The sequence below is a fragment of the Lutibacter oceani genome, from assembly GCF_003384935.1.
Classification (GTDB): domain Bacteria; phylum Bacteroidota; class Bacteroidia; order Flavobacteriales; family Flavobacteriaceae; genus Lutibacter; species Lutibacter oceani.
On sequence record NZ_QTTQ01000009.1, the window covers coordinates 1 to 57,671 of the forward strand.

Sequence of the window (57,671 nt, forward strand, 5' to 3'; positions counted from 1 at the left end):
TTTTTCACCAACACCTTTCCTTATTAGCGGATGCAAATGTAATACCTTTTTTACCCCTTTAACAAACTTTTTTGTGCCTTTTTTTTAATTATTTTTTGAGACTAAAATCAATTGACTGAATTATAACTCTTTATACAACTAAAAAAATGACTTTGAAGTTACTTTCTCTAAAAAGGACGACTAATATAAAGTATATTCATCAAATTTGCAATAGCTAATTAATCTTTTTTTGAAGATTTTAATTGTGGTTTTGGCACATCAATTATACTTGACCCTAATTCTATATAGTCAAAATTTAATTTTGAAGGCTGTTCAACTAATGAACCATCAACAAAAGAACGCTGTAAAATATCTTCAATAAGATAGTCTAATTTATTTTCAACAGGGTTGTATTCATCTTTTAAAGACAGTTTAAACAAGCTTGCAGTTGTGTTATACCAAAAAGCTTTCCACCCACTTCTAAAATCTTTAACCAAATTAAATGCAGTTTCACCAGTTTGCCTATGTATTAGTTTAATTAGTATTTCACCTTCGGTACGTGTTAATTTTTTAAGTTGATCCGTAAATTCACCTTCTAAATATTTCTGTATTCTTTTTGTATAAATCTTTTTTTGCCTTTTGGTTTTAATACCAACTAACCTTTCATTCAAAACTTCAATCCTTTCTGCTGCCAATTTTGCATATGGATATGCTTTTAATGTTTTTTTTCTATACCAATAATACACCCTTTTATCATAATCTGATTGAAATTTCAATTTTTTTAATAATAAAACTTCATCAAGATGAATTAATAAGGTGTCTCCTTCAAAAATTATATATTGTTCTGATAATGGAATAGAATCAACAGGCCTTTCTCCTTGTGAAAAAAGAAAGGTGCTACTACATATTATATATAAGATTAAAATATTTTTAAGATTTTTTTTCATAAATGTATTTTCATTCAATCAAAAATAATTCCAAAATTACAACTTTCAAATGTACTTTTTAGTATCCAAAACTTAAAATGATTATTTTATTTATTAGCTTAAACAACATTTTAGTATCTTCGTTTCTTAAAGAAAAATTAAAATGAGTAAAAATATATTGAATAAAAAATCGATTTCTTTTTTAGAAAAATATTTAAACAACGCATCTCCAACTGGCTACGAAAGTGAAGGCCAAAAAATATGGATGGATTATTTGAAACCTTATGTTGACACCTTTATAACGGATAGCTATGGAACTGCTGTTGGTGTAATTAATCCTGACGCAAAATTTAAAGTGGTAATTGAAGGACATGCAGATGAAATATCATGGTATGTTAATTACATAACTCCCGAAGGTTTAATATATGTAATTAGAAATGGTGGTAGTGACCATCAAATTGCACCTTCAAAAATTGTTAACATTCATACTGATAAAGGTATTGTAAAAGGTGTTTTTGGGTGGCCAGCTATTCATACACGATTAAGAGATAAAGAAGAAGTTCCTAAATTAGATAACATTTTTATAGATGTTGGTTGTAAAAAGAAAGAAGAAGTTGAAAAACTAGGTGTACATGTTGGTTGTGTTATTACTTATCCCGACACTTTCTTCATTTTAAATAAAAACAACTTTGTTTGCAGAGCTTTGGATAATAGAATGGGTGGATTTATGATTGCCGAAGTTGCACGTTTATTGAAAGAGAATAAGAAAGAATTACCTTTTGGTTTATACATTACAAATTCAGTTCAGGAAGAAATTGGGTTGCGTGGAGCAGAAATGATTACTCAAACTATTAAGCCTAATATAGCAATAGTTACAGATGTTTGTCATGATACCACTACTCCAATGATTGACAAAAAGAAAGAAGGTGAAACTATTTCTGGTGATGGCCCGGTAATAAGTTATGCTCCAGCTGTACAAAATAATTTGAGAGATTTAATAGTAAAAACTGCTAAAGAAAATAAAATTCCATTTCAGCGTTTAGCTTCTTCAAGAGCTACTGGAACAGATACAGATGCATTTGCCTATAGTAATGGTGGTGTACCTTCAGCATTAATTTCTTTAGCGTTAAGATATATGCATACTACAGTAGAAATGGTACATAAAAATGATGTTGAAAATGTAATACGTTTAATTTATGAAACATTACTTGATATAAAAGAAGGAGAAACTTTTAGCTATTTTAAATAATATAACAGAGAATGCTGTCTTTTTTGGTATGGATGAATATATTGATTTACTAAATGAAAACGGTAAAAAAACTGGGCAAACCTGTTTAAAGTCTGAAGCGCATAAAAAAGGGTTATTTCATGCTAGTGTTCATATTTGGATTTTTGACAAGCATAAAAATGTATTGATTCAAAAAAGAGCAACAAATAAAGACACGTTTCCAAACTTATGGGATGTTTCTGTTGCTGGGCATATTTCTGCTGGTGAAAAACCAATAATTTCAGCTATAAGGGAAATTCAAGAAGAAGTAGGAATTATTATTTCTGAACATGATTTAGCGTTTATTGGCACTTCAAAAAAGAAAGTAAAACACCATGCTAATTTAATTGATTATGAATTACACAATATATATATGTGTAAAACTAATTTTAAAATTACTTCCTTAAAAATTCAACACGAAGAAGTTTCAGAATTAAAATTAATTCATATTGATAAATTAATTAAAGAAATTAATACTGAAAACAATCATTTTGTTCCACACGGAAATGACTATTATAACTTTGTTTTAAATAAAATTAAACAACACAACTGCTGATAAAATATTAATATGAAGAATACAATTGCAGAAAGAATTCTTGATTTTTTAAAAGGTTACCCTCCATTTAATCTTATTCCAAAAATAACTTTATTAGAAATTGCAAAAAATGTTGAAATTCATTATTTTGAAAAAGACCAAATAATATTTAGCCAAAATGACAATCCGCATGAACATTTTTATATGGTATATGAAGGAGCTGTTAGACTGTATAGATTTGCAGAAGATAAAAAACATGTATTAGATATTTGTGATGAAGGTGATTTATTTGGTTTAAGACCCTTAATAATGAAAGAAAATTATTTAATGGGTGCTGCTGCAAATGAAGAAACTATACTTTATAGTATACCAATTAATATTTTTAATGATATTATTTTAAATTTCCCAAAAGTAAGTCAGTTTTTAATTGCCAGTTTTGCAACAAATACAAGAGATCCTTTTTCGGAAAAACACAAAGGAAAATTATTTGCAAATATTGAAGCAATAAAAAAAGTAGAAAATAATTTTATAGAAGCTCAATCAGCTAAATATACTCGTAACCCCATAACTTGCCCTCCAAGTATTTCTGTTCAGGAAGCTGCAATAATAATGACAAAAAATGTAATCAATTCAATTGTAGTTACTAAAAATAAAATTCCTATTGGGATAATTACTGACAAGGATATGAGAACAAAAATTGGTACAGGTCTTTTTAAAATTACGGATAAAGCAGCATCAATTATGACACAACCTGTAATTACTTTTCCAGAAAACATTACAGTTGCAGAAGCTCAAATTGCCCGTTTAAAACATAAAGTTTCCCATTTATGTATTACAAAAGATGGTACAAATACTTCAGAATTAGTTGGTATTTTATCTGAACATGATTTAAATTTAATTCAAGGTAATAACCCTTTATTACTAATTAAGGAAATAAAATTAGCAAAGGATGCAGAAACCTTAAAATATATAAGATCAAAAGCTGCTGAATTAACAAAAGGGTATATCGAGCAAGAAATACCTATTTATTTTGTAACTAAAGTTATTTCAGAAATAAATACGGCTATTACTAAAAGAGCCATCGAATTATCTATTAAAGAAATTGGCAGAAAACCACCAGTTGCATATTCTTGGTTTGCGGTAGGAAGCCAAGGCAGAAAAGAACAATTATTGATGACAGATCAAGACAATGCATTGGTTTTTGAAAATGTTGAAGAAGAACAATATGAATCGGTGAAATCTTATTTTTTAAACCTTGCAACCAAAGTAACTGAAAAATTAAACATTGTTGGTTTTGATTATTGTCCTGCAAATATTATGGCTAGCAATCCAAAATGGTGCTCATCAATTGATGAATGGAAACAACAATTTAAAGAATGGATTAAAGATCCTATTCCTGAAAAAATTTTATTAAGCATTATCTTTTTTGATTTTGAGCTCATTTATGGCAACCAGGAATTATATGATGAAATGGCAAAAAGTGTTTTAAAATATATCCGAAAAAATCAAATATTTTTAAGCTTTTTAGGGAAAGTAACTTTAGATAATCCTCCTCCTTTAGGCTTTTTTAAACAGTTTTTGGTTGAACAAGATGGTGAAAATAAAGATAATTTTGATATTAAATCTAGAGCCATTAGACCTTTAGTTGATGCCGCCAGAATTTTTTCGTTATACCATGGACTTCAAATTAATAATACAATTGCCCGCTATGAGAAATTAATGGAAGTTGAGCCTCAAAACAAAGACTTATTTGAATCTTGTTCAAATTCATTTAAAATTTTATTACAATTTAGAACATCACAGGGGTTAACAAATAATGATACAGGTAGATATGTTGATATTAACAACCTCAGCAAAGCCGATAGGTTAAAACTAAAAAGTTGCTTTAACCCTATTAAAAATGTACAAGAAGCTCTAAAACTTAGATTTAAAACTTCTCAAATAAGCTAATTATGTTTCGTCTTTTTAAAAGAAAATCCTATCCTGAATTTTGGAAACAACATATTGAAAAAGTTTCAAAAAGTAAAAATTATACAAACTACGAAACAATACGATTTGTGGCATTAGATACTGAAACTACAGGATTTGATTATGATAATGACAGAATACTTTGCATTGGAGCCATAGCAATTAAAAACAACAAAATTAAGGTAAATGATTCATTTGAAGTATATATAAAACAAGATGTTTTTAATAAAGAAACAGTAAAAATACATGGTATCAGGAGAAATGGAAATGAAGTTAAAGTAAGTGAAGAAGAAGCCCTCATAAAATTTATTGAATATTTAGATGATGCTATTATAATTGCACATCATACAAAATTTGATATTACAATGATTAATGAAGCTTTAAAACGTATAAATGTTGGTCCATTAAGATCTAAACAACTCGACACCAATTTTATTCATAAAAAAATTGCAACAGAAAATCAATTTAAAAAGTTATTCAGTTTAGATGAACTCTGTAAAATTTACAATGTAAAAATGCACGACAGACATACAGCTTCGGGTGATGCGTTAATAACTGCGTATTTGTTTTTAAAATTAACTACTAAATATAAAAAAAATAACGCCTTAAATTTAACAGAATTAATTAGAACAAATTACTATTTATCATCCTAAAACAGCTTTTAAAAGTAAATAATATTTTGTATTTTTAGAGTTTATCCTAGTTTAATTTTCTATGAAAAACACTATTGCAGAACGCATATTTGATTTTTTAAAAGACTTCCCTCCTTTTGATGTTTTAAATAAAGAACAACTTTTTAAAATCTCTTCAAACGTAAAAGTAATTTACATTGAAAATGAGTCGTTTGTTTTTAAACAAACTGAGGCACCTCACGAAAGCTTTTATGTAGTTAAGGACGGTGCAATTGGTTTGTACAGAACTATGGAAAACGATCAGATTTTAGTTGATATTTGTGATGAAGGTGATATTTTTGGGTTACGCCCTTTAGTGCAAAATGATAATTATTTAATGAGTGCAAAAGCAACTGAAGAATCAATTTTATATGCTATTTCTGTTGAAATATTAAAAGAAATTATACAAACAAATGACAAAGTAAATAAATTTTTAATTGCAAGTTTTTCAACAAATATTAAAACTCCATACGCGCAACAAAACTATGGACAACTTTTTGCAAATGAAGAAATAATACAAGCAAACAACACAGGTTTATCAGACATACAAACAGCTCAATACAGTAAAAACCCTATAAGTTGTTCAAAAACTACAACTATTAAAGAAGCTGCCATAATAATGAGTACAAAACGAGTAGGTTCTATTTTAATTGTTGAAAATAAAAATCCAATTGGTATAATTACAGATAAAGATTTAAGATTAAAAATTGCAACTGGCTTAATTTCAATCTCTGAAAAAGTTTCTGAAATAATGTCATCACCAGTAATTACTTTTCCAGAAAAAATAACTATTGCAGAAGCACAAATTGCAATGATAAAGCATAAAATTACACATTTATGCATTACAAAAGATGGCACTCCAAACTCCGAGTTAATTGGGCTACTTTCTGAACATGATATTGTGGTTTTACATGGCAATAATCCATCCGTTTTAATTAAAGAATTAAAACGTGCAAAAAATGTAAATACATTAAAATATATACGGGAAAAAACATCAAATTTATTAACCGGATATATTGATCAAAAAATACCAATTGTGTTTATTTCGAATATTATATCCGAAATAACCAATGCAATAACAATAAAAGCAATTGAACTATCAATTGAAGAAATGGAAACTCAACCACCTGTAAAATTTGGCTGGTTAGCATTGGGAAGCCAAGGTAGAAAAGAGCAACTACTAATAACCGATCAAGATAATGCCTTGGTTTTTGAAGATGTACCTAAAGAAAAATATGAAGAAACTAAAACTTACTTCTTAAAATTATCAAAAATAATAACCGAAAAATTAAATGCTGTAGGTTATGAATATTGCCCTGCAGATATGATGGCGAGCAACCCAAAATGGTGTTTATCATTATCTGAATGGAAAAATCAATTTAACACCTGGGTTACAAAGCCAACAGAAAAAGCCATTATGATGTGTACCATATTTTTTGACTATAATTTAGTTTATGGAGATGCTAAATTAGTAGATAAAATGTCTGAAAGCATTTTTAAATCAATAAATTCATTTGAAATATTTTTAAATTTTTTAGGCAGAAATGCTTTAATAAACCCTCCGCCACTTGGTTTTTTTAGACAATTTTTAGTTGAAAATAATGGAGAACATAAAGATCAGTTTGATATAAAAAGCAGGGCATTAATGCCAATAATTGATGCTGCCCGATTAATTTCATTATCGCATAATTTAAAAGGAGAAAACAATACTATATCAAGATTTCAGAAAATAATTCAGGTTGAACCTCAGAACAAAGATTTATACTTGTCTTGTATTGACGCTTTTAAAATTGTGCTTCGTTTTAGAACCGAACAGGGAATAAAAAACAATGATTCTGGCAGGTATATAGATTTAAATACATTAACAAAATCTGAAAAATTAAGGCTTAAAGGATGTTTTAAACCCATAAAAGATATTCAGGATATGTTAAATATTCGATATAATTTATCTCAAATGATGTAATGCTCAATTTTTTTAAACATAAAAAATACCCTAATTTTTGGAAAGAATATTTAAAAACATTCAAAACCAAACAATCTAAAAATATTAATACCACCCGATTTATTGTTTTTGATACTGAAACTACTGGCTTAGACCTTGTAAAAGACAGAATTCTTTCTATAGGAGCAATTATTGTTATTGATAATACTCTAGATGTTTCTGATAGTTTTGAATTATACCTAAAACAAGATGAATTTAATGCAGTAACAGTTGAAATTCACGGAATTTTAAAAGTTGGTAAACTCATAAAATATAATGAAAATGAAGCCTTAGAAAAATTTATAAATTATATTGGAAACTCCGTTTTAGTTGCTCATCATACAGCTTTTGACATAGAAATGATAAATGCAGCACTTAAAAGGATGAATTTACCTAAACTAAAAAATAAAAGTATTGATACAGGTATTTTATATAAAAAACTAGAAAACAAAAAGGATAATCATTTTAATTTAGACGTATTATGTAAAGAATTTAACATCCCCAAACACGACAGACATACAGCTTCTGGTGATGCTTATATTACAGCACTATTATTTCTTAAAATAATTTCGAAATTAAAAAAGGAACGAACTGTTCATTATTCGGATTTGTTTAGAAATCAAAATAGTAAAGGGTTGTTATAAAAAAAGGTTGTCAAAAAACTTAACTTTTTAAACAACCTTTTTACTAAAAACAAAAATTATTCTACTTAACCAATGATCCTTCCATTATAGCTGCAACCACATCTGGATTTAATAATGTTGAAATATCTCCTAAATTTGAAGTTTCATTTTCAGCTATTTTTCTTAAAATTCTTCTCATTATTTTACCAGAACGTGTTTTTGGTAATCCTGGAACGAACTGAATTTTATCTAATTTAGCAATTGGCCCAATAGTACGTGCAATTAATTCATTAATTTCATTTCTTAATAAATCTTCATTTGCTGGTTTTTCATAAACAATAACATAGGCATATAGCGCATTTCCTTTAATATTATGAGGATAACCCACAATAGCGGATTCTACAACATTATTATGCTCGTTTATAATATTTTCAATTGGAGCCGTTCCTAAATTATGACCTGAAACAATTACAACATCATCTACCCTACCCGTAATTCTATAGTTCCCTTCCAAATCTCTAAACGAGCCATCTCCTGTAAAATATTTGTCTTTAAAAGCCGAAAAATAGGTTTCTTTATACCTTTTATGATCTCCATAAATAGTTCTTGCCATAGATGGCCAAGGATATTTAATACACAATCTACCTTCTGCTGGATTAGTATTTAACTCCTCACCTTTTTCATCTACTAAACAAGGCTGAATTCCCGGTAATGGTCGGGTAGCAAAAGTTGGTTTTGTAGGTGTAACTCCACCTAAAGGAGAAATCATAATACCACCTGTTTCTGTTTGCCACCAGGTATCAACAATTGGAGATTTTTGTTTTCCAATTTTTTCATCATACCAGTGCCAGGCTTCTTCATTAATAGGTTCTCCAACGGTACCCAACACTTTAATAGAACTTAAATCGTGTTTTTCAATTAATTCATTTGGTTGAGCAGCCAATGCTCTAATTGCAGTTGGCGCAGTATAAAACTGGTTTACTTTATACTTTTCAACAATTTGCCAAAAACGTCCATAATCCGGATATGAAGGAATTCCTTCAAACATTAGTGTAGTTGCTCCAGCAGCTAAAGGACCATAAACAATATATGAATGTCCCGTAATCCAACCAATATCTGCAGTACAGAAATAAACATCGCCATGTTGATATTGGAACACATTTTTAAAACTATATGCCGTATGAATCATATAACCTGCGCAGGTATGTACCATACCTTTTGGTTTTCCAGTAGAACCTGAAGTATATAATATAAATAGCATATCTTCAGCATCCATTTCCACTGCCGGACAATTTGCATTTACTTTTGCTAATTCTTCGTGCCACCAAACATCACGTCCGGCTTTCATTGTAACTTCAGAATTTATTCTATTTAATACTATTGAAGTTTCTATTGTTGGTGTAGATTCTAATGCTTCATCTGCAATGGCCTTTAAATCCACTGCTTTTTTACCTCTATAAACCCCATCTGTTGTTAATAGTACTTTACATGCTGCATCGTTTATTCTTGTTGAAAGTGCAACTGATGAAAATCCTGCAAATACAACTGAATGTACAGCACCAATTCTTGCACAAGCCAAAACGGCAATTGCTAATTCTGGTACCATTGGCATATACACACAAACCCTATCTCCTTTTACTACATTGTTATTTTTTAGCACATTTGCAAACTTGCTAACTTCTGCATGTAATTCGTTATAGGTTAAAACTCTATTTGCTTCGTTTGGATCATTTGGTTCCCAAATAATTGCTGCATCATTTCCTCGTTTTTCTAAATGGCGATCTAAACAGTTTTCAGTAATATTTAATTTAGCACCTTTAAACCATTCGAATTTCGGAGTTTCCCAATCGTACTCAACAACAGTATCCCATTTTTTACGCCATGTAAAAGTTTCCGCAATTTGAGCCCAAAAACCTTCAGGGTCATTAACACTATGCTGGTATGATTTATAATATTTTATAAATGAATTAATTTGTAAATCATCTAATGTTTCTTTTTCTTCCTCAGTTGCGTGTTCATAAACTCCAATTTTATTTAATTTTAATTCATGAATTATTTCAGAAATAATTTCAGGGTCATCTATTGTTGATGGGATTGTATACTCAACACCATCAGCTATATTTCTTAATAACTTTCTAAGAATTTTCCCTGAACGTGTTTTTGGTAATCTTTTAACAATCAACACTTTTCGTAATGAAGCTACTGGCCCAATTACATTTCTCACTTCTTGAACAATGTTATATTCCAATTCAAAATTTGAAACATAATCACCAGATTTAAGAACAACTAAAGCTAATGGCACTTGCCCTTTTAACTGATTTTCAATTCCAAAAACAGCACATTCAGCAACCGAGGGATTTGATGCAACAATTTCTTCCATTTCAGCTGTTGATAGTCTATGCCCCGCAACATTAATAACATCATCAACACGACCAGTTATAAAAACGTAACCATCTTCATCTTTATAACCTCCATCTCCTGAAAAATAATATCCAGGAAACTTTTTTAAATAACCTTCCTTAAAACGTTCCGTATTTTCCCAAATATCTAACAAATTACCCGGAGGCATTGGCAATTTAACTGCCACAAATCCTTCTTCATTCGGACCAACTTGTTCTCCTTCTCCATTTAAAATTTGAATATCATAACCACTTACTGGTTTTGTTGCTGAACCAGGTTTTACCGGTAATGCTTCAATACCCATCATATTAGATAACATTGGCCAGCCAGATTCAGTTTGCCACCAATGGTCAACTACAGGTATTTGTAATTTATCTTCTAACCATTTTAAAGTAGCCACATCACATCGTTCACCAGCTAAAAATTGATATTTCAAACAACTTAAATCGTATTGTTTCATCAATTTACCTTCAGGATCTTCTTTTTTAATTGCTCTAATTGCTGTTGGAGCAGTAAACATAACTTTTACATTATTTTCACTTATAATTCTCCAAAATGTACTTGCATCTGGGGTTTTAATTGGTTTTCCTTCAAAAATTATAGTAGTATTTCTATTTAATAAGGGTCCGTAAACAATATAACTATGCCCTACAACCCAACCAACATCGGATGCTGCCCAATACACATCGCCTTCTTCTACTCCATAAATATTTTTCATTGAATATTTTAATGCGGTTGCATAACCTCCACTGTCTCTTAAGATACCTTTTGGTTTTCCTGTAGTGCCTGAAGTATATAAAATATACAAAGGATCTGTTGATGCAACTTCTACACACTCAGCTGGTTTCGATTTTTCAACCAACTCTCTATACCCTACAAAACGGTGAGTTTTGTTCATTAATGCACCTAATCTTCTTTGAAATACAACTACTTTATCTGGTTTGTGAGTTGCTTTTTCTATAGCCTCATCAACCAAAGGTTTGTATGCAATTAGCCTATCAACCTCAATCCCTGAAGTTGCAGTTATTATTACTTTTGGTTTGCAGTCATCTATTCTAATCGCCAATTCATGTGGTGCAAAACCGCCAAAAACTACCGAGTGTATTGCTCCAATTCTTGCACAAGCCAGCATACTAAACGCTGCATGTGGAATCATTGGCATATAAATAATTACTGTATCTCCTTTTTTAACACCTAAATCACGTAACCCACCAGCTAAACGTTCAACTTCACTTTTAACTTCATTATAACTGTATTTAATTTTACGCTGAGTTACCGGTGAATCATAAATTATTGCTGTTTGATCTCCATATCCGTCTTCAATATGCTTATCAAGTGCTAAATAACATACGTTTAACTTTCCGTCAGCAAACCAACGATCAAACCCATTTTTATCTTTTGATAAAATAGTAGTTGGTTTTTTAAACCATTTTATATTACTGGCTTGTTCTTTCCAAAATTTTTCAGGATTTTCAATACTGCTATTATAATGTTTTTGGTAACTCATATTATATATTTTTAGTTGTTATTTAACCCAAACTATGTTTGAATTTAATTTTTTTATTTTAACAATTCTAATACTTCTTTAACTAGCTTTTTGGTTGAAAATGGTTTTGAAATATACTTATCTGCACCCAACTGCAACCCCAATTCTATATCAGAAATTTTATTCTTTGCTGATAGAAATATTACTTTAATTTCATTCAATTCTTCATTTGATTTTAAATATTTCAGAACTTGATACCCATCAACATTAGGCATCATTATATCCAATAAAATAATATCTGGCAATTTAGCATCTGCTATCTCAATTGCTTCAGCTCCATCTCTGGCTATAAAAACCTTAAAGTTTTCTTTTTTAAAAATGTATTCTAATGACATTACTATATTAGGCTCGTCATCTACTATTAAAATCTTTTTCATTTCAATTTATATTTATTGGTAATGTAAATGTTACTCTAGCTCCTTGTGGCTTTATATTTTCGGCCCAAATTTTACCATTATGACTTTTTATAATTTGTTTACTAATAGCCAAACCGAGACCACTACCTACTGGTTTTAAAATAGTTTGATTTTTAGCTTGATAAAATTTATTAAATATTGATTTTAAATCATCTTCTTCAATTCCCCTACCGTTATCTTCAACTAAGACCTCCAATTTATCATTACTTATTACATTAAAAATGTACACTTTACCATTGTTTTTATTAGAAAATTTTATTGCGTTTGATAATAAATTAATTATTACTTGTTGAATTCTATCGGCATCATATACAGCTTTTATATCTTGAACTCCTTCAGAATTTATATATACTTGGTTATTAAGTGCCAACTGCCTAACTGCATCAACAGATTTTTGAATGGTATTTTTTATAGAATTTTCAACCAGTTCTAATTTTTCTTTTCCTGTTGAAAGTTTTTCTAGGTCTAAAATGTTATTTATTAATCTACTTACGCGTTCACTCTCACTTACAATACTATTCAAAAATTTCCTTTTTGTTTCATTTTCAATATCATCATTATCTAACAAAATTTCTGATAACGCTCTAATTGAAGTAATTGGTGTTTTTAATTCATGAGCAACCGTATCTAAAAAATCATCTTTTTGTTTATCACGCTCCTGTAATTCTTTGTTAGATTCTTTTGCTTTTTGCGTTTCATCTAAAATATTTAAAACCTCAGGTAAACTAATTTCTACTTCTTTAATTACTGAAGAAATTAAAATTCTAGAAGAAGCACTACCAATACTTCCTGTTAATAGTTTTTCTGAAAAATTAACTAAACGCGCATCGGCAAATTGTGTTTTCTTGTCAATATCATACTTCATAAAGAATAAATTTAACGCTCGTTCTGTTCTTTTTTCACCTAAAAATCGAGTTAAAACTTTTCTTATATCCTTAACATAAGCTTCGCCTTTCCAAACATATGCATTTTCATGTAATGATGCATATTTACTATTATCAACAAACATTTCGGCAAAATTTCGTTCTCGATAATTCCCTACAATATTTACAGAAATTAGTATGTAAACAATAATATTAAAAAACATACTCCAGAAAAAAGCATGAGGAACTGGTTCAAAAATTTGTAAACCTAAAAGCTCGTATGGTTTTAATAAATTAATACCAAACAAACCTTCATTAATAAAAGAGGTTGAAAATAATTGTGAATCAATAGTAAATGGAATAATTAAAGTATAAACGGTAACTAAAAACCCAATAATTATTCCGTAAATTGCTCCTTTTGAAGAACCTCTTCTCCAAAATAAACCACCAAAAAAAGAAGGTGCTAATTGCGCAATAATAACAAAAGATATTAAACCAATTGAAACTAAAGATCGGTCTAATGTAAAACTTCTATAGAAAAAATATGCAACAATAATTAGTATAAATATTGCCAACCTTCTAATGGTTTTAATAGACTCTGTATTTTCATCAGACTCACCTTTACTAAATTTCCCTAAAAACCCATAAGGAATAATTAAATTATTACTCAGCATTGTTGATAAAGCTAGTGTAGAAATTACTACCATTGATATTGCAGCAGAAAACCCTCCTAAAAAAACTAAAAGTGCTAAAAACTCATGTCCATTTTGTAATGGTAACATTAACGTAAATAAATCAGCATCTACCTGATCATTTTGAAAAATAATATTACCTCCCCAGGCAATAAATATTACAAAAATGTTGAATAATAATAGATATAATGGAAATAGCCAAGTAACCTTTTTTAAATATTTTTCACGCTCATTTTCTACCACCGTAACTTGAAATTGCCTTGGTAAAAGCATAATGGCAATCATTGATAATAAGCTTAAGAAAAACCAATTAAAGCCGCCTTCAACTCCATCAATTTTTTGTTGAATATCAAAATTTGGTAATATGGATGCTTTCACATAAATATCAGTTGGTCCGTTAAACAAATAAAAAGTAACATAAATACCAATAATTAAAAAGAATATTAATTTAATAACAGATTCTAATGCAATTGCAGTAATAATTCCTTTATGTTTTTCTGATGCATCAGTATGTTGAGTGCCAAAAAAAGCAGCAAATAAAGCTAATAATATTGCTATGTAAAAAGTGGTATCATTAATAATTGAATTTGAAACTATATTATGATTTGTAATTACATTAAATGTTTCAGAAATAGCCTTTAATTGTAAAGAGATATAAGGCACAATTGCTAGTACGCATACAAATGTAACCAATGCTCCTAAAAACCTATTATTTCCATACCGTAATGAAATAAAATCAGCTAATGAAGATATTTTATTACCCTTTGAAATTCTAATAATCTTTCTCATTAAAAGAATCCAAGTAGGAATAATAATAATGGGACCTAAATAAATGGTTAAAAATTTTAAACCTGAGGTAGCAGCTAACCCAACACTTCCGTAATATGTCCAAGCCGTACAATAAACAGCCAAAGACAAAGTGTAAACATATGGATTATTAACCCAATTACTTTTAGAATTTTTCTCAGCCCAATAAGCAACATAAAAAATTACAGCGAGGTAAACTATTATTACCATTATTACTAAAAAACTACTCATAATATTTTTTTAGAATTACATATGAAATAATAATACTACCTAACCAAACAAAAAATATATAAAAGTACATAATAGGAAAACCAAGTATTGTTTTACTACTATTAAAAAGTAATATTAAAGGAATATTAAATAAACACAGTAATATTATAGAAAGTACAATTAATTTTTGTTGATGTCTTTTTTTCACGATTTATAAATTAGTTCTAAATATAATAAAAACAGCACTATTAAAAGTGCTGTTTTTTAGACTAACTATTTTCTAATGAGCACTTGCTTCGCCTGCTCCTGACGGAATTCTTATATGTTCAACTATTTCTTGTACCTCTTGTGGTGGTGCAGGTGTAAGTCTTGACACAACCAAAGAAATAATAAAGTTTACAACCATTGCAACGGTACCAAAACCTTCTGGAGAAATTCCAAACCACCAGTTTTCAGCAGTATCTACTTCAGGATCACCTATCCAATGTAATTTATATTTTGCCATATAAAAGAACATAAGAGTTAAACCTACAATCATTCCCGAGATAGCACCTTCTTTGTTCATTCGTTTATCAAAAATTCCTAATAAAATTGCTGGAAAGAATGATGCTGCCGCTAAACCAAAAGCCAATGCAACAACAGCAGCTACAAATCCCGGCGGATTAATACCGAAGTATCCCGCTATTAAAACAGCTACAAATGCACTTAAACGCGCAGCTATTAATTCTCCTTTTTCAGAAATATCTGGCTTAATTATTTTCTTAAATAAGTCATGAGATATTGATGAAGCAATTACCAACAATAAACCTGCTGCAGTTGATAACGCAGCTGCTAAACCACCTGCACCAACTAATGCAATTACCCAATTTGGTAACTGAGCAATTTCAGGATTTGCTAACACCATAATATCACGGTCAATAGTTAATTCATTTGCTGCTTTATCCGCAACATATTGTACTACTCCATCTCCATTTTTATCATCAAACTTTAATAAACCCGTTTTTTCCCAATTTCCAAACCATTCTGGTAATTCTGCATATTCTGCATTACTTACTGTTTCAATTAGTTTTGTTCTCGCAAAAACTGCTACCGCAGGTACAGTTGTATATAGGATTGCAATAAATAACAATGCCCAACCTGCTGATACACGTGCATCTTTTACTTTAGGTACAGTAAAAAAACGTACAATAACGTGTGGTAAACCAGCTGTTCCAACCATTAAAGCAACAGTAATTGCAAAAACATCAATCATAGATTTACTACCAGAAGTATATTCGTGAAATCCTAACTGTTGTTGTAAACCATCTAACTTATCTAACAAGTATACACCGTCTTCACCTGATCCTCCAAAACCTAATTGCGGAATTGGATTTCCTGTCATTTGAAATGATATAAAAATTGCAGGTACCATAAACGCAAAAATTAATACACAATACTGTGCTACTTGCGTATAGGTAATCCCTTTCATTCCACCTAAAACAGCGTAAAATAAAACTATTGCCATTCCAATATAAACACCTGTGTTAATATCTACTTCAAGGTAACGAGAAAACACAATTCCAACTCCACGCATTTGTCCGGCAACATAAGTAAACGAAACAATTAAAGCTGCAATAACTGCAACCACACGTGCAGTATTTGAATAATATCTATCTCCAATAAAATCTGGCACTGTAAATTTTCCAAATTTTCTTAAATAAGGTGCTAATAAAAGTGCCAAAAGCACATAACCACCAGTCCACCCCATAAGGTAAACAGATCCATCATATCCTGTAAAAGATACAATACCTGCTAATGAAATAAATGATGCTGCCGACATCCAGTCTGCAGCTGTAGCCATTCCATTCATAATTGGAGGAACTCCTCCACCAGCTACATAAAATTCTTTTGAAGATCCTGCTCTAGCCCAAATTGCAATTCCTATATACAATGCAAATGTAATTCCAACAAGTATCCATGTCCATGTTAATATTCCCATGATTTAATTATTTTTTTTAAGATTAATTATTCGTCCACTCCATATTTTTTATCTAATTTATTCATCAATTTTACATAGACGAATATTAAGATAACAAACACATACATTGAACCTTGTTGCGCAAACCAAAAGCCAAGTTTAAAACCAGCTAGTTTTATTTCATTTAATTGGTCTACTAATAAAATTCCAAAAACGTAGGAAACAATAAACCATATAGATAGCAAAATTGCTAGATACTTAAGATTTTCTTTCCAATATGCTTTCATTTTTTCTTTTGACATAATTATTAGTTTTAGTTGTTTAAAAATAAATCATACCTTGTAAGGTAATTGTTCCTGTTTTGGAAGGACCTGTCTTTTTATTTAGGTATTCCAATGTTACTTTTGAATTATGACCACTCATATAAACATTAGTTCCAATACCAAAAACATTTAGATTATCAGCCAATGCATCATAACTATTACTTCCATAAGAAACATAAGGTTGAAATCTAGTTTTTGTTTTATCACCTGCAAAAACATAACCTAAATGGGTGTACAACATACTTCCTGTTCCATAAGCACTGTATTTATAATTTTTGCCATAATCATTTGATTGATATGTAGCATAGGCTGTTATTGCGCTACCATCATCTGCTAATGGTGCATCATAAAAAACATCAACAGCAAAAATAGAAACATCTTCACCTATTAAATTACCAGAAAGATCAGCTATTACAGATCCGCTTGGATGCAAAAAGAATCCAGCTCCAATGTTGAATACTTTTTTAGTTCCTAAATAAGTCCCTACTTTAAATGGTAAAAAATTTGATTCTTCATCTAAAAGATTATATTCAAAATAAGCAGCATAAGCTTTACCTGCGTCTTTTGATCCAATTAACCTTTTTCCACCATAAACTGCATCTCCACCGTTTGTAGGTGTTCGCGTATCCAATCCATTTGTAATTGCATCATTAATTGCAACTCTATACTGTAATCTACCAAATTTACCTTTGGCAAAAACCCCAAGATGACGTGCAAACTGATCAGACAAACCTATGGTTGACCATGATTGCCTATTATTATCTAATGTCATCATATTTAATGTACTCTGATTATTCAATCTTGAAATACCATTAAAATAATGCAACCCTCCACCAACTGCATGACTATCACCTAAACTCCATTGTCCCCATACATCATGCATAAATAGTTGAGCTCCTTCATCTTTTCCTACAGGCGACATAGTGCCGCTATTTAAACTATTTAAACCAAAATGAGTTAGAATTAGAAATTTTTTGTTAATCTGAGAAAACATTAAAACCCTTGCTCTTCTTAAATTAAAGTTTAAATTACTTGCATCCGATGCAACATTATCATTATATGTTGCTTGAACTTGCGCCCATGAAATTACTCTAAAATACTTACTTCCATCTTCATTTATTTTTACTTTTAATCCACCACCATAATCTGGTGAACCTTGAGAGAACAAAAATTGAGAAGAAAATAAAGTAATACTAAAGAGTAGTAAAGTTACTTTTTTCATAAATTATAAATTTGGTTAGTTAATTATTTGTTGTCAAAAAATTAATTTTTTGACCATTACAATATGAAAAGAAATCTCTTTGAAATAAAAATCAATATATATATTTGCTAATTAGTATAGTTATTCTTTAAAACGCTCCCACCTAATCAACATAAATTTATCTCCCAACTCTGTAACAATAACACCTGCACCAATTAAATTTTTATTTTCAGAAAAATACTTAGCCAATTCTTGTGCGTTTAATATTTTATAAGTTGAATGATATTCAAAACTATAGGGGCGTTTAATATTATACTTTTTAACCCAATTTATAATACTTACATGAGAAATTCCTAAAATTCTTTCAATTTCTCTATAACTCAATCCTTCCAAATATAATTGCAGTGCTTTATTAACATAATATGAATCTATTTGCTTTCCAATTTTATTTACTGTAAAGTAATAACCACATTTTTTACACTTATAACGTTGCCTTTCTTTAACAATTCCACTTTTAACATATTGATTTGAAGAGCAGTTTGGACAAAATTGAATATTCATATATATTATTTTTGCATAAATATACTAATTTAGCATTATTTATAAAATTAAAAACTAACTATTTAAGAAATATTAAGGTAATTTACAGAAGTAATACTAGTTTGAGTAATTATATTAATAACATTTAATTATTAATATGATAAAATTAAACCTTGTATTTTAATGATTTTATTTTTTTCAACAATTAATTTAATCCATTATCATAAATACAACGTTTTCGCAAATAGCTTTACATTTTCACTATAATTTTAGTTATTTTTGTGATTATTTTTTAAACTAAACTCAATATGATTAAACAAGGTCTTTACCTTCCAGAATTTGAAAGAGACAATTGCGGCGCAGGATTCATTTGTAATCTAAAAGGCCAAAAATCCAATAAAATAATTCACGATGCTTTAGAAATTCTAATAAAGCTAGAACACAGAGGTGCGGTAAGTTCCGATGGTAAAACAGGTGATGGAGCTGGAATATTAATTGACATTCCACATGAGTTTTTTGTTAAAAACACTTCTTTTGATTTACCTGATGCAAGAGAATATGCTGTCGGAATGACGTTTTTACCCCAAAGTGACAACCAACTTAACTATTGCAAAAAAGTTTTAGAGGCTGAAGTAGAAAAACAAGGCTTAGAAGTTTTAGGATGGAGAAAAGTACCCGTTAACAAAGCTCATCTTGGCTATGTAGCTTCAAAAATTGAACCAGCAATTGAACAAATTTTTATTGGTAAAAATGGTAACAAATTAACCGAATATCAATTTAATGCTAAACTTTTTGCTGCCCGAAAAATTTCTGAACACACCATAGTAAATTCAAAATTATCAGATAGAGATAAATTTTATTTTCCAAGTTTATCTGCAACAACAATTATTTACAAAGGATTGTTAATGCCAGAAGATATAAGAAATTATTATACAGACCTTTCAAATCCTGATGTAGTAACTCGTTTAGCCTTAGTTCATCAACGTTTCTCCACAAACACATTCCCGTCATGGGATTTGGCACAACCTTTTAAATATATGTGTCACAATGGTGAAATAAATACTTTACGTGGAAATGTAAACCGCATGAAAGCGCGTGAAGAGTTAATGGCTAGTGATATTTTTGGTGATGATATTAAAAAATTATTCCCAATAATACTTGAAGGAAAATCAGATTCAGCATCAATGGATATGGTTGTTGAAATGTTGCTAATGACTGGTCGCTCTTTACCTGAAGTAATGATGATGATGGTTCCTGAAGCTTGGGAAAAAGATGGAACAATGAGCGATGAAAAAAAGGCTTTTTATGAATACAATGCTTGTATTATGGAGCCATGGGATGGACCTGCATCAGTACCATTTACTGATGGTAACTATATTGGTGCATTGTTAGACAGAAATGGGTTAAGACCCTCAAGATATACTGTTACAAAAAACGGAAATGTTGTCATGTCCTCAGAAACAGGAGTGTTAGATATTAAACCAGAAAATGTTGTAAGTCATGGTCGTTTAGAACCTGGAAAAATGTTTTTGGTTGATATGAATGCCGGAAGAATTATTAATGATGAGGAAATTAAAAAAGAAGTTGTCTCTAAAAGACCTTACCGAAAATGGTTAAATAAAAACTTACTAGGTTTAAAGGAGGTTCCTTATACAGGGAATACCTGTCCTATTGAGGAAACGAGTCTTATAAACAGACAAAAGATTTTTGGTTATACTACTGAAGAAATTAATAATATTATTAGCCCAATGGCAACTTCTGGTAAAGAAGGAATCGGTTCTATGGGTAATGATACTCCTTTAGCAGTTTTATCAGATCAACCACAGTTATTATATAACTATTTTAAACAATTATTTGCACAGGTTACAAACCCTCCTTTAGATGGTATTAGAGAAGAAGTTGTAACTGATTTTAGTTTACCAATAGGTGGAGATGTAAATATTTTTGATATTTCCGAAAAACAATGTCAAAAATTGAAAATTCAAAATCCTGTAATTTCGAATGAAGATTTAGATAAAATTAGAGAAGTTGATCATCCAGATTTTAAAGCTGTATCTGTTGATGCTTTATATGATATTACAAAAGGATTAAACGGTATTGAAGCTGCTTTAAAAGCAATGGTTAAAGAAGTTTCTAAAGCAGTTACAGAAGGATGTAATATTGTTATTTTATCAGACAGACATGTAAATAAAACTTATGCTCCAATACCAATGTTATTGGCTTGTTCATACATTAACACACAACTTAGCAAATTAAAACAACGCTCACAATTTGGAATTGTAATAGAATCTGCTGAACCACGTGAACCACACCATTTTGCATGTTTATTTGGATATGGAGCAAGTGCTATTAATCCTTATATGATTAATGAAATCATTCAGGATCAAGTTAGACAAGATGTAATTAAAGATATTTCTGAAGAAAAAGCCATTGAAAACTTCAACAAGGCAATAGCAAAAGGAGTATTAAAGATTATGAATAAAATTGGAATCTCTACACTACTTTCATACAGAGCTTCTCAAATTTTTGAAATTTTAGGTTTAAAAAGCGAATTTACTGATGAATATTTTCCAAATACACCTTCTAGAATTGAAGGTATTGGATTATATGAAATTGAAAAAGAAATTTTCTTACGCCATAGAAGTGCATTCCCAAGAACTAAAATCGCTGGAAGTCAAAGTTTAAAAATTGGTGGAGATTATAGATGGAGAAGAAATGCTGAAAGACACATGTTTAACCCAACAACTGTTGCTAAATTACAACAAGCGGTTAGATCAAATAGTTATGAAACTTATGGCGTTTACGCAAAAACAGTAAACGAACAAAGTAAAAGTTTAATGACACTTAGAGGAATGTTAGAGTTTAATAACTTTGATCCTATTCCTCTTGAAGAAGTAGAACCTTGGACAGAAATTGTAAAACGTTTCAAAACAGGTGCTATGTCATATGGGTCAATTAGTGCAGAAGCACATGAAAACTTGGCTATTGCAATGAACAGAATTGGTGGAAAAAGTAATTCTGGTGAAGGTGGAGAAGATAAAAGACGTTTTAGAAAAGATTTAAATGGAGATAGCCGAAATAGTGCTATAAAACAAGTTGCATCTGGTAGATTTGGAGTTTCAACTAATTACTTAACTAATGCACAGGAAATACAAATTAAAATGGCTCAAGGTGCTAAACCTGGTGAAGGAGGACAATTGCCAGGAGAAAAAGTATTGCCTTGGATTGCTGAGACTCGAAATTCAACTCCTTATGTAGGGTTAATTTCACCTCCTCCACACCATGATATTTATTCAATTGAAGATTTAGCCCAACTTATTTACGATTTAAAAAATGCAAATAGAGAAGCTAGAATTAATGTAAAATTAGTTTCAAAAGTTGGAGTTGGAACCATCGCCGCCGGAGTTGCTAAAGCGAAGGCTGATGTAATTTTGGTTTCTGGTTATGATGGTGGTACGGGAGCTTCTCCTTTAACATCATTAAAACATTGTGGATTACCTTGGGAACTTGGTATTGCTGAAGCACAGCAAACTTTGGTTTTAAACGGCTTAAGAAGTAGAGTTGTTTTAGAATGCGACGGACAATTAAAAACCGGACGTGATGTTGCCATAGCAGCATTGTTAGGTGCTGAAGAATTTGGTTTTGCAACTGCACCTTTAGTAGCTTCCGGTTGTGTTATGATGCGTGCTTGCCACTTAAACACTTGTCCGGTTGGTATTGCAACACAAGACCCTGAATTACGTAAGAACTTTAAAGGAACACCTGAACACGTAATTAATTTTATGTATTTCATTGCAAAAGAATTACGTGAAATAATGGCTCAATTAGGCTTTAGAACTATAAATGAAATGGTTGGTCAATCTCAAAAGCTTAATACTAATAAAGCCATTGAACATTATAAAGCTAAAGGATTAGATTTATCTTCAATATTACATAAACCAGAGACTCAAAAACCTTTATATAATACTGAAACTCAAGACCACGGTTTAGATGAAGTTTTAGATTTTGAAATAATTCGTTGGGCACATCCTGCAATTTATAGAAAGGAAAAAATGGAATATGAATTTCCTATAAAAAACACAGACAGAAGTGTTGGTGCAATTTTAAGTAACGAACTTTCCAAAATTTATGGAGACATTGGTTTACCTGAAGACACTTTAAAGTTAAAGTTTAAAGGTTCTGCCGGCCAAAGTTTTGGAGCATTTGCTACCAAAGGTTTAACAATGCAAGTTAATGGAAATACAAATGATTATTTAGGTAAAGGTTTATCTGGAGCAAAATTAATTATTAAAACTCCAGAAGAAGCAACTTTTGCTTCAGAAGATAATATTATTGTTGGTAATGTTTCATTATATGGAGCTATAAATGGAGAAGCTTATATAAATGGAATAGCTGGTGAACGTTTTTGTGTTAGAAACTCTGGAGCAACTGCTGTTGTTGAAGGTGTTGGAGATCACGGATGTGAATATATGACTGGTGGAAAAGTAGTGGTTTTAGGAAAAACCGGAAGAAACTTTGCAGCTGGTATGAGTGGCGGAATTGCATATGTATATGATGAGCATAAAAAATTCCAAAATGGCCTTTGTAATATGGAAATGATTGAGTTTGAAACTATTTCAAAAGATGATGAAAATGAGTTGAAACAACTTATTAAAAATCATTTTAAATATACAAATAGTGAATTGGCTTATAAAATGTTAGACAATTGGGAACAACATCTTAAAAACTTTGTAAAAGTAATGCCTACAGATTATAAAAAAGCATTGATTAGATTGGAAAATGAAAAATTAATTAACGAAGAAACTACTGCTTAATTATGGGAAAAGTTACTGGATTTAAAGAATTTGAAAGACAAGATGAAGCAAACGTTTCAGTTAAAAAAAGAGTTCAAAACTATAAAGAATTTACAATTCCATTAAAAACTGAGGACATTGAAAAGCAAGGTTCTCGCTGTATGGATTGTGGAATTCCTTTTTGCCATAGTGGTTGTCCTTTAGGAAATTTAATTCCTGATTTTAATGATATGGTGCATAAAGGTGAATGGAAAAAAGCATTAGAAATTTTACATTCAACAAATAATTTCCCTGAATTTACTGGAAGGTTATGCCCTGCTCCTTGTGAACAATCTTGTGTTTTAGGTATTATTAATCCGCCTATCTCAATAGAACAATTAGAAAAATCTATTATTGAAAAAGGGTTTTCTGAAGGATGGATTACAGCAATACCACCTGAAAAAAGAACAGGTAAAAAAATTGCGGTAGTCGGCTCCGGACCTGCAGGTTTAGCAACAGCACAGCAATTAAATAGAGCTGGTCATTCTGTTACCGTTTTTGAACGTGATGACGCTATTGGTGGACTATTACGTTACGGTATTCCTAATTTTAAATTAGAAAAAGAAATAATAGATAGAAGAATTGCTATTTTAGAAGAAGAAGGTATAGAATTTAAAACCAATGTAAATGTTGGTGTTAATTATGCTGTTGAAGAATTAAACAATTTTGATGCGTTAGTTTTATGTGGTGGAGCTACTCAACGTAGAACATTACCTATAAAAGGTGCAGATAGTAAAGGGGTTGTACAAGCAATGGATTTTTTAACCCAGCAAACAAAAGTGGTTTTTGGTCAGGAAGTTAAAAACCAAGTTTTGGCTACAGATAAAAATGTAATTGTAATTGGAGGTGGAGATACTGGTTCTGATTGTATTGGTACTTCAAATCGTCATGGTGCAAAATCGGTAACTAATTTTGAGATTATGCCAAAACCACCTAAGGACAGAAGTGAATCTACACCTTGGCCTTATTGGCCTTTAAAACTGAAAACATCATCTTCACATGAAGAAGGATGTAACAGAAACTGGCTAATTTCAACAAAGGAATTTGTAACCGATGCAAAAGGTAATTTAACAGCCCTAAAAACTGTTGAAGTAGAATGGATTTATAAACAAGGTGAAAGACCAACGTTAAATGAAATTCCTGGTACTGAAAAAACTTGGCCTTGTGAATTGGTTTTATTAGCTCTTGGTTTTACCGGACCTGAAAGTACACTCAGTGAAAAATTAGGAATTGAAACTGACTTTAGAAGCAATTATAAAGCTTCTGCAACTGAATATCAAACAAATGTTCCACACATTTTTACAGCTGGAGATATGCGCAGAGGACAAAGTTTAATAGTTTGGGCAATTTCTGAAGGACGAGAAGCTGCAAGAAAAGTAGATGAGTACTTAATGGGTTATAGTAATTTACCAACAAAAGGTGAAGGAGATTTACCTCCAATGTAGTTTATACTATTAACATAAATTATTCTCAATAAATGAGAAATTATTAAAACCATCTTTAGTTACTAAAGATAGTTTTTCTTTTTGTAAATTTAATGTTTCAATTTTGAAATAATTATATTATGAAACGAGCATGTTAAAAATTTTATCAAATTATAAAATGACAGATAGCGAACAGTATGTGACCGTTTTAAAACAAATAATTTTAGACACATGAAAAGCAGAAAATTATTAATGATACCAGGCCCTATTGAATTTGAACCTGAAGTACTTCAAGCAATGGGAGCAGCAACTACGAGCCATGTTGCTCCTAATTTTATTAACTCCTTTGGAAATAGTTTAGAATTAATGCGAAAAGTGTGGCAAAGTAAAAATGGCCAGCCCTTTATTATTGCAGGTTCCGGAACTTTGGCAATGGATATGGCTGCAGCCAATTTAATTGAGCCAAATGATAATATATTAGTGATTTCAACTGGTTATTTTGGAGAACGATATGCAAATATTTGTAAACGCTATGGTGCAAATGTTACTATTTTAACAACTGATGTTGGAGGTGTAGTATCCTTAGAAACTATTGAAAAAGAACTTTCCAAGGTAAATTATAAGCTTTTAACTTTAACTCATGTTGACACTTCAACGGGAGTTTTAGTTAACCCTGAACCAATTGCCAAACTTGCTCAAAAATATAACACCTTGTCTATTTTGGATGGAGTTTGTTCCGTTGCAGGAGAAGAAATAAAACAAGATGAATGGGGAATAGATGTAGTTTTAACAGCTTCTCAAAAAGCAATTGGAGTCCCTCCTGGATTAGCATTATTAATTGCATCAAAAAAAGCAATTGAAATTTTTAAAAACAGAAAAACACCTGTACAAAATTACTATGCAGACTTTACTAATTGGCTACCAATTATGCAAGCCTATGAAAATAGAACCCCTTCATATTTTGGTACACCACCAGTAAATTTAATAGCAGCTTTAGAAGTAAGTTTGCAACAAATTATTTCAGAAGGAATGGAAAATAGATTTATGCGTCACAAAAAAATTGCAACTGCATTTCGTGAAGCAATGTTAACCTTAGGCATGGAATTATTACCTATCAGTAAAAATTACGCTGCAAATACACTTACTGCAGTATATTACCCTAAAAGAATAGATGCCAATGCTTTCCTAAAACACATTGGAAATAATAATGTTATTGTAGCTGGCGGTTTATTACCATCACATAAAACCCAATATTTTAGAGTAGGACATATGGGCTGCGTTAATAATAATGATCTTATTGCAACTATCGTAGCTATTGAAGCTAGCCTAATTGCTTGTAAATATAAATTTGAAATAGGGGCTGGAATTAAAACGGCTTTAAATATTTTAAACACTTAATTAAATAGTATTTAGTTGATTAATGCTACATAAAAAATGCATAACAAATATGCCTTTAATGACTTTAATCATTATTTTTTTAATGAAACACTTTTAAATTAGTTGCCACATTATAAAAAATAAATAAAATGAAAAATATTTTTTTAGCAATAGCAATCTGTTTATTAATAATCTCTTGTAAAACAGAAAACAAAAAAGTTGAGAATAACACTAAAAAAAATGAAGTTGAAATTGTTGAAACTCCACTTTTAACATTAGGTGAATTTGATACAAAAGCTGGCGAATTTGTTGGTAAAGAAATACAAGTTAAAGGTATAGTTGACCACGTTTGTAAACACGGAGGCAAAAAAATATTATTAGTAACCGATGAAGGAGATGCACATGTTTTTTCAGAAGAAAGGTTTGATGAAGCGTTAATGGGAAGTGAAATTAAAGTAACAGGTATTGTTTTAGAAGAAAGAATAGATGAAGCTTACTGCTTAAAAATGGAAGAAGATAATATTAAAAGTCATTCTGAAGGGGTTTCAAATCAAGAACAATTCGAAAATAAAAAGAAACACATACAACAGTTAAGAGATCAAATGAAGGAAAAAGGAGTTGATTATATTTCAAATTATTCCTTACAATATGTTTCATTGGAAAATATAGATGCAGAGTAAAATAAAATATGAAACAATTGCGAAAATGGAGTAGAATTCTCCATAGAGACATTGGTTTCTTTTTTATAGGAACAACCTTAATTTATGCTATATCTGGAATTGCTTTAAATCATATGGCCGATTGGAATCCCAATTATTCCGTTGAAATAAATCAATTTACAACTTCATTAAATTTAGAAAAAGGTACTACTTCAAAAGAAAACGTATTAAATTTATTAGATAAAATTGATAACAGAAATAATTATAAAAGTCATTATTATCCAGACAATAGAAATATTAAAATTTTCCTAAAAGGTGGTTCTTCAGTAGTTGTAAATATTCATAATGGAAACGGAATAGCTGAATACTTAAAAAAAAGGCCCCTAATATTTGAAACCAACTACTTACATTATAATCCCAATAGAATTTGGACGTGGTTTTCAGATATCTTTGCAGGTGCATTAATATTGTTTGTTGTTACTTCTTTCTTTATTACAAAAGGGAAAAAAGGGATTATTGGTCGTGGCGGAATTTATATGTTATTGGGAATAATAATTCCAATATTGTTTTTGATATTTTATATGTAGACAATAATAAAAAATCAAGTTAAAAAGTATATTTTACTTCAACCTGAACTCGATCCAGGTTCTCATATACATTGCAAATTAATATGATCAGATTCTGAAATAAATTCAGAATGAGCATTTTTGCAGCTTTATCGTACTATTTTATTATTTGTTTAATAACATAAAATCCGTTAAAACCATTGCAGCTAATGCCTCTACAATTGGCACTGCTCTTGGAACCACACAAGGATCATGACGACCTTTTCCGTGCATTTCAACAATATTACCATCTTTATCAATAGTTTCTTGGGCTTGCATAATAGTTGCAACAGGTTTAAAAGCAACACGAAAATAAATATCCATTCCGTTGCTTATGCCACCTTGAATTCCTCCAGAAAGATTTGTTTTAGTTGTTCCATCAGCATTAAAAATATCGTTATGCTCACTACCTTTCATTTTAGCACCACAAAATCCGCTTCCATATTCAAACCCTTTTACCGCATTTATTGAAAGCATTGCTTTCCCTAATTGGGCGTGTAATTTATCAAAAATAGGTTCTCCCAATCCAATTGGCACATTTTGAATAACACAAGTTACAGTTCCTCCAATAGTATCTCCTTGTTTTCTAATAGCATCAATTTTTTTAATCATTTTTTCTGCTACTTCGCTATCTGGGCAACGAACAATATTGCTTTCAGTTTTAGAAAAATCCAAATCCTGATATGGTTTTTCTAAAAACAAATCTCCTACAGAAGATGTATATGCATTTATTTTTATTGACGGTATTGCCTGCTTAGCAATGGCTCCTCCAACTACCCAATTGGCAGTTTCTCTTGCTGAAGTTCTACCTCCACCTCTGTAATCTCTGTTTCCATACTTTTTATCATATGTATAATCAGCATGAGAAGGACGGAAAGAATCTTTTATATGTGAATAATCATTTGAACGTTGATGAACATTTTCAATAATAAACCCAATTGAAGCACCTGTTGTTTTACCTTCAAAAATTCCAGACAGAAATTTTACCTCATCTGGTTCTTTACGTTGAGTTACAATTTTAGACTGACCAGGTTTTCTTCTATCCATATCCTTTTGAATAGCATCAAAATCTAGCTCAATTCCTGCAGGACAGCCATCAATTACACCTCCAATTGCCGGACCGTGAGACTCTCCAAAGGTTGTTATTGTAAATATTTTTCCGAATGAATTAGACATATCAATAAATTAAGTCACAAATGTAAAAAAAAGAATCCTATTGATGGTTGATTTGTTCTTTGAAATAAATTTAAAAAAACCAGAGTTTTATTGCCATAATAACAATTACAACTATTAAAAACCTACGAACTAAACCGTCTCCTTTTTTAACAGACCATCTGCTGGCCAACCAACCTCCCAAAGCATTTCCAATTGCTAATGTTAAACCAATTCTCCAACTAATTTTATCATTATATGCAAAAACTAAAACTGCTGAAAATGTATAAATTAAAACAACTGTTACTTTAACTGCGTTACTTTTAACCAACGATAAATTATTTACTGAAGACAATATTAACAACATAATAAAACCAACCCCAGCTTGTATAAATCCTCCATAAATACCAACAAAAAAGAATAGAATAATACTTATCCATAATTTTTTACCTTCAATTTTCTCTATTGCATTTAATTGTTTTCTTTTTGATTGTAATATCATATAAACAACAATTACGACCATTATTACGGCTAAAATTTTATTAAATGTTTCGCCTTTTATGTCAACAGCAATTTGGGCTCCTATAATTGAACCAATCAATGCTGAAATTCCTAAATAAATGCTAAATGGAAATGTAATGATTCCTTTACTTTTAAATCCGGCAGTTGTAAATATATTTTGAAAAAGAATTGCTATTCTATTTGTTCCATTGGCAATATTTGGAGGTAATCCTAAAAAAATAAGTATTGGAAGTGTTAAAAGTGAACCTCCACCAGCAAGTGTATTTATAGCTCCTGCTATAAAACCAACACCAATTAAAACAATAATTTCTACTATAGGGTTCATTATTTTTTTTGAAATACAAATGTACTTTAAAAATTAGTAAAAAAAAGTTGAAAAAAGTTTGAGCATAACAAAAAAGGGTTTTATATTTGCCCTCGCTAAAGGAGAAATGGCAGAGTGGTCGAATGCGGCAGTCTTGAAAACTGTTGAGGGTCACACCTCCGGGGGTTCGAATCCCTCTTTCTCCGCAAAAAGCCTTGTAATCTATTGATTTACAAGGCTTTATTTTTTAGAGCAACTTATAGATAAACTAGCTATAATTTAAATACTGTTTATCGGCACTTTATAAGCAATTAGGTTTACTATTATACTAAATAATTTTTGTGAATTCATGTCCTCATTATACTATTACACCCATACACATCTATATAGGGAAGGGGTTAATTTTAGTAAATCAAATTTTCACAAAGTTTAAACGGTATAATTATTAATGATCTGTTTTTCGGTTTAACTCAAATAATATTCCCTTGATTGAAGCTATCGTTATTACCAAAAAAACAACTCCAATAACACAAAGGATTATAACTATTGTTAACCCTTTTAGATGTTCTGAATATGGAATATTTGGATTTCTTCCTTCAACGAGATGTGCTATGCCAAATAATAACGTGAATGAACTAATAATAGCTGAAATGATAGTTATAATTATATTGACTAAAATTGGTGCTTTTAATGTTGGAAAATTCATAATTTCCTTAATTAAAGTTGATAAAGAGATATTTATAAATACTAACTATTCAATTGATAGTTATAACGTTGGGCGTCTTGAGGAGATTGAATATTAAATTTATGACATTTTTTAATCAAAAAAAAACAATTTGTGATTTTTTCAGTGAAGATAATTTCGACAAGTAAATTATTGTAAACAAATATTTAGACACCGCAAACAAGCCCGTCATCTTTTATAGCTGTAAAATGGATAGAAGCTATAATTTGGTGAACTATTCTAAAGTAAGAATGGGATTTTTGAACCTAAATAGGCTTGTGATTGTTTTTTTGGAGCTGTTTTTTGTTATAAAAAATTAAACATTGAAATTTTCAGCAACAATTTTCTTTATTTTTTTGTTAAGGGATTTCATAGCATTATAGCTGGTGTGTTCTAAAACGATAACTACCAAATCATCTTCCAGGTATTGTGTAAGTCCTGTGCTAAAACCATTCCATTTACCATAATGATATATATTTTTTTGTCCCTTAGTATTAATACGAAAACCAAAACCATATGGAAATTTTCTTCCATAAACAGTTTCTCCCTCTGAATGCATAAGTTCTAACGATTCTTTAGAAAGTAGTTTCCCATTATTTAGCCCAAGAGTCCACTTAAACAAATCCTCAATGGTAGCATATACATTTTTATCTCCAACAACAGCGTCATTTACTGTATTGTTAATTTTTAAATGTCTCCATCCTCTATATAATCTATACCCATCTAATTGATTTTTTTTAACACTATCATTTTCAAAACTGTATACATAGGTATTTTTCATCTGTAGTGGTTCAAAAAAATTTCTTTTTAAAAAAGTACCAAAACTGGTACTCGTAACTTTTTCAACAATAGAAGCCAGCACAAAATAACCTGTGTTGGAATAATCAAAATTACGTCCTGGTTTAAAATACCGCTGCACATTACTTGATTCTAGCAGTTCCATCATTTCGCTATTTGAAGGTGCTTTTTCTTGTTGCCATTTATGCTCGGCAATCCAAAAATATTTTGGCAATCCAGCTGTATGATTTAGAAGATTTTTAATAGTCACATTTTCATAAGGAAAGTTTGGAAAATAAGTGTTTACTGTATCTGTAAGCTGAATTTGATTTCTTTCATTCAATAACATAATGGCTGCTGCAGTGAATTGTTTACTTACTGAAGCTAATTGAAACATAGATACTTCATTAAGTGGCTCCTTCTTTTTAAAATCTGCGTAACCTATTTGATTGTTATAAATGATTTTTCCATTTTTAGCTACCAGTATGGCCCCATGAAAATCATGTCTTTTATTAATACGTTTTAATAGTGAATCCAATTTATGGCGCACCTCTTTTGTTGCCTCTTCAGGATATTTTTCTATTAAAATTGCAGGTTCTTCTTTAGGCGAAACAGTAATAGGTGTTGCTGTTAAAACAACTTCATTTTTTGAGGCTTCTAACTTACCGCTGAGAAAAAAACCACTCAAAACAACTATGAGGGTTATGGCTATTATTTTAATATTTTTTTTCAAATGGGGTTTTAAAAATTCAGGAGCAAATTAACATTCATTTCTGTATTTTCAAAACGCTAATCTTAATTTTATGTTAGTTTTAGGATTTAAGAGGGGCTATTTTACATTTTCCAAATAAAAAACTTCAGCGTTATAATGAAGTTTCTTTTAAATATTTTAGCGAAAAACATTGAATTATGAATCTAAATATATTCCTAAGTCACCAACAAATCAGTAATCCCATGTAATAAAATGTGGAGAAAAAATCAGTTTAGTTTTTCGTTAATATTGATGAATATCAATTATTCAGATTATTAAAAATAATATTCATAATAAAGGTATTTAAATCTGCCTATTTTACTGCTTTTAATGGTTAATCTAATATAAATTATCCAAATTGAGGGAAATCATTTATATCTCCTATATCAAATATTAATTTAGAGGTATAAAAAGTTTAACTTAAAAATTAAAATTATGTCATTAGTAAAATTTAGAAAAAGTCCTTGGGAAAATCTTCTATCAACAGATTTGTTGGATTTTAACCCGAATAGTTTATTTAATGAACGCATGTGGTTAAGAAGATTGGAAGAACCTGCATTAAACATTAAAGAAAAAAAAGATCTTTTTGAAATTGAATTAGCAGCTCCTGGATATTCAAAAAAAGATTTTAATGTTACAATTGATGATGGTTGTTTAAACATTTCAGCAAAAAGAAGTGAAACCAAGAAAGAAAAAGATGAAAACTATACTCGCAAAGAATTTAGCTATGAATCTTTTGAAAGATCTTTAGAATTACCTGAAAGTGTTGAAGACGAAAAAGTAAAAGCTGTTTATGAAAATGGTATTTTAAAATTTAGCCTTGCTAAAAAAGAAGCAGCAAAAAAACACAAACCAAAAGTAATTGAAATTATTTAAAAAATTTGTTATTTAAAAGTTCTACGTTAGCTTTTGAAAAAGATTAATTTAAAATTATACGTTATTCTAAATATTTTAATTTGAATGTTCAGTATTTAGAATAACGTGTTTTTTAATTATAAAAGGACTATATTAAATGTGCTAGTTAGTGTATTATAATTTAACTAATCAACGACTTCTAATTGATTTTCTACATCATAAACTCCAGGAGCATAATAAGCTGTTTTTCTGGCTTCTTCTTTTTCTGCATACGAATGTACTTTGCCTCTTAATTTCACTTTGTGCCCATCAACTTCTACCTTAATGCTATTTGCATCTAAATCTGCTAATCTTTCAAAAGCTTTGGTAATTTTCTTTTTAATTTCAGAAGGTTCAATAGCTTGTTTTAAGGTAATATTATTAACTACTTTTTTTACACCAAGTAAATTTTCTACTGCTTTTCTTGCTGCTTCTTTTTGATAAAACCATTGAAGTTCTCCAGAAAGATATACCCAACCATCACGTACTTCAATTTCAACTTTCTCTTGTGGTACTGATGCATTCCATTCTAAGGCATTTACAACAGCTTTTGCAATTTCTTTATCAGTTTTTTTATAAGCAGCTCCGTATTTTACTTCTACATCATCTGCAACTGCCTTAACTCCAATTACACTTTTTACAGCTTTTTCAGCGGCTACTTTTTTAGCATAACTGTCCACAACACCCGTAAGTGTTACTACCCCTTTGTCTACAATAATACCAATTTGTGTTTCATCAATATTTGGTTGCCACATTAATTCATCAAGAACGTCCTCTTTTATTTCGCTATCTGTTTTCATAATAAAATAGATTTTAATTAAACAATAATTTATTTTATGTAAAACTAATTACTTATTAAAGCAGTTGAAATGATTTATCTCAATTCAAAAAATTAACATCTAAAATTCTTTATGCTTATTTAGATTTATTGGAAAAACTTGAAATTTATTGGTGTTAAAAACTCATTTGAAATGATATTCATCAAATTATAAAAAAGGTTTAGTAGTTTTCTTGTTTTAAAAATTGAACACCTTTTTTACTTTCCAAAATTTCTATAGCTTCTTTATATCCCAATTGAAATATTTCATCTATATTTTTTAAATAAAAAATACTGTAGTTACTCAAATTTTTAGGTGAAATAATTAAATCACAAGCTTCAAACTTTGAGGAAAATTCATTTGCATTTTTTATTTTTAAAGCTCTTTCCAAAATGTTGTACGAGTGTTTTAATATTAAATTTTCAACAACATCATCAAATGGGTTTACATTTACTCCAATTATCTTATCACAAAGTGTTTTAATAATATCTACGGGAAAATTATTTAAGGTTCCCCCATCTATATAATAATCCTGATCAATTTTTACAGGAGTAAATAAACCTGGAAATGCTGCAGAAGCCAAAATTGGTTTTATAAGTTCTCCTTCACTAAAAACTTTTAATTCTCCATTTAATAAATTTGTTGCAGTTATAAATAGATTTTTCTTTAAGTTTTTAAAGTTATCTATTGGTAAATATCTTAAAAAGATTTCATAAAATTTTTCAGTATCAATAAATCCAGGTTTATTAACCGCATATTTATCAAAACTAAATATTTGTATACTATTAAAAAAATCTAGCATTTCGCTCCAGCTACACCCATTCGCATATAAAGCACCAACTATTGCTCCTGAACTTGTACCGGCTATATGAGACGCAGATATCTTATACTCCTCCAATGCTTTTATTACTCCTATATGAGCAATACCTCTAGCGCCTCCTCCGGAAAGTACCAATCCTATATTCATTTTATACATTATTAATTACTAATTTAATGAATAACATTCAGAATTTAAATGATGCTTATTACAAGTAATTAATAAAAAAAATGTTTAAACATAAAAATAATGATTATGGTCATTTTTAAGCATTTCAACTTATATTTTTAGATATAAAAACACTAGTTTTTTGTGGTTGATTTTGCAGGCTCAAGTAAATTAAAAAATTGATCTAATTTTGGTAATATAATTATTTCAGTTCTTCTATTTTTAGCACGTCCTTCTTTAGTTTCATTAGTATCTTTAGGAATATATTCTGAGCGTCCTCCAGCAGTCATTCTTTCTGGTTTTACACTAAATTCAGTTTGCATTAACCTTACAATTGAAGTGGCTCTTTTTACGCTTAAATCCCAATTATCCAACAAACACTCTGTATAAATTGGAACATTGTCTGTATGTCCTTCAACCAAAATATCTAATTCTTTATGGTCATTAACAATTTTTGCTATTTTTCCAATTACCTCTTTAGCTCTTGCGCTTAATTTATAGCTTCCAGATTTAAATAGCATTTTATCTGAAACAGATACATATACTACACCTTTTTTTACTTCAATATAAATGTCTTCATCATCAAAATTATCTAAGGATCTTTTTAAATTCATTACCAGTACTAAGTTTAATGAATCTTTTCTTTGCATTGAAGTTGTTAGGTTTATAATATATTTATTTTGTTCATTTAAAGCTTCTAAAGATTTTTTAATGCTTTCTGCACCTGATTTACTAACTATTGATAAATCAGAAAGGCGGTCTAACAAATTAGTATTGGTACTTTTAAAATAATCTAATTGGTTTTCTAATTTTGATAACTTATTTTTTTCATTTGATAAATTAGTCTCTAAAATTAGCTGTTCACTTTTACACGAGCTCAATTCATTTTCAAATTGATCTTTTTGATTTTCTAATTCGGTATATTTTTTTTGACTTACACAAGATGTTAGTACTATCAAAAAAAATAACATTATACGTTTTAAAGTTTTCATTTTATATTTTTTATAAATTCAACAGTTTATTATACAAAGTGAAAACTATTTTTAGTGTTTTAAAATGACTGCAGTCATTTAATAAACTGATTATTATTACTTTATTAAAAAAATGCAAGGTTTAGTTTAAAATTATAAAACCTACAATTCCTGCAATAAGAATAAAACTATAGCCTATAATTACATATTTTTTTAAATCTTTACTGCCTATCCAAATTGCAATTCCAATTTTCATAATTGTATTTGAAAGTGTTGCTAATAAGATAGCATTTTGAGCAGTTAAAAAATTAATAGTTGAGCCACCTAATTTAGAAACTGAAATTGCAATAGCATCAATATCTGTTAAAGCACTTAAAGTACTTGAAATATAAATCCCTTTAGCCCCATAAGTAGCACTTGCATAACTTATAAGCATTAATATTCCTATATAAAAAATTCCAAAAAAAACTGCATTTTTAATATTTAAAGGATCTTCTAATAATTTCATTTTTTCATTAAAATTTGGTTTTGAAACTTGCTTTTTATAAAAGAAAAATGTGGTTCCTAAAGCAGTTAAAAACACTATTAATAAAGGAAGTAGTAGCCCATTTAACATTTTTGAATTAAAAATATATACCCATAAAAACATTCTGATAACCATAATGGTTGCAGCAGCAAAAATACCAACAGCGTAATTTTGTGAAAGCGATGGGTTTTCTTTACTTTTTTTTGAAAATGTTAAGGTTATAACCGTACTAGATACAAAGCCTCCAAATAAACTAGTTAATAATATGCCTTTATTGGCTCCTAAAAACTTCATTAAAACATATCCTACAAAACCAATACCTGATGTTAACACAATTATCCAACCTATTTCTCTTGGGTTAATAATATTGTAAGGACCAAAATAATTGTTTGGTAAAAAAGGTAAAATTAAAAGTGCAATTACTACAAAACGAACAAAAGCATATAATTCCTTTTGTGTTAGTTGCCCAATAATTGTTCTTAATTTAACTTTAAGAGACAATAAAACTACTGTAATAACAGTAAGAGCCAAACTTGCATTAATATTACCTACTAATATTAATGCACCTAATAAAAAAGTTAAAATTGTGGCAAATTCGGTAGTACCTCCAATACTTCCTTTTTGTGATGTTACCCAATAGGAGACTGCTACAATGAATACAACACTAAAAAAACCTGCAATAAAAATCCAATATGTAAAAATAATACCCATTAATGCCGTTAAAAACCCTAATAAGGCAACTAATGTAAAAGTGCGAACACCCGCAAATATTTCTATCTTTTCAGAAAATTGTGAGAATTCACGTTCTAAACCTAAAACAAGACCAACACCAATAGTTACTAACATTCTTATTAGAAAATCAAGCTGAGTAAGTTCAAAATTTTCAAGTTGTAAAATAAAATTATCATCCACTGAAGTAGCTTTAGGTTACACAAACTTTAAAATTTAACTATTTAAAAGTGTTAAAAAAAATTACATATACTTTGAAAGAAAACGATAAAATTCTTTTTTTAGATCGGTATATATTCGTCTTTGAGTATCCATATGATTTCTAAATTCAATATGTTTTTTAACTAAAGGCTGATCGAGCACATCCTCTCCTTTTTTAAAATGTGCAGCAATGTTGGTTTCGTGTGCAATAATATCTTCCTGAAACTTATCAATAATGCTTTCCTGAATAAAAAACTGATTTTGATAATGTTCTAATTGCGCCAACACCTTTTTATCAGTCCACCTGTTTACAAGTTCACTTAATCTATTTTTAAAAGATTTTATTTCATCCTCCCAAAAAAAGAGTTCTCGTCTCCATTGTTTGTGCTCAAAATACAAATCTGAATTATAAATAATTGCTGTTTCCATAATATTGATTTTTTATGTTAATCTTTTATATTTAGTGGTAATTCCTTGGTTCGTTTTCCTAATATTTTTTCGAGATCTTCCAAATAAACAACTTCTTTTTTTAATAATAATTTTGCCAAAAGGAGTAACTCATTTTTATGTTCTTCTAATACATTTTTTGCTCTTTTATAAGATTTGGTAATTAAATCCTGCACTTCCTTATCTATTAATTTTGCCATATTTTCACTGTAAGGTTTTCCTAAAAAGCGTTCATTTTCACCTGTAGAATCGTAAAAACTTAAAGGACCAAGCTCTTCATCTAACCCATAAAAAGCAACCATATTATATGCCTGTTTGGTCACTTTTTCCAAATCATCTAAAGCACCAGAAGAAACTTCATTAAAAACAATTTCTTCTGCTGCCCTGCCACCAAGTAATGCACAAATTTGATCTAAAAATTGCGGTTTAGTTATAATTTGATGTTCTTCAGGAAGATACCAAGCTGAACCCAGTGATTTTCCTCTTGGAATTATTGAAACTTTTACTAATGAATCTACATTTTCCAAATACCAACTAACTACTGCATGACCTGCTTCATGATTTGCTATAATTTGTTTTTCTGCAATGGAAATTATTTTGCCTTTACGTTCCAATCCACCAACCACTCTATCTCTTGCTTCCATAAAATCTTCTTGATCAACATGTTCCTTTTTTTTACGGGCAGCAATTAAAGCAGCTTCATTACATATATTAGCAATATCTGCTCCTGAAAAACCTGGACTTAACGAGGCTAATAAATCTACATCAACATTTTTGGATTTTTTTATAGGTTTTAAATGCACTTCAAAAATCTCAATGCGCTCTTGTTTATTAGGTAATTCTAAATAAATATGACGGTCAAATCTTCCTGGACGCAACAAGGCTTTATCTAAAATATCTGCCCTGTTGGTGGCTGCCAATACAATAACACCTGTATTAGTTCCAAAACCATCTAATTCTGTTAATAACTGATTTAAAGTATTCTCTCTTTCATCATTTGCATGAAAAGCATTTGCCTTGCTACGTGTACGCCCAACAGCATCTATTTCATCAATAAAAATAATACTTGGTGCTTTCTCTTTGGCTTGTTTAAATAAATCTCTTACACGAGAGGCTCCAACACCAACAAACATTTCTACAAATTCTGAACCTGATAATGAAAAAAAAGGAACTTTAGCTTCACCTGCAACTGCTTTTGCCATTAAAGTTTTACCTGTGCCCGTAGGGCCAACAAGCATTACTCCTTTTGGTATTTTTGCACCTAATTTAGTATACGTTTCTGGGTTTTTAAGAAAATCTACAATTTCTTCAACTTCTTTTTTAGCTTCTCTCAAACCAGCTACATCTTTAAAAGTTACTTTACTTTTAATGTCTTTGTCAATTAATTTTGCAGTAGTTTTTCCAAAATTAAATACAGAACTTCCAATGGTGCTTTTTCCCATTCCTTTAAACATAAATATCCAAAATAAAATTAGAATTCCAAATGGTAATAACCATGTTAAAACACTTGTCCAATCAGCTCTATTCTGATATATTACTTCAACCTTTTCATCTTGTAAAAAATTTTGTTGTGCTTGTTGTAACTTATCTTCAAAGCTATCAACAGAACCTATTTGAAGAGTATAATGTGGTCCTACTTTTGAAGCTAAAGCATTTTTTGAAATTTCAATATATTTCGGATCGTTAAGCTTTTCCGATTTAATGTAGATTTCTGCTATTTCTTTATTTACAACTATAATTTGCGCAACATCATGCGTACTTAACATTGTTTTTTCAAATTTTAACCAACTAATTTCTTTAGTTTTAACAAGTGGATTTATAACTATTAACAGCAGCATTAATAGTATAAATAAAATATACATCCAATTAGGATTAAAACCAATTGAAGGCTTTTTCGGGTTTTTATTTTCCGATATTTTATTGTTTTCGCTATTTTTTAAATTTTCAATCATTTTTCAATAACAGTGTATTGATTTAATGCTTCTAATGCTTGGCAACCATAAACCATGGACTGTTCTCCTCCCATAAATATTGCTACCTCTATAGTTTCCATAATTTCTGAACTAGTAGCTCCAGCTTTTAATGCATCATTTACATGAAAGGCAATACAACCATTACATTTCACAGAAATTGCTATACCCAAAGCAATTAATTCTTTTGTTTTTTCAGTTAACACTCCATCTTTTATAATTTTCATATGAAGCTTATTAAAACTACTCATTGTTGAAGGCATATATTGTTCTAATTCTTCCTTCAACTTTTCCAAATCGTTATAATATTTACAATAATCCTTAGTCATGACTTAAACTTTTAGGTGGTTAAATTTTAATTATATCTGAAGGAGTTTCAACTAAAATGATTTTATCACCTCTTAATGCAATAGGTTGCTTCATTATTTCAGGGTTCTTTTTAATCATTTTTATCCAATCTTCTGAAGAAAATTTATGATATTCAAATTTTGATTTATATGATGGATGTTCTTGGTTTACTAAATCTTTAATTTCAATTTTTAATTTTGCAGCCAGTTCAGCTATTTGAGTTCCTGTTAATGGGGTTTTTAAAATATCTATTTCTTGTATTGGTAAACCTTCTGCCTTCGCATAGGCTAAAGCTTGTTTTGCTCTTGAAGAATTTGAGCTATAAAACAAGGTTATTTGTCTTTCTGATGTTGCTATTTCTCCCATAATTATAAATTTAAGTCACTCTTTAAATTATTTATTTTTTGAATGTGTTTCTAAATGATGTTTTAATAATTGCTTTAAACTTTCCAAATAATCCTGCATTAATTTTTTATTAATATTAGGTTGATTCTTAGAAGGAATTGTGATAGGATTCTCATCTAAAAACCGGTATAATTCTGGATATTCTGTTTCAATTTTATAAGTTAATGCTGTTATTTCATTTTCTATTTCCTGTATACTTTTCATTAGAATTAATTTAATTTAAACACTTCTTTATTCATATCTTAGAGCATCTATTGGATTTAATTTTGCAGCTTTACGTGCTGGAAAATACCCAAAAGCAATACCCACCAATGCTGAAAATCCAAAACCAATAAGTATGGAATACATGGCTGTTGGAATATAGAAGTCTGTTATTTTATAAATAATTTGATTTCCAACAACACCCAATAAAACACCAAATAAACCTCCCACTAAACTCAATGTAATTGCTTCAATTAAAAACTGAATTAAAATATCACTTTCTCTAGCTCCAATAGCCAGTCGGGTACCTATTTCTCTGGTACGCTCAGTTACCGAAACCAGCATAATATTCATAATTCCAATACCTCCAACAAGCAAGGATATACTTGCTATTGCTCCTAAAAGTATTGTAAGTATACCTGTAATATTTCCCGTTATTTCCTGAAGTTCAACCTGAGTAGTAATTTCAAAATCATTTTCTTCTCCTTCTAAAATTCTGTGAGATTCTCTTAGTAATTCGGCAGCCTCAATCTTAGCTTCTGAAATACAATTTTCATTTAATGCGCTTGCCATAATCATATCATAACCTCTGCGTCTACCATGCAAGCGATTTTGAACTGTAGTATAAGGAGCTATAATTAAATCATCTTGATCTTGTCCCATAGCACCTTGCCCTTCCTCTTTTAACAAGCCAACAACAGTAAACGGAATTTTATCAATTCTAATTTTTCGCCCAATTGGATCCAGATTTACAAATAACTCTTCCCTATTGGTTTCTCCAATTACACAAACCTTACTTGCATTTTTTACATCTTCTTCTTTAAAAAAATCTCCAGAATACAATTCTCTGCTCAATACATCAAAATATTCATTAGACACTCCATAAATTGCAGTAGATTTATATCCATTTGGCCCAATAGCTTGTGCTCCAACAACAATAATAGGTGACAATTTTGAAATAAAAACAGCATTTTTTTGTAAAATATCAAAATCTCTTTTATCTATTGGTTTTCCCATTCTAACATTTGAACCTCCTCTGTGCTCCATTTTAGTATAAATCATTAATAAATTTGACCCTAAACCTGAAATTTGATCTTGTACTTGTTTTGTAGCTCCTTCACCTGCAGAAATAGTCATAATTACTGCTCCAACACCTATTATAATTCCAAGTATTGTTAGTAAACTTCTAGATCGGTTTTTATTAATGGCTTTTAATGCCACTTTAAAAGTTTTTAATAACTGATGCATAATTTTATGCTTAACTAGTTAATTCTAAATCTAATAATGCCTGCTCTTTAGTACTCCTGTTTTTTATAAATTCGTCAGTTAAAACCTTGCCATCACGCAAATAAATCATTCGTTTTGCAAACTGTGCAATTTCAGGTTCATGAGTAATCATTACAATGGTTTTTCCTTTATTATTAAGTTTTACAAAAAGATCAGCAACATCTATACTTGCCTTACTATCTAAATTTCCAGTTGCTTCATCAGAAAGAATAAGTGCCGGATCATTTACTAAAGCTCTTGCAATTGCAACTCTTTGTTGTTCTCCTCCCGAAAGCTGGTTAGTTCTATGGTAAATTCTATCAGCCAATCCTACCAATTCCAAAGCTTGCCGCGCTATTTCTTTTGAATTAGAAAACCTCCCAGTTCTATCATAAACCAATGGCAACTCTACATTTTCCAAAGCAGTTGTTCTAGACAATAAATTGTAACTTTGAAATATAAATCCTATTTTTTGATTTCTTATATCAGCTAATTGATTCTTATTCAGCATATTTACATGAACATTATCTAAATAGTAATCTCCTGAAGTAGGTTTATCTAAACATCCTAAAATATTTAAAAGCGTAGATTTACCAGATCCTGAAGCTCCCATAATAGCTACAAATTCCCCCTCTACAATAATTAAATCTATATCTGTAAGTGCATGTACTTCTATTTCACCATTTTTAAATACACGACTTACTTTTTTTGTTTCTATGACTTTTTTTGCAGTCATATTTTTTACTTTTTAGATTTAATTCCATTTATAACATTAAAATCTTCTTTTATTTCTGAACCATTCAAAACACTTTTAATTTCAGATTTTAAACCCGTTTTAATACCTGTTTCAATAAATTTAAAATCAAGTTTACCATTTGAATTTTTAAAGAATAAGATATTTACATTTGGCGGCAACATTTTTTTAAAATTAGCTGGAGTGTACAATTCATCATTATCTATTGATAAATTAAATTTTTGGTAAACACTATCTTTAAGTAATGTTTTAGATTTTTCCTTTAACAAAGTTTTTAGTTGTTTCAACATAACTTCATTAGGTCTAAACCGTAATGCTGAGTTATTAACTAACAATACATTTTTAGCAGAATTTATAATAAACTCCAAATTAGCTGTCATACCAGGTAATAATAAGCCTTTTTCATTATCAACATCTACAACCACCTGATAATTAACAACATTACTTATTTCAATTGGTTGAAGCCTTATCTGACTAACAATACCGTAAAATTCCTTTTCGGAATATGTTTGTACAGAAAATCGAACTTTCATACTATCACTTATAAAACCAATATCGCTTTCATCAACATCAGCCAAAATTTGCATTTTAGAGAGATCCTCAGCTATAATAAACATTTTTGGGGTAGAAAATGATGCTGCTACTGTTTGTCCTTCCTCAACACTTCGTTCAGTAATTGTACCATTTATGGGTGATGTTATATGAGCATAACCAATATTTACTTTTATACTATTAACAGCTGCTTCTGCAGCCTTTTTTGCTCCAATTGCCTGATTGTAAACATATTCAGAGTTAGCAAACTCTTTTTCAGAAATTACTCCTTTTTCAAATAACCCTTTATTACGATTATATTCCGTTTTTAAGTGATTTAATTGTGTTTCACTTACAGCTAAATTTGCTTGTGCACTAATTAAGCTGGTGTTTAGCAATTTTAAATCCATTTCAGCTAACAACTGCCCTGCTTTTACTTTATCATTATAATCAACATAGATTTTTTTAATGGTTCCTGATATTTGCGTACCAACTTCAACGGTATTTATGGCTTCTAAAGTTCCAGTGCTGGAAACAATAGCCTCAATAGAGCCTCTTTCCAATTTTGTAAATACAAAGTCAATATTTTTAGCATCTAATTTTGGTTTAGAAATAAAATAGATAACTACTGCAATACATAAAATGCCTAAAAAAATCCATTTATTTTTTTTCATTAAAACACAATTAATCAACTATTTAACTGACGTACCATTTCTTCACTTTCAATTACATGTTCAGTTATAGTAAAAATATTTTTTCTGTTTTTTCTAAAATCTTTAATAAATTTTGAAATATCATCTTCCAAGGTTTGATGCTCTGTTCTAAATTGATGTGAATCATATTTAAAAGGATCATCAATTAAACCTGCTAAATGTGATAGATGTTTATTCACTTTTTCAAGTAAATTAGAACATTGCTTTGTTATTTTAACCAAACTCAATTCAATTTCCCTCACTTTAACAATATTTTCTTCTTTTGAAAGCCAAATGAAGTATTTATCTATTAGATGATCTAAAAATTTTAAGTCATCCTGATAAAATAAAAGATCTGATTTCCAATGTTCTGTTAGGACATACAAATCTTGCCAGTCGGCATCAAAAATATATGTTCCATTAGGTCGGTTTCTTAAATCACTCATTTTGCTTTAATTTAATTGTTGATAAACTTTAATACGGTTATTTATACGTTTTTTTCAGTTGCAGTTGCAATTACCTGACCTCCTTTAGCAGTTTCACCTCGTTTTACTTTAACTTCATAAAGTACTCCAGAAAAAGGTGCTGGTACTTCATAAGCAACTTTATCCGTTTGCACTTCAAGTAATAATTCATCTTTCTCAAAAGTATCACCTGAATCTTTATTCCAAAAAACAATTAAACTTTCTACAGTTTCTCCCAATTCTTTTGGAAGTACTATTTCTCTTAAATCACCCACTTTATTTTAATTTAAACACTAACTAATTTTTCCACTGCATTTACTATTTTTTCTGAGTTTGGAATTACATTTTTTTCAAGTACTCGGCTATAAGGTATTGGCACGTCTGGAATTGCTAAACGACCAATAGGAGCATTTAAATAATTAAATCCTTCAGAAGCTACAATGGCACTAATTTCTGCTGTGATTCCATAGGATAAGTAATCTTCATCAACCACTAATAAATGATGTGTTTTTGCAACCGAATTTAAAATAGTTTCTTTATCAATTGGTTTTATAGATCTTAAATCTACAACCTCTGCATTTATTCCTTTTTTAGCCAAAATATCTGCAGCTTTCAATGCTTCAACTGTCATCATTTGAACACCAACAATGGTAACATCTTCACCACTTTTTACAATTTTAGATTTATTTAAAGGCACTTCGTAAGCTTGTTCTGGCACTTCTCCAAATGAAGCGTCTAACTGATCCATCCAACCAAGTCCTTGAAGCGTTTTATGAAACATAAACACTACAGGATTATTATCTCTAATTGCAGCAATTAGCATCCCTTTTATGTCGTACGGAAATGTAGGAGCTACAACTTTTAAACCTGGTAAATGACCAAAACTTGCATATAATGTTTGAGAATGTTGAGCGGCATCACTATAACCTCCACCAACAGCTGTAAGCAACACTATTGGCAGTTTTACATTACCTCCACTCATATAATGAATTTTTGCCATATGATTGTAAATTTGATCCATAGCAACACCATGAAAATCTACAAACATTAATTCCACTACTGGTCTTAACCCTTCTGCTGCAGCACCAATTGCTGCTCCAATAAAGCCTGTCTCTGAAATTGGAGTGTCCATCACTCTTTCTTTTCCAAATAGGTCGTATAAACCAGATGTAGAACCAAATATTCCTCCATACTTTCCAATATCTTCCCCCATTATAAATATGCTGTCATCAATATCCATTTCTTGCTTTAAAGCCTGAGCCATAGCCTTGCTTCCAGTAAGTTTTTTTATTTTTTCTAGTGTTTTTTCCATTTTCATATTGTTTTAACTTATGCTGTAAATAATAAAATTTAACAGAACACATCTTCCAGTGCTTCTGCTGGTTCAGGATATTTGCTATGTTTAGCAAATTCATAAGCAGTATTAACTTCTTTAATAATTAAACTATCAACAGTATCTAACTCTTCAATTGTTACATAGTTTGCTTTTATTAACCTTTTTCTCAGTTTACTAATTGGATCTTTCTTTATTAAACTAGGTACTTCTTTTTTGTTTCTATACAACTCTGGATCACCTTGAAAATGCCCCAAATAACGATCTGTTTTAATTTCAATAATAGAAGGTCCTTCATCATTTCTGGCTCTTTCAACAGCTTCTTTACTTACTTTGTACATTTCAACGGGATCATTATTTTTAACATAATATCCATTAATATCATAAGCCTTTGCTCTTGTACAGTTAAACGGTACACTTGTAGAATTTTCTTTGGCTACAGAAATTGCCCAGGAATTATCTTCTACAACAACAATAAAGGGTAATTTCCAAAGTGCAGCTAAATTTAACGATTCGTGAAAAGCTCCAGTATTTGCAGCCCCTTCTCCAATAAAAGCAACTGCAACCCAATTAGTATTTCTTTTTTTATTTGCTAAAGCAGCACCAACCGCATGTGGTATTCCAGCACCAACAATTCCACCACAAGAGAACTTAACTTTTGGATCAAATAAATGCATATGGCCGCCTTTACCTTTGCTAAGCCCCGTTTTTTTTCCATAAATTTCTGCAGTCATTTTATTTAAATCTACCCCTTTTGCAATAGCTTCATGATGAGGCCTATGTGTTGCTGTAACTGTATCATTTTTAGTTAAATGGACAATCATTCCTGCTGCAGCAGGTTCTTGCCCGTTTGAAAGGTGCATTTCACCTGGAACTGGTCCAGATCCAATATTAAAAATAGGTTGCTTTCCTTCTAAATATTCTTTTTCCATTCGCTCTTCAAAACAACGTGATGTCTTCATTACACGATACATCCAAAGCAAATCTTTTTTTCTAATGTTATCCATGATACTTTATTTTAATATTTAAAATTAGTACTGCTTTCAACGCTATAAAATGACCACAGTCAATTATAAACATTCACTAAATGAGAGATATCATTTAAAAAACAGTATAAGAATTCTAATTTTATTACCTCTAATTAATTAAAGCCATCATGGAAACAATTATACATGCAACAGATTTCTCAAAAAATGCTTCAATAGCATTAAAATATGCACATGCTTTATATAAAAAACTAAATGCAAGTTTATGGGTAATTCATATTTATGATGCAACATCAATGAGTTCTGATTTATCTGAAACCTATTTTTTACCAAAAAAAGAGCTTAGAAAAAAAAAGAATGATACTATTAAAGAACATTGTATCAATATTTTAGGTGACGACTTTGAAAAAGATAATATTAAAATTGCTTCCATTGAAAATTCGTCCGTTTTAAAAGGAATTATTAAAAAAGCTAAAGATTTAAATGCTTCGCTAATTGTTACCGGAATGCAAGGAAAAAGTGCCTTCAAAGACTTTTTTATGGGTAATACTACAAAGCAACTTATTGAGAAAGCACCTTGTGCAGTTTTGGCAATTCCAGCCAACTCCAGGCTAAGAGAACTTAAAACAATTGTGTATGCATCGGATTTTGAAGAGGAGGATATTAGTGCAATTTCTAATTTAGCTAATATTGCAAAATTTTTTAATGCTAAAATTAAAATAGTTCATATTTCTTCTGAAAAAGAAAAAAATGGTGAAACTGAAATGGAATGGTTTAAAGAGATGGTTTTACAAAATGTAAGCTATAAAAATTTAGAATTTGCCATTTTTACTTCAAATGATATTTTTAATTTTCTGAAAATTTATTTGGAAGAAGTTGAAGCAGATATGGTAGCCATGCTTGAAAGAGAAAAAAAAGGTTTCACTAAAAAACTATTTCATGAAGACTTGGTAAAAAAAATGGAACACCAAAGTACAATTCCTTTATTAAGTTTTAATGAAATAAACTATTAATAAATTTAAACTGTACGTTAGGTAAAATTCAACACAAAAAGAAGCTTCAATTTAATATTTTTTAATCAAATTTTCCATTTCTAGTTGTTCAATAATACTATCAACATAATCTTTTACTGTTGATGTTATTTTTTGCGGATTCACCAAATCCAAAGCTCCTACCCAAACCAACAATTTGTTTTCTGCTCCGTTAAGGTTATATATAGAAGTTTCAACATGGTAAACATTGTAGGTATCATAATAGCGTGGCGTGTAATAAATATCTTGATATCTATAATAGTACCGTCCAAAACGAGACCATCTGTATCCAACTGTATAGTAACCATCATCATAACTTATTTTTTCATCAACACCTTTAACAGCTGTAATAACAACAGCATCAAATCCTTCTTTTGAAATTTCATTTATCATTTCATCAATTTCGGCTTCACTTTTTTTAGAACTGGTAAAAGTATCGTCTAAAACAGTATTGCTTTCTATTGCATTTATGTTTCTTTGAACAAAAGCATTTTTTAAATCTTCTTCAAAAATTTTACGAGCTGTTAAGTTGTCAGTCATTCCAATTATTAAAACTTTTTCAGGTTTAAAAGTGGTTATTTCAGGGTTCCTCCAACTATCAACAAATCTAGTTGTAGAACAAGAAATTAAAACTAGAAATACAATTATTATTATTTTCCTCATGATTCAAAAATTTTAGTGCTTTAAAGTTAAAAAGCATCCATTTTATTTAGTATGATTTGTATCAGCTAAAAAGAATGATTTACATCAATTTACACAAATAATTTACCTTAAATAATTAAGTTCCGTTTTATAAAAAAACAGCATTGATGTGTGTCATTTTTAATAATTGCTTCTATTATTAAATTCGTTATAAAAATAAAAGTTATGTATATCTCAAACAACCATCCGTTACCAATTAAAACTTTTAAAACTTTAGCAAATAATCATAACCTACATTGTGTATCAATATACCTGCCAATGGATAAAGGAGGTAAGGAACAAAATGAACATTTAGCACAATCCAAATTAAGCCAATGCATAAGAGAAGTACATGATACATTATTACAACATGGAATAAATGATAAAGAGATAACAAGTTATCTTATGCCTATACAAGCATTAATTGCAGATTCCGAATTGTGGAGGAATCCATCTGATGGCTTGGCTCTTTTTTTAGATAAAAATGGATTAAAATACTATTCATTACCAATTCCTTTTGAAAATTTCACTTTTGTTGCCGACCATTTTTATTTAAAACCGTTGCTTCCTTTATATCATGATGATGGCATTTTTTATTTGTTAGAATTAAGTGAAGATTACGTAAAATTATTTAAAGGTTCTAGATATAGTTTTAATGATCTTTATTTTGAAGATTATACTCCAAACCAATTAGAAAAAGTAGTTGGTTTTGATTATAAACCAAAAATGTTTCAATTTAGAAGTGGACAAAATGCCTTTAGCTCTGGTTCTTTTCACGGTCATGGTGAAGGTAAAGATGATAAAAAAAAGGAGCTTACATTATTTTTTAAAGCTATAGATATAGGTGTTAATATTGCAATTAAAAATAAAAAAGCACCTTTAATAATTGCTTGTGTAAGTGAATTATTTAATACTTATAAAAAAGCAAATACGTATCCTAACCTTTTTAACAAATATATTCCTGGTGATCCTCAATTTAAAAATAAAAAGAAATTACACGAAGAATCATGGAAAATGTTAGAGGGATATTTTGAGAAAACTAAAAAGGACAAGTTATATCAGTTTTCAGAATTGTATAATACACCTAAAATATCATATCAGGTTAATGAAATTGTACCTGCAGCATTAAATGGAAAAATAGATACTCTTTTTGTACAAAAGGACAAGGATATTTATGGCATTTTTAATAAAGAAAATAATCATTTAACTCTTAATTCTAAAAAGGACCTTTATAATGGATCTTTAACAAATTTAACATCCTTAAAAACTTTTGTTCAGGGAGGAAACGTTTACATTTTAGAACCTGATAAAATGCCTATAAAAGGACATCCTTTAAATGCCATATTCAGGTATTAAAAATAGTGAATTGAGCAATATCATTTCTTACAAGTATTAGAACTTATAAATTCATTAAATATTAATAGTAAAACAAAAAAATTATGTCTGTCTTAAAAGTTATTGAAATCTTAGGAAATTCAACAGTGAGTTTTGAAGATGCTGTACAAAATGTTATTAATGATACAGCAAAATCAGTTAAAAATATAAAATCTGTATATCTTAAAGATATGCAAGTTACTGTGCAAAACAATAAAATAAAAGAATACCGGGTAAACACAAAAGTTACTTTTGGTGTTATAGATGATTAGCACTTTTTAATTAGTAATTAGAGGTTAGTAGTTAGTAGTTAGTTGAATGAGTGAGGTATTTTTCAAAAGGTAAAATAGTTATCTAATAATTATTTGAAAGTACCTCATTTTTCTATTGACTTTTTAATAAATATTATTTTCTGAAATAAATTATCTTAGAAAGTACTTCATCTTGAGAATTATCATTGCATAAAATTTATTTGTAATAAACCTTTGCTATACTTAATAAACATAAAATATCATGATAAAATCTGAAATATTTAACAATCACGTAAAATCGTATGAAGCTTGGTATAAAAAACACAATGAAGTATATCTTTCAGAAGTAAAAGCTATTGAAGAACAACTTTTTAAACTTCCTGAAAACATAAAAGGAATTGAAGTTGGTGTTGGTACTGGTAGGTTTGCAGAAGTATTGGGAATTAAAGAAGGTATTGAACCTTCTCTTGAAATGGCTACAGTTGCAGCAGAACGAGGTATTGAAGCTGTGCAAGGAACTGCTGAAAATATGCCTTATGGAGATTTACAATTTGATTTTGTATTATTTGTAACCATTTGCCATTTAAACAATATTAAAGAAGCATTAAAGGAAACACATAGGGTTTTAAAAAATAAGGGGAGTATTATTATTGGTTTTATTGATAAAGATCAAAAAATTGGTAAAGCATATCAGGAAAAACGTAAAAAAAGTACATTTTTTAAATATGCCAATTTTTATACGGTCAACCAAATTACAAAAGAACTTAAAGATGCTGGATTTAAAAATTTAGAGTTTAACCAAACTTTATTTGGAGCATTAGACGAAATTAAAGAAGTTCAAATTCCTAAAACCGGTTTTGGTGAAGGATCTTTTGTTGTTGTAAAAGCCCTTAAAAAATAATTTTATTATTAATTTTTTATTAATCTTTTTTCCAACCAGACAAACCTGCTGAAACAACAAATTTCATAAGTTCGCTTGAATTTACAGCTAAGGGTTTTACACGCTCTTTTGGCACTATAAAAAGTTCTCCTGAGAAATTATAAGAATGTGGAAAATAAACAACTACCTTCCCTTTTTCTTTTAAAATATCCAAATTTTCTTCGGTAATAAAACCTAATTTTTCCAAATCGGTATTTAAATTTACTTGTACCAAAACTGGCTGATTAAACTTTTTTTCTTTTCCAACAAATGCAGAAAATAAATCGTTAAAAGCTGAATAAACAAAATTTAATAAAGGAATACTTTCAATAATTTTTTTAAAAATCACTTTTAAAGGATCGGCAATAATAGTGCGCCCAATAAAACCAACAATTATTAAAAAAAGTAATAATGTTAACACCCCTAAACCTGGAATTTCAACATTAAAGAATTTAACTAACAGTTTTTGTGAAATACCATCTAAAAAGGTAAAAGCGGCATAAATAATATAACCTGTAATAGTAAGTGGAGCAATATATAATAAACCTTGTAATAGGTAATTGACTAATTTTTTCATAATATTAAATCTTTTAAATACATCTTAAATTTAACTATAAATAGTTTAAAAATTTAAATTAAAACTCCTTAAAATTTTATTAACTAGCTGTTTCAATTATTTTTATTTGATAAAAGATTATTAGTAACTTCGCATTTTGAAAAACATCCTTGTGGAAAAAACAAACGAAAATTCGATTAATTTAAACAAATACATTAGCAGCACTGGTATTTGTTCCAGAAGAGAAGCTGAAAAATTAATTGTAGATGGTAAAGTAACTATTAACGGAAAACCTACGCAATTAGGAAACAGGGTATTTGAAGGTGATGTTGTTAAAATTAATGGAAAACCTTTACAAGCAAAACCAAAAACATTATACATTGCTTTTAATAAACCTATTGGTATTGTTTGTACCACAGATTCTAAAGAGCGAAAAAATATTGTAAAATACATCAATCATCCAGAACGTTTGTTCCCTATTGGAAGGCTTGATAAGCCTTCAGAAGGGTTGATTTTTTTAACGAATGACGGGGATATTGTAAACAAAATTTTACGTGCTGGAAACAACCATGAAAAAGAATATATTGTTACTGTTAAACAGCAAATTACTCCAGAATTTATTCAAAAAATGAGTAATGGAATTCCAATTTTAGGAACCATCACAAAAAAATGCAGTGTTGAAAAAATTAATAATTTTACTTTTAAAATTATTTTAACACAAGGTTTAAACCGCCAAATAAGAAGAATGTGTGAGTACCTGGATTATGAAGTTTCTAAACTTCAACGCACTCGAATTATGAATGTAGATTTAGGTAATTTAAAAATTGGTGAATGGCGGGAATTAACTAGTTCAGAATTAGATAAAATAAATAAAATGGTTTCTGATTCTTCAAAAACTGAAGAAGCTTCAAAAGATATTAGGAAAAAAAAGCCTGTAAATAAGAAATTTATTTCCAGAAATAAAACAAATTCATTTGCTTCAAAAAGAAAAAAACGAAAATAACACTTTCCAACTTTTTACTTTTAACTTTAAAACTTATTATAACTATCTTTGCCGACTATGCAATTTGAATTAAAAACTAAAGATGCTCAAAGCAAGGCAAGAGCTGGCGTAATAACTACCGATCACGGCACTATTGAAACTCCTATTTTTATGCCAGTAGGTACTGTTGGTACGGTTAAAGGTGTGCACCAAACAGAACTAAAAAATGAAATAAATCCTGATATTATTTTAGGGAACACCTACCATTTATACCTACGCCCACAAACCACAATTTTAGAACAAGCTGGTGGTTTGCATAAATTTATGAATTGGGATCGGAATATTTTAACTGATAGTGGTGGTTATCAAGTTTATTCACTTTCCGGAAGAAGAAAAATTAACGAAGAGGGTGTGAAATTTAAAAGTCATATTGATGGCTCTTACCACACTTTTACACCTGAAAATGTGATGGAGATTCAACGTACAATTGGTGCGGATATAATTATGGCTTTTGACGAATGTACGCCTTACCCTTGCAACTATAATTATGCAAAAAGATCTATGCATATGACCCATCGTTGGTTAAAGCGTTGCATAACACATTTAGATAAAACACCATACAAATACGATTATAGTCAAGCTTTTTTTCCAATTGTACAAGGTAGTACTTATAAAGATTTAAGAAAACAATCTGCGGAGTTTATTGCTTCTGTTGGTGCAGAAGGAAATGCTATTGGAGGTCTATCTGTAGGTGAACCTGCGGAAGAAATGTATGAAATGACTGAAGTTGTAACTGCAATTTTGCCTGAAGACAAACCGCGTTATTTAATGGGTGTTGGTACACCAATAAATATTTTAGAAAATATTGCCCTAGGTATTGATATGTTCGATTGTGTAATGCCAACCCGAAATGCAAGAAACGGAATGTTATTTACAGCACATGGATCAATAAATATTAAAAATAAAAAATGGGAAAATGATTTTTCAGCAATTGATGAAATGGGAATTACATTTGTTGATACAATGTATTCAAAAGCCTATTTGCGCCATTTATTTGTTTCTAAAGAACTATTAGGTAAACAAATAGCTTCCATACATAATTTAGGCTTTTATTTATGGTTGGTTCGTGAAGCAAGAAAGCATATATTAGCAGGAGATTTTACTGAATGGAAAAACCGAATGGTAAATCAAATGAATAAGAGATTGTAACGAAACATTATTTGTAAAACAAAAACACAAAAACTGAAATTGAGAATAATAGACAAATATATCCTTAAAAAGTTTTTATCTTCTTTTGCACTAGTACTTATTTTACTTTTACCAATTGCAATGGCAATTGATGTTTCTGAAAAGATAGATAAATTTTTAAGACATGTAGATTTGTCCGTTGGAGAAATTATAAATGACTATTATGTTCATTTTGTTGTAATTTTCGGAAATACATTTATGCCTTTGGCATTGTTTATTGCAGTTATTTTTTTTACTTCTAAAATTGCTGGAAATACTGAGATTATTGCAATTCACTCTGCAAAAATATCCTTTACTCGATTTTTAAAACCTTATTTTATTGGTGCTACAATAGTAACAATTTTTGCTCTTGTCATGAATCATTTTGTTGTTCCAAATAGTAATAAAATTTTTAATGAATTTAGTAATAAGTATTTAAAAAAGAAAAACTATACACAAGACCTTTTAAATAATATTAATTTACAATTAGGCCCTAACGATTACATTTATTTAAAAAGTTTCAATTCAAAAACGAACCAAGGACATAAATTTTCTTACGAAAAATTTGAAGGAACTAAATTAAAATATAAGTTAATGGCTGAGAATATTCGTTGGATTGAAAAAGATACTATTTTCAGATTAAATACATACAAAAAAAGATTTCTGTTAGAAGGTAAAGATTCCATTGAATCTGGCATAAAATTAGATACTTTAATGTCTTTTGAACCTAAAGATTTAATAAATGTTGATGATTTAGCTAAAGAAATGACATCCAATCAATTAGTTGAATATATTGATAAAGCCGAAAATAGAGGAATTGGTAATTTAAACACGTATCTTGTTGAACTTTACAAAAGAACTAGCTTACCTATTTCAACCTACATACTTACTTTTATAGCAGTTTCTTTGGCGGCTAAAAAACGCAGAGGTGGTATGGGGGTTAATTTGGCAATTGGAATTACACTTATGTTTATTTATGTATTTTTCTTGAAAATTGCCGAAGTTTTAGGTGCTGGAGCTGAAACAAATGCACTTGTAATGGTATGGCTTCCTAACATATTTTTTGGAGCTTTAGCAGTATACTTATATTTAAGAAATGCCAAAAACTAAATTAAATAATTACCTACACCTTCACCTTTTGGTGTTTATTTGGGGTTTTACAGCAATTTTAGGTGCACTCATAAATATTGATGCTATACCTTTAGTTTGGTATAGAATGCTTTTTGCAGTGATTTTAGTTTTTATTTATTTTTTATTTAAAAAGAAGAATTTAAAAATTTCAAAAAAAGCATTTGTAAAATTTTTTATTAGTGGCATTTTAATAGCATTACATTGGATTGCCTTTTTTTCAGCAATAAAAGTATCTAATGTATCTATTGCATTGGTAGCTATGAGTACAGGAGCCTTATTTACCTCCTTAATTGAGCCTTTATTTTTTAAAAGACGACTCATTTTTTTAGAATTAATATTTGGTCTTATTGTAATTTCCGGATTGTATATTATTTTTAATGTTGAAAGTGAACATACCTTGGGAATAATATATGCACTTATTGCTTCTTTTTTGTCTGCATTATTTACCGTATTAAACGGACTTTTTATAAAACAGTATAATGCTGAAACAATTTCGTTTTATCAATTATTTTTTGGGGTGGCATTTATAACAATTTATATTTATTTTACAACTGGATTTACCATTGAAGATTTTTCGTTAACCACCTCTGATATTATATATTTATTAATATTAAGCAGTTTTTGTACTGCCTATGCCTTTATTGCTTCAGTTAAAATAATGAAATATTTAACACCATATACAGTTATGCTAACAATAAATTTAGAACCTGTTTATGGAATTATTTTAGCAGTGATAATTTTTGGTGAAAAAGAAAAAATGAGCCCCCAATTTTACATTGGGGCACTGGTTATTTTAATAACCGTAATTGTAAATGGAATATTAAAAAATAAAAAAAAGAGTGTAACTTAACAATCAAAAATACAGAAGTTGTTATATTTGTTGTTACATCTAAACTTAATAATATGGAATATTTAGATTTTGAACTACCAATTAAAGAACTAGAAGAACAATTAGATAAATGTGAACTAATTGGTAAGGAAAGTGAAGTTGATATGACTGAAAGTTGTAAAAACATTGAAAAAAAACTGCTAAAAACTAAAAAAGATATTTATAAAAACTTAACAGCCTGGCAAAGAGTTCAGCTATCACGACATCCAAATAGGCCGTACACTTTAGATCATATAAATTTTCTTACCAATGGTACTTTTATGGAACTTCATGGAGACAGAACTGTAAAAGATGACAAAGCAATGGTTGGTGGATTAGGTAAAATTGGAGATCAATCATTTATGTTTATTGGTCAACAAAAAGGTTACAATACTAAAACACGTCAATATAGAAACTTTGGAATGTCTAACCCTGAAGGCTATAGAAAAGCATTAAGGTTAATGAAAATGGCCGAAAAATTCGGAGTTCCAGTAATTACCTTATTAGACACACCTGGGGCTTATCCTGGATTAGAAGCTGAGGAGCGTGGACAAGGTGAAGCTATTGCTCGAAATATTTTTGAAATGACTCGCTTAAAAACACCTATTATTACTATTGTAATTGGTGAAGGTGCATCTGGAGGTGCATTAGGAATTGGTGTTGGAGATAGAGTTTATATGATGGAAAATACTTGGTATTCAGTTATTTCACCTGAATCTTGTTCCTCAATTTTATGGAGAAGTTGGGAACACAAAGAGGAAGCAGCAGAAGCTTTAAAATTAACTGCTGTTGATATGAAAAAACAAAAATTAATTGATGGTATTATTAAAGAACCTCTTGGTGGAGCACATTACGATCGTGAAGGAGCTTTTAAAGAAGTTGAAAAAACCATTATTAGTGCATATAGTGAATTAAAAGATTTAACACCTAAAGATCTGGTTAAAAAAAGAATGGATAAATACGCCGAAATGGGCGAATTTAAGGCATAAAATAATTATTAAAACCTCTCAAATTTGAGAGGTTTTTTTTATTAATTTTATGCTATGTATATACTTTCTTCAATCCAAATGGCTAAAGCAGATAAAGCCACTATTGAAATTAGCGGAATAACTTCAACTGAATTAATGGAACATGCAGCAACAAAATGCTTTCATTGGTTACATACTCGTTTACAAGGCCAAAAAGTTAAAATACACGTTTTTTGTGGAATTGGTAATAATGGTGGTGATGGATTAGTAATTGCGAGACACCTACATCAACACGGATACAATGTTAATTGTTATGTTGTAAATTTTAGTGAAAAAAGAACGGAAGAGTTTTTAGTAAATTACAATAGATTAAAGGAAATTGGAGAATGGCCAACTGTAATAAATAATGAAAATGATTTTCCTGATGTGGCTTTTGAAGATATTGTAATAGATGCAATTTTTGGAAATGGTTTAACAAGGGAACCAGAAGGTTTTACAAAAAAACTAATTGAATATATTAATAATACTAAAGTTTTTACACTTGCTATAGATTTTCCTTCAGGATTGTATAGCAACTCCTCAGTAACTGATAAAAATGCTGTTTTAAAAGCAGGTCACACACTTACTTTTCAAACACCAAAACTAGCTTTTTTATTACCTGAAAATAAGGATTTTATAAATACCTGGGAAGTAATAGATATAGGATTGGATGCTGATTTTATTGAGGGCCTTAAACCTCAGAATAATTATATTACAAAAAATGAAATACTACCAATGTATAAGCCAAGAAATAAATGGTCGCACAAAGGTACTTATGGTCATTCACTTATTATTGGAGGAAGTTTTGGTAAAATTGGCGCTGTTACTTTGGCCTCAAAAGCTGCTTTAAAAATTGGAAGTGGATTGGTTTCTGCATATGTTCCAAAATGTGGCTATAATATTATCCAAATTTCTGTACCTGAAGCTATGGTTGAAGTTGATAATGATGCTGCTTTAGAGTATTATAATTTTAAAACTAAAGCTACTGTAATAGGCATCGGTCCAGGAATGGGAACCGTTGAAAAAACAGCATTGGGTTTTGAACTTTTTATAAAAGAAAACAAACTTCCATTAGTTATTGATGCAGATGC

The 57,671-nt window shown here is 29.6% G+C and carries 52 protein-coding genes and 1 tRNA gene (1 of these 53 running past the window's edge); 24 read left to right on the top strand and 29 right to left on the bottom strand.

Features of this window, described 5'->3' with window-relative positions; all coding sequences use genetic code 11:
• Positions 1 to 218: 218 nt before the first annotated feature.
• Positions 219 to 926 (bottom strand): DUF4294 domain-containing protein, encoded by a 708-nt coding sequence (locus tag BX611_RS00070; RefSeq protein WP_115877461.1) that lies wholly within the window; start codon positions 924 to 926, stop codon positions 219 to 221.
• Between the two features lie 142 nt (positions 927 to 1,068).
• Between BX611_RS00070 and BX611_RS00075 the strand changes: the two genes are divergently transcribed.
• The 6 genes from BX611_RS00075 to BX611_RS00100 all read left to right on the top strand — a co-directional run bounded on the left by BX611_RS00075 (position 1,069) and on the right by BX611_RS00100 (position 7,971).
• Positions 1,069 to 2,154, top strand: coding sequence for a M42 family metallopeptidase (locus tag BX611_RS00075; RefSeq protein ID WP_115877462.1), 1,086 nt, complete (start codon positions 1,069 to 1,071; stop codon positions 2,152 to 2,154).
• A gap of 28 nt (positions 2,155 to 2,182) precedes the next feature.
• Positions 2,183 to 2,728, top strand: a complete 546-nt coding sequence (locus BX611_RS00080; protein WP_115877463.1) for an NUDIX hydrolase — start codon at positions 2,183 to 2,185, stop codon at positions 2,726 to 2,728.
• Between the two features lie 12 nt (positions 2,729 to 2,740).
• Positions 2,741 to 4,657 (top strand): DUF294 nucleotidyltransferase-like domain-containing protein, encoded by a 1,917-nt coding sequence (locus BX611_RS00085; RefSeq protein WP_115877464.1) that lies wholly within the window; start codon positions 2,741 to 2,743, stop codon positions 4,655 to 4,657.
• A 2-nt stretch (positions 4,658 to 4,659) separates the two neighbouring features.
• On the top strand, positions 4,660 to 5,328 hold the full coding sequence (locus BX611_RS00090) for a 3'-5' exonuclease (protein ID WP_115877465.1): 669 nt from the start codon (positions 4,660 to 4,662) through the stop codon (positions 5,326 to 5,328).
• A 61-nt stretch (positions 5,329 to 5,389) separates the two neighbouring features.
• Positions 5,390 to 7,309, top strand: a complete 1,920-nt coding sequence (locus BX611_RS00095) for a DUF294 nucleotidyltransferase-like domain-containing protein (protein WP_115877466.1) — start codon at positions 5,390 to 5,392, stop codon at positions 7,307 to 7,309.
• Positions 7,309 to 7,971, top strand: coding sequence for a 3'-5' exonuclease (locus BX611_RS00100; protein WP_115877467.1), 663 nt, complete (start codon positions 7,309 to 7,311; stop codon positions 7,969 to 7,971). The genes BX611_RS00095 and BX611_RS00100 overlap by 1 nt, the downstream gene beginning before the upstream one ends.
• Positions 7,972 to 8,032: 61 nt before the next feature.
• On the opposite strand, the gene acs is transcribed toward BX611_RS00100, so the two are convergent.
• The 7 genes from acs to BX611_RS00140 form a co-directional block, all read right to left on the bottom strand.
• Positions 8,033 to 11,857, bottom strand: a complete 3,825-nt coding sequence (gene acs / locus BX611_RS00105; protein WP_115877468.1) for an acetate--CoA ligase — start codon at positions 11,855 to 11,857, stop codon at positions 8,033 to 8,035.
• A 53-nt stretch (positions 11,858 to 11,910) separates the two neighbouring features.
• The gene (locus BX611_RS00110; protein ID WP_115877469.1) at positions 11,911 to 12,273 is read right to left on the bottom strand and encodes a response regulator transcription factor; all 363 of its coding nucleotides are present in this window, start codon (positions 12,271 to 12,273) and stop codon (positions 11,911 to 11,913) included.
• Position 12,274: 1 nt separating this feature from the next.
• Positions 12,275 to 14,905, bottom strand: coding sequence for a sensor histidine kinase (locus BX611_RS00115; protein ID WP_115877470.1), 2,631 nt, complete (start codon positions 14,903 to 14,905; stop codon positions 12,275 to 12,277).
• Positions 14,906 to 15,164: 259 nt separating this feature from the next.
• Positions 15,165 to 16,862 carry a sodium:solute symporter family protein gene (locus tag BX611_RS00125; protein WP_115877472.1) on the bottom strand — a complete coding sequence of 566 codons (1,698 nt, stop codon included), beginning with the start codon at positions 16,860 to 16,862 and terminating at the stop codon, positions 15,165 to 15,167.
• A 26-nt stretch (positions 16,863 to 16,888) separates the two neighbouring features.
• Complete coding sequence (locus tag BX611_RS00130) at positions 16,889 to 17,143, bottom strand: DUF4212 domain-containing protein (RefSeq protein WP_115877473.1); 255 nt, start codon at positions 17,141 to 17,143, stop codon at positions 16,889 to 16,891.
• 19 nt (positions 17,144 to 17,162) lie between these two features.
• Positions 17,163 to 18,386 carry a hypothetical protein gene (locus BX611_RS00135; protein ID WP_115877474.1) on the bottom strand — a complete coding sequence of 408 codons (1,224 nt, stop codon included), beginning with the start codon at positions 18,384 to 18,386 and terminating at the stop codon, positions 17,163 to 17,165.
• A 120-nt stretch (positions 18,387 to 18,506) separates the two neighbouring features.
• Complete coding sequence (locus BX611_RS00140) at positions 18,507 to 18,926, bottom strand: IS1/IS1595 family N-terminal zinc-binding domain-containing protein (RefSeq protein ID WP_115877475.1); 420 nt, start codon at positions 18,924 to 18,926, stop codon at positions 18,507 to 18,509.
• A gap of 287 nt (positions 18,927 to 19,213) precedes the next feature.
• On the opposite strand from BX611_RS00140, the gene gltB reads away from it, so the two are divergent.
• From gltB to BX611_RS00165, 5 genes are all read left to right on the top strand, one after another.
• Positions 19,214 to 23,719, top strand: a complete 4,506-nt coding sequence (gltB, locus tag BX611_RS00145; RefSeq protein ID WP_115877476.1) for a glutamate synthase large subunit — start codon at positions 19,214 to 19,216, stop codon at positions 23,717 to 23,719.
• A gap of 2 nt (positions 23,720 to 23,721) precedes the next feature.
• A complete protein-coding gene (locus BX611_RS00150; protein WP_115877477.1) occupies positions 23,722 to 25,182 on the top strand; it encodes a glutamate synthase subunit beta in 1,461 nt (486 codons plus the stop codon).
• Between the two features lie 210 nt (positions 25,183 to 25,392).
• On the top strand, positions 25,393 to 26,559 hold the full coding sequence (locus tag BX611_RS00155; RefSeq protein ID WP_115877478.1) for a pyridoxal-phosphate-dependent aminotransferase family protein: 1,167 nt from the start codon (positions 25,393 to 25,395) through the stop codon (positions 26,557 to 26,559).
• Between the two features lie 128 nt (positions 26,560 to 26,687).
• Entirely contained in the window at positions 26,688 to 27,218 is a 531-nt protein-coding gene (locus tag BX611_RS00160) for a hypothetical protein (RefSeq protein WP_115877479.1), read from the top strand.
• A gap of 8 nt (positions 27,219 to 27,226) precedes the next feature.
• Positions 27,227 to 27,784, top strand: a complete 558-nt coding sequence (locus tag BX611_RS00165) for a PepSY-associated TM helix domain-containing protein (RefSeq protein ID WP_115877480.1) — start codon at positions 27,227 to 27,229, stop codon at positions 27,782 to 27,784.
• Between the two features lie 144 nt (positions 27,785 to 27,928).
• On the opposite strand, the gene aroC is transcribed toward BX611_RS00165, so the two are convergent.
• Both aroC and BX611_RS00175 read right to left on the bottom strand, forming a co-directional pair.
• Complete coding sequence (aroC, locus tag BX611_RS00170; protein ID WP_115877481.1) at positions 27,929 to 28,978, bottom strand: chorismate synthase; 1,050 nt, start codon at positions 28,976 to 28,978, stop codon at positions 27,929 to 27,931.
• A gap of 70 nt (positions 28,979 to 29,048) precedes the next feature.
• Positions 29,049 to 29,801, bottom strand: a complete 753-nt coding sequence (locus BX611_RS00175; RefSeq protein WP_115877482.1) for a sulfite exporter TauE/SafE family protein — start codon at positions 29,799 to 29,801, stop codon at positions 29,049 to 29,051.
• A 100-nt stretch (positions 29,802 to 29,901) separates the two neighbouring features.
• Between BX611_RS00175 and BX611_RS00180 the strand changes: the two genes are divergently transcribed.
• Together BX611_RS00180 and BX611_RS00185 are read left to right on the top strand one after the other, a co-directional pair.
• Positions 29,902 to 29,986, top strand: a tRNA-Ser gene (locus BX611_RS00180).
• Positions 29,987 to 30,265: 279 nt separating this feature from the next.
• Entirely contained in the window at positions 30,266 to 30,583 is a 318-nt protein-coding gene (locus BX611_RS00185; RefSeq protein ID WP_115877483.1) for a hypothetical protein, read from the top strand.
• A 237-nt stretch (positions 30,584 to 30,820) separates the two neighbouring features.
• Here the strand turns inward: BX611_RS00185 and BX611_RS00190 are convergent, their stop codons facing one another.
• The gene (locus BX611_RS00190) at positions 30,821 to 32,014 is read right to left on the bottom strand and encodes a serine hydrolase domain-containing protein (RefSeq protein WP_115877484.1); all 1,194 of its coding nucleotides are present in this window, start codon (positions 32,012 to 32,014) and stop codon (positions 30,821 to 30,823) included.
• A 453-nt stretch (positions 32,015 to 32,467) separates the two neighbouring features.
• Here BX611_RS00190 and BX611_RS00195 point away from each other — a divergent pair, with 453 nt between their 5' ends.
• Positions 32,468 to 32,908 carry an Hsp20/alpha crystallin family protein gene (locus BX611_RS00195; RefSeq protein WP_115877485.1) on the top strand — a complete coding sequence of 147 codons (441 nt, stop codon included), beginning with the start codon at positions 32,468 to 32,470 and terminating at the stop codon, positions 32,906 to 32,908.
• Between the two features lie 164 nt (positions 32,909 to 33,072).
• Here BX611_RS00195 and BX611_RS00200 read toward each other — a convergent pair whose 3' ends face one another.
• From BX611_RS00200 to BX611_RS00275, 16 genes are all read right to left on the bottom strand, one after another.
• Positions 33,073 to 33,726 carry a BON domain-containing protein gene (locus BX611_RS00200; RefSeq protein ID WP_115877486.1) on the bottom strand — a complete coding sequence of 218 codons (654 nt, stop codon included), beginning with the start codon at positions 33,724 to 33,726 and terminating at the stop codon, positions 33,073 to 33,075.
• A 199-nt stretch (positions 33,727 to 33,925) separates the two neighbouring features.
• A complete protein-coding gene (locus BX611_RS00205; protein ID WP_115878872.1) occupies positions 33,926 to 34,711 on the bottom strand; it encodes a patatin-like phospholipase family protein in 786 nt (261 codons plus the stop codon).
• Between the two features lie 152 nt (positions 34,712 to 34,863).
• The gene (locus BX611_RS00210) at positions 34,864 to 35,721 is read right to left on the bottom strand and encodes an OmpA/MotB family protein (protein WP_115877487.1); all 858 of its coding nucleotides are present in this window, start codon (positions 35,719 to 35,721) and stop codon (positions 34,864 to 34,866) included.
• A gap of 121 nt (positions 35,722 to 35,842) precedes the next feature.
• Complete coding sequence (locus BX611_RS00215; RefSeq protein ID WP_240324959.1) at positions 35,843 to 37,138, bottom strand: MgtC/SapB family protein; 1,296 nt, start codon at positions 37,136 to 37,138, stop codon at positions 35,843 to 35,845.
• Positions 37,139 to 37,198: 60 nt separating this feature from the next.
• Positions 37,199 to 37,585, bottom strand: a complete 387-nt coding sequence (locus BX611_RS00220; RefSeq protein WP_115877488.1) for a hypothetical protein — start codon at positions 37,583 to 37,585, stop codon at positions 37,199 to 37,201.
• A 17-nt stretch (positions 37,586 to 37,602) separates the two neighbouring features.
• Positions 37,603 to 39,555, bottom strand: a complete 1,953-nt coding sequence (gene ftsH / locus BX611_RS00225) for an ATP-dependent zinc metalloprotease FtsH (RefSeq protein ID WP_115877489.1) — start codon at positions 39,553 to 39,555, stop codon at positions 37,603 to 37,605.
• A complete protein-coding gene (locus tag BX611_RS00230) occupies positions 39,552 to 39,902 on the bottom strand; it encodes a carboxymuconolactone decarboxylase family protein (RefSeq protein WP_205417115.1) in 351 nt (116 codons plus the stop codon). Before BX611_RS00230 ends, ftsH begins: the two co-directional genes overlap by 4 nt.
• Positions 39,903 to 39,921: 19 nt before the next feature.
• Positions 39,922 to 40,287 (bottom strand): arsenate reductase family protein, encoded by a 366-nt coding sequence (locus tag BX611_RS00235; RefSeq protein WP_115877490.1) that lies wholly within the window; start codon positions 40,285 to 40,287, stop codon positions 39,922 to 39,924.
• A 27-nt stretch (positions 40,288 to 40,314) separates the two neighbouring features.
• Positions 40,315 to 40,530: a hypothetical protein gene (locus BX611_RS00240; protein ID WP_115877491.1), complete on the bottom strand. Its 216-nt coding sequence runs from the start codon at positions 40,528 to 40,530 to the stop codon at positions 40,315 to 40,317.
• A gap of 27 nt (positions 40,531 to 40,557) precedes the next feature.
• On the bottom strand, positions 40,558 to 41,775 hold the full coding sequence (locus BX611_RS00245) for an ABC transporter permease (protein WP_115877492.1): 1,218 nt from the start codon (positions 41,773 to 41,775) through the stop codon (positions 40,558 to 40,560).
• Between the two features lie 10 nt (positions 41,776 to 41,785).
• Positions 41,786 to 42,529, bottom strand: coding sequence for an ABC transporter ATP-binding protein (locus BX611_RS00250; RefSeq protein WP_115877493.1), 744 nt, complete (start codon positions 42,527 to 42,529; stop codon positions 41,786 to 41,788).
• A gap of 5 nt (positions 42,530 to 42,534) precedes the next feature.
• On the bottom strand, positions 42,535 to 43,752 hold the full coding sequence (locus BX611_RS00255) for an efflux RND transporter periplasmic adaptor subunit (protein WP_115877494.1): 1,218 nt from the start codon (positions 43,750 to 43,752) through the stop codon (positions 42,535 to 42,537).
• A 14-nt stretch (positions 43,753 to 43,766) separates the two neighbouring features.
• Positions 43,767 to 44,216, bottom strand: a complete 450-nt coding sequence (locus BX611_RS00260; protein WP_115877495.1) for a hypothetical protein — start codon at positions 44,214 to 44,216, stop codon at positions 43,767 to 43,769.
• A 41-nt stretch (positions 44,217 to 44,257) separates the two neighbouring features.
• Positions 44,258 to 44,509, bottom strand: a complete 252-nt coding sequence (locus BX611_RS00265; protein WP_115877496.1) for a biotin/lipoyl-containing protein — start codon at positions 44,507 to 44,509, stop codon at positions 44,258 to 44,260.
• 11 nt (positions 44,510 to 44,520) lie between these two features.
• Complete coding sequence (locus BX611_RS00270) at positions 44,521 to 45,546, bottom strand: alpha-ketoacid dehydrogenase subunit beta (RefSeq protein WP_115878878.1); 1,026 nt, start codon at positions 45,544 to 45,546, stop codon at positions 44,521 to 44,523.
• 38 nt (positions 45,547 to 45,584) lie between these two features.
• Positions 45,585 to 46,574 (bottom strand): thiamine pyrophosphate-dependent dehydrogenase E1 component subunit alpha, encoded by a 990-nt coding sequence (locus BX611_RS00275; RefSeq protein ID WP_115877497.1) that lies wholly within the window; start codon positions 46,572 to 46,574, stop codon positions 45,585 to 45,587.
• 149 nt (positions 46,575 to 46,723) lie between these two features.
• Between BX611_RS00275 and BX611_RS00280 the strand changes: the two genes are divergently transcribed.
• On the top strand, positions 46,724 to 47,566 hold the full coding sequence (locus tag BX611_RS00280) for a universal stress protein (RefSeq protein ID WP_115877498.1): 843 nt from the start codon (positions 46,724 to 46,726) through the stop codon (positions 47,564 to 47,566).
• Between the two features lie 51 nt (positions 47,567 to 47,617).
• Here the strand turns inward: BX611_RS00280 and BX611_RS00285 are convergent, their stop codons facing one another.
• On the bottom strand, positions 47,618 to 48,247 hold the full coding sequence (locus tag BX611_RS00285) for a hypothetical protein (RefSeq protein WP_115877499.1): 630 nt from the start codon (positions 48,245 to 48,247) through the stop codon (positions 47,618 to 47,620).
• 204 nt (positions 48,248 to 48,451) lie between these two features.
• On the opposite strand from BX611_RS00285, the gene BX611_RS00290 reads away from it, so the two are divergent.
• The 3 genes from BX611_RS00290 (at position 48,452) to BX611_RS00300 (ending at position 50,791) form a co-directional block, all read left to right on the top strand.
• Positions 48,452 to 49,621, top strand: a complete 1,170-nt coding sequence (locus BX611_RS00290) for a baeRF7 domain-containing protein (protein ID WP_147296384.1) — start codon at positions 48,452 to 48,454, stop codon at positions 49,619 to 49,621.
• 83 nt (positions 49,622 to 49,704) lie between these two features.
• Entirely contained in the window at positions 49,705 to 49,911 is a 207-nt protein-coding gene (locus tag BX611_RS00295) for a dodecin family protein (RefSeq protein ID WP_115877501.1), read from the top strand.
• A gap of 241 nt (positions 49,912 to 50,152) precedes the next feature.
• Complete coding sequence (locus BX611_RS00300; RefSeq protein ID WP_115877502.1) at positions 50,153 to 50,791, top strand: class I SAM-dependent methyltransferase; 639 nt, start codon at positions 50,153 to 50,155, stop codon at positions 50,789 to 50,791.
• Between the two features lie 19 nt (positions 50,792 to 50,810).
• Here the strand turns inward: BX611_RS00300 and BX611_RS00305 are convergent, their stop codons facing one another.
• The gene (locus BX611_RS00305; protein WP_115877503.1) at positions 50,811 to 51,386 is read right to left on the bottom strand and encodes a DUF502 domain-containing protein; all 576 of its coding nucleotides are present in this window, start codon (positions 51,384 to 51,386) and stop codon (positions 50,811 to 50,813) included.
• A gap of 151 nt (positions 51,387 to 51,537) precedes the next feature.
• Here BX611_RS00305 and rluF point away from each other — a divergent pair, with 151 nt between their 5' ends.
• The 6 genes in view from rluF to BX611_RS00335 are tightly spaced (at most 57 nt apart) and all read left to right on the top strand, a layout consistent with a single transcriptional unit that may run on beyond the window.
• Complete coding sequence (gene rluF, locus BX611_RS00310; protein ID WP_115877504.1) at positions 51,538 to 52,368, top strand: 23S rRNA pseudouridine(2604) synthase RluF; 831 nt, start codon at positions 51,538 to 51,540, stop codon at positions 52,366 to 52,368.
• Positions 52,369 to 52,425: 57 nt separating this feature from the next.
• Positions 52,426 to 53,556: a tRNA guanosine(34) transglycosylase Tgt gene (tgt, locus tag BX611_RS00315; RefSeq protein WP_115877505.1), complete on the top strand. Its 1,131-nt coding sequence runs from the start codon at positions 52,426 to 52,428 to the stop codon at positions 53,554 to 53,556.
• Between the two features lie 39 nt (positions 53,557 to 53,595).
• Positions 53,596 to 54,684: an LptF/LptG family permease gene (locus tag BX611_RS00320; RefSeq protein WP_115877506.1), complete on the top strand. Its 1,089-nt coding sequence runs from the start codon at positions 53,596 to 53,598 to the stop codon at positions 54,682 to 54,684.
• Entirely contained in the window at positions 54,671 to 55,555 is an 885-nt protein-coding gene (locus BX611_RS00325; RefSeq protein ID WP_115877507.1) for a DMT family transporter, read from the top strand. The genes BX611_RS00320 and BX611_RS00325 overlap by 14 nt, the downstream gene beginning before the upstream one ends.
• Before the next feature lie 53 nt (positions 55,556 to 55,608).
• Positions 55,609 to 56,562 (top strand): acetyl-CoA carboxylase carboxyltransferase subunit alpha, encoded by a 954-nt coding sequence (locus tag BX611_RS00330; protein ID WP_115877508.1) that lies wholly within the window; start codon positions 55,609 to 55,611, stop codon positions 56,560 to 56,562.
• A gap of 54 nt (positions 56,563 to 56,616) precedes the next feature.
• Positions 56,617 to 57,671, top strand: the 5' portion of a protein-coding gene (locus BX611_RS00335) for an NAD(P)H-hydrate dehydratase (protein WP_115877509.1). 472 nt of this gene lie beyond the right edge of the window; 1,055 of the gene's 1,527 nt are visible here — the first part of the coding sequence; the start codon lies at positions 56,617 to 56,619; the stop codon falls past the right edge of the window.

Excerpts from the sequence above, each read along its gene's own strand:
- BX611_RS00070 (WP_115877461.1), bottom strand. The coding sequence starts at position 926 with ATGAAAAAAAATCTTAAAAATATTTTAATCTTATATATAATATGTAGT.
- BX611_RS00075 (WP_115877462.1), top strand. The coding sequence starts at position 1,069 with ATGAGTAAAAATATATTGAATAAAAAATCGATTTCTTTTTTAGAAAAA.
- BX611_RS00080 (WP_115877463.1), top strand. The coding sequence starts at position 2,183 with ATGGATGAATATATTGATTTACTAAATGAAAACGGTAAAAAAACTGGG.
- BX611_RS00085 (WP_115877464.1), top strand. The coding sequence starts at position 2,741 with ATGAAGAATACAATTGCAGAAAGAATTCTTGATTTTTTAAAAGGTTAC.
- BX611_RS00090 (WP_115877465.1), top strand. The coding sequence starts at position 4,660 with ATGTTTCGTCTTTTTAAAAGAAAATCCTATCCTGAATTTTGGAAACAA.
- BX611_RS00095 (WP_115877466.1), top strand. The coding sequence starts at position 5,390 with ATGAAAAACACTATTGCAGAACGCATATTTGATTTTTTAAAAGACTTC.
- BX611_RS00100 (WP_115877467.1), top strand. The coding sequence starts at position 7,309 with ATGCTCAATTTTTTTAAACATAAAAAATACCCTAATTTTTGGAAAGAA.
- acs (WP_115877468.1), bottom strand. The coding sequence starts at position 11,857 with ATGAGTTACCAAAAACATTATAATAGCAGTATTGAAAATCCTGAAAAA.
- BX611_RS00110 (WP_115877469.1), bottom strand. The coding sequence starts at position 12,273 with ATGAAAAAGATTTTAATAGTAGATGACGAGCCTAATATAGTAATGTCA.
- BX611_RS00115 (WP_115877470.1), bottom strand. The coding sequence starts at position 14,905 with ATGAGTAGTTTTTTAGTAATAATGGTAATAATAGTTTACCTCGCTGTA.
- BX611_RS00125 (WP_115877472.1), bottom strand. The coding sequence starts at position 16,862 with ATGGGAATATTAACATGGACATGGATACTTGTTGGAATTACATTTGCA.
- BX611_RS00130 (WP_115877473.1), bottom strand. The coding sequence starts at position 17,143 with ATGTCAAAAGAAAAAATGAAAGCATATTGGAAAGAAAATCTTAAGTAT.
- BX611_RS00135 (WP_115877474.1), bottom strand. The coding sequence starts at position 18,386 with ATGAAAAAAGTAACTTTACTACTCTTTAGTATTACTTTATTTTCTTCT.
- BX611_RS00140 (WP_115877475.1), bottom strand. The coding sequence starts at position 18,926 with ATGAATATTCAATTTTGTCCAAACTGCTCTTCAAATCAATATGTTAAA.
- gltB (WP_115877476.1), top strand. The coding sequence starts at position 19,214 with ATGATTAAACAAGGTCTTTACCTTCCAGAATTTGAAAGAGACAATTGC.
- BX611_RS00150 (WP_115877477.1), top strand. The coding sequence starts at position 23,722 with ATGGGAAAAGTTACTGGATTTAAAGAATTTGAAAGACAAGATGAAGCA.
- BX611_RS00155 (WP_115877478.1), top strand. The coding sequence starts at position 25,393 with ATGAAAAGCAGAAAATTATTAATGATACCAGGCCCTATTGAATTTGAA.
- BX611_RS00160 (WP_115877479.1), top strand. The coding sequence starts at position 26,688 with ATGAAAAATATTTTTTTAGCAATAGCAATCTGTTTATTAATAATCTCT.
- BX611_RS00165 (WP_115877480.1), top strand. The coding sequence starts at position 27,227 with ATGAAACAATTGCGAAAATGGAGTAGAATTCTCCATAGAGACATTGGT.
- aroC (WP_115877481.1), bottom strand. The coding sequence starts at position 28,978 with ATGTCTAATTCATTCGGAAAAATATTTACAATAACAACCTTTGGAGAG.
- BX611_RS00175 (WP_115877482.1), bottom strand. The coding sequence starts at position 29,801 with ATGAACCCTATAGTAGAAATTATTGTTTTAATTGGTGTTGGTTTTATA.
- BX611_RS00195 (WP_115877485.1), top strand. The coding sequence starts at position 32,468 with ATGTCATTAGTAAAATTTAGAAAAAGTCCTTGGGAAAATCTTCTATCA.
- BX611_RS00200 (WP_115877486.1), bottom strand. The coding sequence starts at position 33,726 with ATGAAAACAGATAGCGAAATAAAAGAGGACGTTCTTGATGAATTAATG.
- BX611_RS00205 (WP_115878872.1), bottom strand. The coding sequence starts at position 34,711 with ATGAATATAGGATTGGTACTTTCCGGAGGAGGCGCTAGAGGTATTGCT.
- BX611_RS00210 (WP_115877487.1), bottom strand. The coding sequence starts at position 35,721 with ATGAAAACTTTAAAACGTATAATGTTATTTTTTTTGATAGTACTAACA.
- BX611_RS00220 (WP_115877488.1), bottom strand. The coding sequence starts at position 37,585 with ATGGAAACAGCAATTATTTATAATTCAGATTTGTATTTTGAGCACAAA.
- ftsH (WP_115877489.1), bottom strand. The coding sequence starts at position 39,555 with ATGATTGAAAATTTAAAAAATAGCGAAAACAATAAAATATCGGAAAAT.
- BX611_RS00230 (WP_205417115.1), bottom strand. The coding sequence starts at position 39,902 with ATGACTAAGGATTATTGTAAATATTATAACGATTTGGAAAAGTTGAAG.
- BX611_RS00235 (WP_115877490.1), bottom strand. The coding sequence starts at position 40,287 with ATGGGAGAAATAGCAACATCAGAAAGACAAATAACCTTGTTTTATAGC.
- BX611_RS00240 (WP_115877491.1), bottom strand. The coding sequence starts at position 40,530 with ATGAAAAGTATACAGGAAATAGAAAATGAAATAACAGCATTAACTTAT.
- BX611_RS00245 (WP_115877492.1), bottom strand. The coding sequence starts at position 41,775 with ATGCATCAGTTATTAAAAACTTTTAAAGTGGCATTAAAAGCCATTAAT.
- BX611_RS00250 (WP_115877493.1), bottom strand. The coding sequence starts at position 42,529 with ATGACTGCAAAAAAAGTCATAGAAACAAAAAAAGTAAGTCGTGTATTT.
- BX611_RS00255 (WP_115877494.1), bottom strand. The coding sequence starts at position 43,752 with ATGAAAAAAAATAAATGGATTTTTTTAGGCATTTTATGTATTGCAGTA.
- BX611_RS00260 (WP_115877495.1), bottom strand. The coding sequence starts at position 44,216 with ATGAGTGATTTAAGAAACCGACCTAATGGAACATATATTTTTGATGCC.
- BX611_RS00270 (WP_115878878.1), bottom strand. The coding sequence starts at position 45,546 with ATGGAAAAAACACTAGAAAAAATAAAAAAACTTACTGGAAGCAAGGCT.
- BX611_RS00275 (WP_115877497.1), bottom strand. The coding sequence starts at position 46,574 with ATGGATAACATTAGAAAAAAAGATTTGCTTTGGATGTATCGTGTAATG.
- BX611_RS00280 (WP_115877498.1), top strand. The coding sequence starts at position 46,724 with ATGGAAACAATTATACATGCAACAGATTTCTCAAAAAATGCTTCAATA.
- BX611_RS00285 (WP_115877499.1), bottom strand. The coding sequence starts at position 48,247 with ATGAGGAAAATAATAATAATTGTATTTCTAGTTTTAATTTCTTGTTCT.
- BX611_RS00290 (WP_147296384.1), top strand. The coding sequence starts at position 48,452 with ATGTATATCTCAAACAACCATCCGTTACCAATTAAAACTTTTAAAACT.
- BX611_RS00295 (WP_115877501.1), top strand. The coding sequence starts at position 49,705 with ATGTCTGTCTTAAAAGTTATTGAAATCTTAGGAAATTCAACAGTGAGT.
- BX611_RS00300 (WP_115877502.1), top strand. The coding sequence starts at position 50,153 with ATGATAAAATCTGAAATATTTAACAATCACGTAAAATCGTATGAAGCT.
- BX611_RS00305 (WP_115877503.1), bottom strand. The coding sequence starts at position 51,386 with ATGAAAAAATTAGTCAATTACCTATTACAAGGTTTATTATATATTGCT.
- tgt (WP_115877505.1), top strand. The coding sequence starts at position 52,426 with ATGCAATTTGAATTAAAAACTAAAGATGCTCAAAGCAAGGCAAGAGCT.
- BX611_RS00325 (WP_115877507.1), top strand. The coding sequence starts at position 54,671 with ATGCCAAAAACTAAATTAAATAATTACCTACACCTTCACCTTTTGGTG.
- BX611_RS00330 (WP_115877508.1), top strand. The coding sequence starts at position 55,609 with ATGGAATATTTAGATTTTGAACTACCAATTAAAGAACTAGAAGAACAA.